This window comes from Pseudomonas sp. H3_E04, from assembly GCF_054668915.1.
In genome coordinates this window covers 1,376,569-1,434,239 of record NZ_CP162797.1, presented here as the reverse complement: position 1 = coordinate 1,434,239, position 57,671 = coordinate 1,376,569, and the positions used below count along the sequence as shown (strand labels likewise).

The following is a 57,671-nucleotide window of genomic DNA, read 5'->3' as shown; positions in this document are numbered from 1 at the left end:
AGTAACGGCAGACACATCAGCGAGCGCGTCTGCCGCTCGCACAGGTCGGCGCTGTAGGCTTGCGGGCAGTCGACGCGGGCATCGTCGAGCACCAGCGGCGCGCGCGTGCGCATGGTCGAATTGAGCACCGAAAGCGGCGCGAGCTGCTCAAGCGCACGCTCGTTGTCCTGACTGACCCGCACGTTGCCCGCCTCGACGTGGGCGGCGGCAGCCAGTTGCAACTCACCGTCGGTGACCAACAGCAGCGCACCCCGATCGGCCCCGGCCTGAATCATCAAGTGATTCATCAAGGTTTCCACCAACCGATCGAGCAATACCTCTTGCGAGACCGCGCGCGCTGCTTCGATGCCGACTTCCAGATCAAGGCGCACCCGCGTCACCGGCGTTCCCGCTTCCAGGGAATGCTCGTGGGCGAGAAACGGATGCTGCGCTTCGAGCTGGTGCGCCTTGGCTTCAGCGCCCCACAGCACATAGCAGTCGCGCGCAACACGCAGGTGATGATGCGTGCCGGAGACCAGGCCGTTGGCCAGGCAGACCTCGGCCAGTTGTTCATGGGCCAGCGCCTGTTGATGAATAAACCCGGCAGCGGCCGCCGCGATTTGCGCCTGGTCGAAGCAGCGAATGGCGACCAGCCCTTCGCCGCGCACGCGGGCCATCGCGCCTTCAATCAACAGCAGCTGGTTGCTGAAAGTCGACGGATTGAGTTCGACCCATGGCAGGAAACGCTGACGTTGCTGTTCCAGTTTCTGCAGTTTTTCGACAACAGAGCCCGGCGCCTCTGGACTGGCCAGCGCCAGGCTGTAGAACAGGTAGTAATGGGCCAGATCGATGTGCGCCGGCAGCGACCACGTCAACGCCTCGGCCTCTTCGAAACGGCGTAGGGCATAACGCACATCGCCGAAGTAGAACGCCGACATGCCTGAGTACAACCACATCCAGAACAGTGTCGGCTGTGAAACGCGATCGCGATCCAGCGGGCCGAACCGGTCATGTTCCACAGCATCCAGCTCTGCGATCGAACGTGGCTCGCACCCACTGCGCAAATCACTGGCAAACGCCTGTTGCGCCAACAAAATGCGCTCGATGTCGATGTAGTGAAACTGTCGCACCCAACTCAGGCCGACGTCGAGCTCGTTCAACACCTTTTGCAGCGGCTCGCCCATGAATAGCAGATCGGAACCGATGTGATTGCAGGCGTAACACGACATGCCGAGATCACCGCCAGCCTGACCGCACTCGAACGCTGCGAAAGCTTTCTGCCGGGCGTAGGCCATCGGTTTGGTCCACGGGCTGACCTGATCCAGCGCCACCAGCGTGCCGGTGCGTCCGGCTTCGTAGCCGTGCAGGTCGGTCAGATCGAGCGCCAGTTCGGCGAAAGCGACACCGTCCAGATATTCGCCATAACGGTCGGCGATCATCACGCCATACCAGGCAAAACCGTAGCCGCTGCTGGGTGTGGTGCCGTGCAAGAGGGTCAGTTCGACCATCTTCGCCAAGTGCAGGAAAGCGATATCGTCCTGCACGAAAAACGAGGCGATCAGCGTGCTCAGCAACTCCATAGCCACTTCGATTCGCGGATCGTTGGCCTTGGGCAATGCCGTCAGTTCAGCGATCCGTCGCGCGCCGACCAGTTGCCGAACCCGCTCGAAGGCTTCGCCCAGTTGCGCGGGCGATGGTTGTCGCTGCAGCTCGATTTCGAGCAAGGCAAGGCCGTCCAGCGCTTCGCTGATCGCACCGTGATAATCGGAGTGCAAGGTGTGCAGGCTGGCGCGCAGGCGATAGGTTTTTGCGCGGTCCAGCGCGGTATTGGCGTATTCCAGGCAGTCGTCGAGGCGCTGTTGCGCGCCGGGCAGATCCGCCAGCAACATTGCGCATTCGGCTGCCAGCCAACGCGCAGCGAAGGCCTGCGGGTACTGCTGCGCCCAGCCGTTGTCGCCGAGTAACACCTCGGCGCTGCGCAGATAATCCACGGCCTGCTCGACAGCGGCGCTATCGCGGGCGCGCTCGGCGGCTTCGACCAATAATTGGATGAATTCGGTGCGTCGAGGTTCTGAAAGCGCATGGCCGTCGCTGCGCTGAATCTGACTGGCAATATCGAACACCTTCGCATGCGGTTGCCCGCCGCATAGTTCGAGCATGGCGGCAGCGATGCGCGCATGTTCGGCGGCACGCCCGGCGGGCGCCGTGAGTGCAGCGGCGGCTTCCAGCACTCGATCGTGGGGAAACACCAGTTGGCCCGGCTCGCGCAGGAGAAATCCGGCGCTGACCAGATAATCCACGTCACGCAGCAATTGCGCCGGATCGTCTGCCAGCAATCGCTGCAACAGCACTTTCTCACAGCGACCACCGATGTAACCCGCTGTACGCAACACTTCGCGCGCACTGGCCGGCAGGCGCTGCAAGCGTTGCACCATCAATTCGGCAACGTTGTCGGCGTAGCGATGGCCGTTTACCTCGGCCTGATCCCACACCCAGCGCCGCGTCGTCCCCTCGAAATGCAGCAGACGCTCATCCACCAGCGCGCGGGCCACCTGGCTGACGAACAACGGATTGCCGGCGGTCTTAAAGTGCACGACGCGGGCCAGCGCCTCGAGGTTGTCGACGTCAGCATCGAGTTCGACCGCCATCAGTTGCGCGACGGCCTGTACCGATAGCGGCCCTAATCCAAGGTCACTGACTGGCAGCGCGGGTGCTCTGCGCATGTCATCGAGCCAGCCGCCCGGATGCTGCGTCAACTCGCCCTCGCGATACGCCAGAACTAGCAGCAAATGCCGCGTCGGTCGGGCGATGAAGGCTTTGAGAAACGCCTGAGTCGAGTCGTCAGCCCACTGCAAGTCGTCGATAAACAGCAGCAGCGGATGCCCCGGTTGCGCAAAGACTTCGAGCGCATCGAGCAACGTCCGATTGACCCGGTCGAGGGCATGCCGCGCCGGCATGTTCGGCAATTCGGCGGTGGCGCCGATCAGCAGCTCGGCTTCCGGCGCCAGGTCCAGCAGCAAGCGGCCACGGCCCTTGAGGGTTTCGCGCAGTTGCTCGGCCAAGGCCTGCAAGGCCAGCGCGGGCTTGGTCAACACTTGGCTGATCAGAGACTGAAAAATCTGCGCCAGCGGCGCGAAGGGGCGGTCATTGTTTAGCAGTTCGATCTTGCCGCTGGCCCAATAACCGGGAGCTTGTGAGCGCAGGACCTGCTGGATCAGCGTCGATTTTCCCGCTCCCGGTGCGCCGCCAACCAGCAGCACGCGAGCGATGCCGTCGCTGCGCACGCGCTGAATCTGTTCAAGCAGTTGCTGACGTTCGTCATCACGACCAAACAGCAGCTCGCCGCGCGTGGCCGTTGCGCGAGCATCGAAAGCACCGAGGCGGAACGCTTCGATCTGGCCTTTTTTCTGCCATTGACGCAGGCACCAGGTCAGATCGGCGGCCAGCGATTCGATGCTTTGATAGCGCGCGTCCGGCTCCTTGGCCAGGCCCTTGAGCAGCACATGACAAATGCCTTGCGGCAGGTCGGGAATGTATTGCGCCGGCGACAATGGCTGGACGGCGGCGTGCACATGCAACCATTGCCAGGCGTCGCGAGCGATCAGCGGTGGGCGCCCGGTCAGCGCCTCGTAGATGATTGCCGACAGCGTATATACGTCGCTGCGCTCATCGGAATCGACGCCGTCGCGCTGTAGCTGTTCCGGCGCCAGATAAGGCCAGTGTTCCAGGCTCGGCAGTTCAGTCGCCGGGGTTTCCTGCTCGTGGGTGTGAAAGCCCATAAGCCTGACGCTGTCGTCGGCGCCGACCAGCAGATGCCACGGCAACAGCGATCCGTGTGGGAGCGAGTCTGCTCGCGAAAGCGGTGTGTCAGTCAATGGTGATGTCGGCTGGAATGGCGCTTTCGCGAGCAGGCTCGCTCCCACGGGGTTTTGCGGTGTTTCGGGATGCCGAGAGTGGGCCAGCGCATTGGCAGCGGCGACGGCAATATTCAGCACGCGCCCGAGCGGTAAGCCGGTGGCGTCGATCAGGCCAGCGAGCGGCGCGCCCCATTGCGGATAGATCAGCACCGGCCCGTCCGCCGAACGAAGTAGCGCGAGCGGGTTGATCACCCACTGCGAAGGCAGTCGTAAATGAAAATCACGCTCCAGCCGCTGGCACAGCGCCGGGCGCTGAATCGGTGCGCGCACGGCGAACCAGGTCTGGCCCGAGCGGCTATCTTCAAGGCTGAACCAGGTCAGCTCATGGTCGCGGCGCAGCAGGTTGAAACGGCAACTTTCCAGCCATGTTTCATCGAGCATCGACGCATCGGCCGTGCGGGACATTGCAGATGAGGATGGCTGGCCGGGCATACACATTCACCGCTGGCAATGGGATTCAGGCTGGTGGCGCAGTATACGCAGCGTTTTTTTGCCAAAGGACCAGCCACTGCGCTGATGTCCGTCTGCGGCCTCATGATGGCCGTCCAGAGCCTCGCGCCGCAATTTTCGCGCTATCAAAGCGCGGCGTCTTATCCCTCGGGATAATTGCTTTATGGCAAGCCGTCCCCTAGCGTACGAGCCTGATAACCCGGCGCCCACGCCCTGTCCTTCTCACCGCGACGCAGAGGCCTGCATGATCCGACTTGGCCAAGCCACGATTTCCCTGGAACGGCGCGAAGCCTTTCTCGATGGCCGTCCCTTGCGCGTGGGTGGGCGGGCGTTCGAAATACTCTCGGTACTGATGCAGGCCGATGGACGCATCGTCAGCAAAGATGAGCTGATCAATCAGGTGTGGCCGGACATCGTCGTCGAAGAGAACAATCTGCAAGTGCAGATTTCCTCGCTGCGCAAACTGCTCGGGGAAAAAGAAATCATCCAGACGGTTCCCCGTCGAGGTTACCGATTATTGAAAGACCGCGAACCCAAATTGCCGATGTTCAACGCCCTGGCCTCGGCGCCGATTGCGGCGCAGCCACCGTCGGTCGATGCGCAATCGGTGCCGGTATTCATTGTTGACGATGAGGCCTGCGTGCGCACCGCGCTGAGCCGCTTGTTGCGCGCCGAAGGCATCGAACACCGGATCTTCCAGTCGGCCGAAGAACTGCTCGGCGCCGACATCGGCAGCGGCCCGGCGTGCCTGCTGCTCGACGTCAGCCTGCCCGAAACCACAGGACTGCAATTGCAGGCGGCGCTGAACGAGCGCGGCCAGCCGTGGCCGGTGATTTTCATGACCGGCCACGGCACGATTCCGATGTCGGTGCAGGCGATGAAAGCCGGCGCGGTGGAGTTCCTGACCAAGCCATTCAATGACGATGAACTGCTCGGCATTCTGCGCAGCACCCGTCAACACGCGGCGACCGCGTTCAATCAATGGCAACGGGTCAGGCACGTGCGGCAATTGGCAGCGCAACTGACGCCGCGAGAGCGCGAGGTGCTGCCACTGATCGTCGGCGGTCTGTCGAACAAGCAGATCGCCAATCAATTGGGCACCAGTGAAGTGACCGCAAAGGTTCATCGCAAACACATCATGGCGAAGATGCAGACCCGCTCGCTGGTCAACCTTGTCGAACTCTACGGACTGATCAGCGCTGCGCCTTCGCCTGGCCCATCGAGCCTGTCGTGAGCGGCCAGGCGGGTCGCCCGACGGCGGCCGAAAGCAACCGAGCGACGATCGTCTGCATCGTCGATGACGACGCATCCGTGCGTAAAAGCCTGTCGAACCTGCTGCGTTCGGTCGGCTACCGGGCGCAGGTGTTTGCCAGTGGCGAAGCGTTTCTCGCCGAAGGCGACTTTGCCGAGATCGCCTGCCTGCTGCTGGACCTGCGCATGCCCGGCCTGTCCGGCATCGATGTCATGCGCGAGCTGCCGCGACAGATTCCGGTGATCTGCATGTCCGCCCATTGGGACGAGGCAGCGCTGGCCGAAACCGGGCATTACCAGGCGTTCGAGTGCCTGTGCAAGCCCTTCGAGGAAGAGGATCTGCTGGCGGCACTTGACAGGGCCCTGCAGCGCTGACGCTGATCGATTCAGCTGTCTTGCGTGGTTTTTTCAGCCTCTTCGATGGCCGGCAACGATGCGGTCATTTCAGCGTGACACACCGCCAGAATCTCATCGGCCAGCGCCGAGTCGTCCGGGCAGGCTCGCGACAGCATGATCGCCCCGACCGCACGGGCCAGCAGGTCGATCATCCGGGTTCTGCACTCACCTTGCGGTGCATCCGCTGCCGTCGGGTATTTCTCGCCGAGCGTCTGCAACGTGCGCTCGATGCCTTCAGCGAACGCCGCTTTCACATCACCCGACTGTCTCGCCGCATCGCCGCACAGCGCCGCCATGGTGCAACCGGTGGAACGGCCGTCGCGATGGTCGCGCGACACGTACACATCGATGAAATCCTGCACGCTCATGCTTTCGGCGGCGGCCGTCGATTGCGCCAGGCTATTGGCCGAGGCTTCGGCCATCAGGTCGGCCTTGGAACCGAAGTGTTTGTAGAAACCACCGTGAGTAAAACCGGCGGCCGCCATCAGGTCGGCCACGCCGACCCCGTCATAGCCGCGCTCGCGGAACATCAACGAAGCGGTTTCGACAATGTGCTCGCGATTGGCCTGAGCCTGAGCCTTGGATACGCGCATGTTGAATACCTCCAGCGCTGAAAAATCATGGGCCGATGATACATAGATGTTGGCCATAATCAAAACTGTTGACAGTTTAGATTTCGGTCATCATCCTAAAAGCCCGCAATCAGTCATTTACTGAAAAAGAGCCCACACCATGACTACTCGCCCTACTGTTCTGATCACTGGTGCCTCCTCCGGCATCGGCGCGGTCTACGCCGCACGTTTCGCCCAACGCGGGCACGATCTGGTGCTGGTCGCCCGTGACCAGGCGCGTCTGGACACCCTTGCCGCCGGTTTGCGCGCTGAACACAACGTCAATGTTGAGGTGCTGCAAGCTGACCTGACCCGTCTCAGCGATCTGCAAAGCGTCGAGGCGCGTCTGCGTGACGACGCGCGCATCGGTATCCTCGTCAACAATGCCGGCGCCGCGCAGTCCGGTACCTTCATCGAGCAGAGCACCGACAGCGTGGCGCAACTGGTCGCGCTCAACACCACGGCGCTGGTGCGTCTGGCCAGTGCTATCGCACCGCGTCTGGCCAAGGCCGGCGACGGCGCGATCATCAATATCGGCTCGGTGGTGGGCCTGGCGCCGGAGTTCGGCATGTCGGTGTATGGCGCGACCAAGGCGTTCGTGCTGTTCCTCTCCCAGGGCTTGAGCCTGGAACTGTCGCCACAGGGCGTGTACGTGCAAGCGGTACTGCCCGCCGCGACCCGCACGGAAATCTGGGACCGCGCCGGCATCGACATCAACACCCTCAGCGACATCATGGAAGTCGGCGACATGGTCGATGCCGCTCTGGTCGGTTTCGATCGTCGCGAAGTCGTGACCATCCCGCCGCTGCATGAAGGCGAGCGCTGGGATGCACTGCAAACCGCGCGGCAAGGTCTGTTGGGGCAGATTCGCCAGTCGGCTGTTGCGCAACGTTATCTGACTCAGGCCTGACCTCGTCCACACCCGCCGCTGTGCCGGCGGGTTCCTACCGACAAGAGCATCCGCAATGAAGGCATTTTTCATCGAGCGCTACGGCAAGCAGAACGGCCGGATTGGCGACGTCCCGGAACCGCAGGTTGGCGCGCACGACGTGTTGATCAAGGTCCACGCCAGCAGCGTCAACCCGCTGGATCTGAAGATTCGCAGCGGCGAATTCAAGATGATCCTGCCTTATCAAATGCCTTTGATATTGGGCAACGATGTCGCCGGCGTGGTGATTAGCACCGGTACGGCGGTCAAGCGTTTCAAGCCGGGCGATGAGGTTTATGCGCGGGCGCCTGAAAACAGGATCGGCACGTTTGCCGAACGCATCGCCGTCGACGAACAAGCGGTCGCGTTAAAACCCGGCAATCTCGCTATGACCGAGGCGGCTTGCATGCCGCTGGTGGCGTTGACCGCGTGGCAGGCACTGGTCGAAGTCGCCGGGCTGCAAAAAGGTCATAAAGTGCTGATACACGCCGGCTCCGGTGGCGTCGGCACGCTCGCCATTCAACTGGCCAAACACCTTGGCGCTTTTGTTGCGACCACTACCAGCACGGCGAATGTCGAGTGGGTCAAGGCGCTGGGCGCTGATCTGGTGATCGATTACAAGCAGCAGGATTTTGCCATTGAGCTGCGCGACTACGACGTGGTGCTCAACAGCCTCAGCGGCGACGTACTGGAGAAATCGCTGAAGGTGTTGAAACCGGGTGGGCAACTGATTTCCCTGTCCGGGCCGCCGACTGCGCAGTTCGCTCAGGAGCAGGGCTTGTCTTGGCCACTTGGGCTGGTCATGCGCCTGCTCAGCAGCGGCATTCGCCGTAAAGCACGCAAACACGGGGTGGGTTATTCGTTTCTGTTTATGCGTGCCGATGGCGTTCAGTTGCAAAAAATCACTGCGTTGATTGAGGCCGGGGTGATCAAACCCGTGATCGATCGCACCTTCCCGTTCGATCAGATAGCTGACGCCTTGAACTATGTCGAACAGGGCCGGGCCAAGGGCAAGGTGGCGATCACCGTTGATCAGGCTTCGCAATAAATGCCAGAGGACGATCAACAACTGCCCCCGGCACCTGAATTCGATCCACCGCCGTTGGAAGAACCTCAGCCGCAAAAACCACCCCTGATCGAATGGCGACCGCTGCTGCTCGAGCCTTGAGAAAACCGTCTCGCCTTGCATTTTGCCCAACCTGCACCACGCTTGATTCACACAAGTGCACGTTTTCATGGCAAAACTGCGGTTAACTGAATGGTTAGTTACCGCTATAATCCCGCGCTTCATTCAAACGGGACTTTCAATGTGAACCATAGTCAACGCGTCTCAGGCGTTTCAACGTTCATTCTGGTCGGCCTTGGCGTGATCATCGCCCTGCTCGGCCTGGCGCTCGCAGCCGGCGGTGTGAAGCTGGTCAGCCTGGGCGGTTCCTGGTACTTCCTGATCGGCGGTCTGGCAATGACCGTTTCCGGCGTGCTGATCGCACTGAAGAAAACTGCGGGCGCCTGGCTGTTCGGCGCATTTCTCGTGGCCACCGCGATCTGGGCCGTGGCTGACGCCGGGCTGGTGTTCTGGCCGGTGTTCTCGCGGCTGTTCATGTTCAGCGCGATCGGTATGGTCGTCGCTCTGGTCTACCCGCTGCTGGCGCGAGCCAATGGCCGCGTGGCCGGTCGTGGCGCGTATGCCGTGGCCGCTGTGTTGGCGGTCGGTGTTGCCGTTGCGGCGGGCAACATGTTCGTCGCTCACCCGACGGTTGCCGCGACTGGCACTGGCCCGGGCCTGACTCCGGTCGAGCCGGCCAAGGCGCAGAAAGACTGGGCGCACTACGGCAACACCGAAGGTGGCAGCCGCTTCGCCGCGCTCGACCAGATCAACCGCAACAACGTCGACAAGTTGAAAGTCGCGTGGACCTACCACACCGGGGACGTCGCCGAGAGCGATGGCAACGGCGCCGAAGACCAGCTCACCCCGCTGCAGGTCGGCAACAAAGTATTCATCTGCACCCCACACAACAACCTGATCGCCCTTGATGCCGACACCGGCAAAGAGCTTTGGAAGAATGCGATCAACGCGCAATCGAAAGTCTGGCAGCGCTGCCGTGGCATGGCCTATTTCGACGCCACCGCGACCATCGCTCAGCCGAGCAACTCTTCGATCATCGAAGCCAAACCGGCGCCGGCTGCCAACTGCCAGCGTCGTCTGCTGACCAATACCATCGATGCTCGCCTGATCGCGGTCGACGCTGACACTGGCGAGTTCTGCCAGGGTTTCGGCAACAACGGCCAGGTCGATCTGAAGGCCGGTCTGGGTGATGTTCCGGACAGCTACTATCAGTTGTCGTCCGCGCCATTGATGGCTGGCACCACCGTAGTGGTTGGCGGTCGTGTTGCCGACAACGTGCAGAGCGACATGCCGGGCGGTGTGATTCGCGGTTTTGACGTGATCACCGGCGCCATGCGCTGGGCGTTCGACCCGGGCAACCCGCAGGACCGCAACGCGCCGGCCGACGGCAAAACCTACGTGCGCAGCACGCCGAACAGCTGGGCGCCGATGTCCTACGACGCGGCGACCAACACGGTGTTCCTGCCGATGGGCAGCTCGTCCACCGACATTTATGGAGTTGAGCGCAGCGAACTGGACCACAAGTACGGCGCCTCGATCCTCGCGCTGGACGCCAGCACGGGTGAAGAACGCTGGGTGTTCCAGACCGTGCACAACGATCTGTGGGACTTCGACCTGCCGATGCAGCCGAGCCTGATCGACTTCGACAAGGACGGCCAAAGCGTTCCGGCGCTGGTCATCGGCACCAAGGCCGGGCAGATCTATGTGCTCGACCGCGCCACGGGCAAGCCACTGACCGAAGTCAAAGAAGTACCGGTGAAAGCCGCGAACATCCCCAACGAGCCGTACTCGCCGACCCAGCCGAAATCCGTGGGCATGCCGCAGATCGGCGCGCAGCACCTGACCGAATCGGACATGTGGGGCGCCACGCCGTACGACCAGTTGCTCTGCCGCATCGACTTCAAGAGCATGCGCTACGACGGCCTGTACACCGCACCGGGTACTGACAAATCGCTGAGCTTCCCGGGTTCGCTGGGCGGCATGAACTGGGGCAGCATCTCCACTGACCCGGTGCACGGTTTCATCTTCGTCAACGACATGCGCCTGGGTCTGTGGATCCAGATGATCCCGTCGCAGAACAAAGGCCAGGCCGCTGGCGGTGGCGAAGCGCTGAACACCGGCATGGGCGCTGTGCCGCTCAAAGGCACGCCGTACGCGGTGAACAAGAACCGCTTCCTGTCGGTGGCCGGCATTCCGTGCCAGGCGCCTCCGTTCGGCACTTTGACCGCGATCGACATGAAGACCCAGAAAGTCGCGTGGCAGGTTCCGGTCGGCACCGTTGAAGACACCGGTCCACTGGGCATCCGCATGCACCTGCCGATCAAGATCGGTCTGCCAACCCTCGGCGGCACCCTGTCGACCCAGGGCGGCCTGATCTTCATTGCCGGCACCCAGGACTTCTACCTGCGCGCCTTCAACAGCGGCAATGGCGAAGAAGTCTGGAAAGCCCGTCTGCCGGTCGGCAGCCAGGGCGGCCCGATGACGTACGTTTCGCCGAAGACCGGCAAGCAGTACATCGTCGTCACCGCTGGCGGCGCACGCCAGTCGACCGATCGTGGCGATTACGTAATGGCCTACGCCCTGCCGTAACTCGCTGCTGCACGACCAACCTCCTCCAAGCGCGCGGTGCCCCAAAGCACCGCGTCGCCGTTTTATTGCGTTAAAGATTTCAGCAGGAAGGATTCACATGTCATCGGCTGTTCGCTTTTCTCGTACCAAGCTTTCCACTGGCCTGTTGCTGGGTCTGAGCTGCACCACTGCCCTCCCAGCGCTGGCCACCAGCGATTCCGATCTGCTGACCCGCAGCACCCTCACCGGTGACTGGGGCGGCTTGCGTCATCAACTCGATGAAGACGGCATCAAGTTCACTGGCGATTACAGCGGCGAAACTGCTTACAACGCCGACGGCGGCCTGCACCGTTCGGCGCGCTACTCGCAGAACATCAAGCTCGGCGTGCAGTTTGATCTGAGCAAGATTTATGGCGTCGACAATGCCGGCAAGGTGCAGCTGACCATCAACGACCGTCGTGGCAACAGCGCTTCGGAAGATCTGGTCGGCAACCGCTTGCCGATTCAGGAAAACTACGGCGGTCTGTACACGCGCCTGACTGAACTGAGTTACGAGCGCAGCCTGTTCACCCCGGCGCTCAATGTGAAGCTCGGCTACATGGCGATGGGCAACGACCTCGGTGGCCTCGACAGCGGCATTCTGTGCAACTTCATGAACGCCGGCTTCTGTGGGCACCCGCTGAACATGTCCGGCGGCAGCGGCTGGACCAACTACCCCAACGCGCGTCTGGGCGTGCGGGTCAAATACGATTTGTCGCCGTCCTGGCAATTGCGTGTGGCGGCGTTCAACGTCGACCCCGAGAGCAATGGCAATTCCAGCCGCGCCTGGCATCTGGGGCCGAAGCACACCACCGGCACTGTCGTCCCGATCGAGCTGGTGTACAAGCACGCCGGCGAGCTGCCGGGCGAGTACAAGGTCGGCTATTACTACGACAGCTCCGACGTAAAGCGCATTGGCAGTGACGATGAAGTCTCAGGTCGTGGTGGGCATTATCTGCTGATCGATCGGGCGGTGTGGCGCTCGCCGACCTCCGAAGGCCGCAGTCTGCATGCGTTCGGTCAGTATTCGGCGGCCAGTGAAGCGGCTTCGCCGTTCAGCAAGTGGTACGGCACTGGCGTGGTTTTGTACAAACCGTTCGAAGGCCGCCCGCGTGACACCCTGGCGCTGGGCTATGGCCGCGCCGTGCCGAACCCGCGCAGCCGCGATGTACAGCAGGATGCCGCGCTGGCCAGCGGTGGCGCGTACCCGAATCTGGACAGCGCCGAGCAGTTGATTGAATTGGGCTACGGCTACCAGGCCACCCCATGGCTGACCCTGCGGCCGAACCTGCAATACATCATCGAACCGGGCGCGTTTTCCGGCCAGGACATCGACAATGCGCTGGTGGTGGGCTTGCAGGTCAAGGCTGCGCTTTAAGAGTTGTAGTGAATGTGCCGCCGCCTTCGAGGGCAAGCCCACTCCCACAGGGGATTTGGGTCAGGCAGGAGAATTGGATTCGCCGCTGCAATTGTGGGAGCGGGCTTGCTCGCGAAAGCGTCGGGGCAGGCGACTGCGATGTCGGATGTGCCGCCGCCTTCGTGGGCAAGCCCACTCCCACAGGACTCGGCGGTGTGCATTAAATCCCCGCCCAACACCAAGCCACTGTGGGAGCGAGCCTGCTCGCGAAAGCGCCGAGTCAGGCGACTGCGATGTTGGATGTGCTGCCGCCTTCGTGGGCAAGCCCACTCCCACAGGGCTCGGAGGCGTGCATTAAATCCTGGCACAACACTAAACCACTGTGGGAGCGGGCTTGCTCGCGAAAGCGTCGGGTCAGGCGACTGCGATGTTGGATGTGCCGCCGCCTTCGTGGGCAAGCCCACTCCCACAGGGCTCGGCGGTGTGCATTAAAGCCCGCCCAACACCGAACCACTGTGGGAGCGAGCCTGCTCGCGAAAGCGCTGGGTCAGGCGACTGCGATGTTGGATGTGCTGCCGCCTTCGTGAGCAAGCCCACTCCCACAGGGCTCGGCGGTGTGCATTAAATCCCCGCCCAACACCAAGCCAGTGTGGGAGCGAGCCTGCTCGCGAAAGCGCTGGGTCAGGCGACTGCGATGTTGGATGTGCTGCCGCCTTCGTGAGCAAGCCCACTCCCACAAGGGATTTGGGTCAGGCAGGAGAATTGGATTCGCCGCTGCAATTGTGGGAGCGGGCTTGCTCGCGAAAGCGTCGGGTCAGGCGACTGCGATGTTGGATGTAATGCCGCCTTCGTGGGCAAGCCCACTCCCACAGGGCTTGGCGGCGTGCATTAAATCCCCGCCCAACACCAAGCCACTGTGGGAGCGGGCTTGCTACCACAGGGCATACAGCGGGCTTGCGTCGGGCGGGAAATTAATTCCTGCCATCGGTGAATTATTTCGTGTCTGCATGTATCTGAGCCTGAAGAGCCGGCGCCATCATGGAGATGGCATCGCAGCGGTAATCTGGATCAGCGAGCGGGAACAGCGCAATGAAATCACGCAAGAACACTGTCAAACCGATCGGTTTGAAAGACATCACCATTGTCGACGACGCCAAGATGCGCAAGGCGATCACCGCCGCCGCACTGGGCAACGCCATGGAATGGTTCGACTTTGGCGTTTACGGCTTTGTCGCCTATGTGCTCGGCAAGGTCTTCTTCCCCGGCGCCGATCCCGGCGTGCAAATGATCGCCGCGCTGGCGACGTTCTCCGTGCCGTTCCTGATTCGTCCGCTTGGCGGGCTGTTCTTCGGTGCACTCGGCGACAAATACGGGCGGCAGAAAGTCCTTGCCGCGACCATCGTCATCATGTCCCTGAGCACCTTCGCCATCGGTCTGATTCCGTCCTATGCCTCAATCGGCATCTGGGCGCCGATCCTGCTGTTGCTGGCGAAAATGGCTCAGGGTTTCTCAGTCGGTGGCGAATACACCGGTGCCTCGATCTTCGTCGCTGAATACGCCCCGGACCGCAAGCGCGGTTTCCTCGGGAGCTGGCTGGACTTCGGCTCGATCGCCGGTTTTGTCTTCGGCGCCGGCGTGGTGGTGGTGATTTCGACGATTCTCGGTGAACAGCGCTTCGAAGAATGGGGCTGGCGGATTCCGTTCTTCCTCGCCCTGCCGCTGGGCATGATCGGCCTGTATCTGCGTCACGCCCTCGAGGAGACCCCGGCGTTCCAGCAGCACGTGGAAAAACTCGAACAAGGCGACCGCGAAGGCCTCGCCGGTGGCCCGAAAGTGTCGTTCAAGGAAGTCGCGACCAAACACTGGCGCAGCCTGATGACCTGCATCGGCGTGGTCGCGGCGACCAACGTCACCTATTACATGCTGCTCACCTACATGCCGAGTTACCTGACGCACAACCTGCATTACAGTGAAAACCACGGCGTACTGATCATCATCGCGATCATGGTCGGCATGCTTTTCGTGCAGCCAATGATCGGTTTCATCAGCGACAAGATCGGCCGCAAACCCTTCATCGTGGTCGGCAGTATCGGCCTGTTCATCTTTGCCATCCCGGCGTTCATGCTGATCAACAGCGGCAGTATCGGCCTGATCTTCTGCGGCTTGCTGATTCTCGCGGTGCTGCTCAATTTCTTCATCGGCGTGATGGCCTCGACACTGCCGGCGATGTTTCCCACCCATATCCGCTACAGCGCCCTGGCCAGTGCCTTCAACGTTTCGGTGCTGATCGCCGGTCTGACTCCGACCGTCGTGGCCTGGCTGGTGGAAAGCACCAACGACCTGTACATGCCCGCCTACTACCTGATGGTCATCGCCGTGGTCGGCCTGGTCACCGGCGTAACCATGAAAGAAACCGCCAACAAACCCCTGCGCGGCGCGGCCCCGGCGGCCTCCGACCTCGAAGAGGCCAAGGAGCTGCTGCAGGAGCACCACGACAACATCGAACAGAAAATCGAAGACATCGATGCCGAAATCGCCGCGCTGGAAGCCAAGCGCAAGGAACTGGCGCTCCAGCATCCGCGCATCGATTGATCAGTGCAGCGTCGGCAATCGGTCCGACGCCGCGCCGAGCTTGAGCTAGCCTTGAACCCGGTCGCATGCTTCAAGGAGTTCATATGTTCAAGCTGATGAGAAGTTCGGTCGCTGGCGGATTGCTCTTCGCCAGCCTCCAGGCCGAAGCCGGCGGCATCATGATTTACCAGGCCGGCCACGACGGTGGCAACGCCTTGAAGTAACTGCCCGGCTCCAGCTTCTTCATCAGCCACCAGCTCGATGAGCGCTCCTCGATCGGCTTCGGCATGTACGGCAATTCTGGTCTGGCGCTGGACTACGACGATGAGTGAGGTCGGCGCCTCGCCAGGAATGGTTGCACGAAACAGCATGATGCATGCGGTTGACCACTTTCAGTTCTACCGCTTCGTCCGTTGCTGTCGTGGTGTCTTCCAGTGCCTGGCCGAGCCCGGAGCCAGCACCATCAGCCTGTTAGGCATGCGCCGTACCTTATGGCTGATTGTCGTGAGAGGTTTCGTCCAGCACTTCGCTGACGTCGGCCGGCTGATAGACCCAGCCGATGAACAATTCATAACCGACCGCCAGAATCACCGGCCCGGTGAACAGGCCGATGATGCCGCTGGTGACCATGCCGCCCAGCGCGCCAATCAGCACCACCGGCATCGGCACGGCCACGCCACGCCCGAGCAGCATCGGCTTGAGCACGTTGTCGGAAAGCCCGGCGATCACCATCCACACGGCGAATATGATCGTGCCGGGACCGACGCCGTCATGGGCGAAGACGAACACCACCACCGGTACGGTAACCAGCAGCACCGGCAGTTGCATGATGCCCAGCAGCAACACCATCAAGGCCAGAATGCCGGCAGCGGGCACACCCATGATCACCAGTGCCACGCCGATCAGGATCATCTGGATAAAAGCGATACCGACCACACCCTGCGCCACCGCGCGAATAGTCGAGGTGCACAATTGAGCGATCTGCGGGCCACGCATCGGCCCGGAAATCCGCGTGGTGATCGCCACCGCTGTGCGATGGCCGCGTTCGCCGTGGGTCATGATCAGTCCGGCGACAATCAGCGCCACGACAAACACCACGATGCCTGCGCCGACGCCGGCGGCCTGATGCAAAAGCACCCGGCCCCAACTGGTCAGATGCGGCGCGAGCTCCTTGAACACCCAGCTCAGATCCTGCGAGGCGTGCATCCAGATGCCATACAACGGCGCACCGATCAGCGGCCAGTCGGCGACATTGGCTGGTGGCGGCGGAATCTCGAACTGCCCCGCTTCCACCGTATGCATGCCCGCCTTCACCGAATCGGCCACGGATGCGCCGAGCAGGCTCAGCGGCACCATCAGGATGACCAGGCCAAGCAATACCAGCACAATCGCCGCCCAACCGTAGCGGTTGCCCAGTTTGGCACCGAGTTTCTGGTTCAGCGGATACAGCGTCACCGCGAGGATCAGCGCCCACAGCATCACATTCAGAAACGGATGGAAAATGTCGTAGCAGAACAGCACCAGGGTCGCGATCAAGCCGGCGCGGATCAGCACGTCGAGCAAGGCTTTGGAACTGTTGAAGGCGATCAGCGGTTTTTCTTCCATGGCAACATTCCTGAGCGGTGCAGCATTCGGGATGCGCTGAGCCTAGAACATGTTGGCCCGGTCTTCCTGTGGGGCGCGGGATTATCGGTTTTAACCAGACGATGTAGGAGCGAGCCTGCTCGCGAAAGACGTATTTCAAAGCCGTGACCCTTTGCATCTGCCGGCGCCTTCGCGAGCAGGCTCGCTCCCACAGGGCTTTGCGTTAATCCTCAATCTCAACCGGCCCACAAATCCAGTGCGGGAGCGAGCCTGCTCGCGAAAGCGCAAGGTCAGGCAGGACGAATGCTCAGGCCATCTACCAACAAAACCATCACCCCACCGATTACTCCGCCCGCCGCTTGGTGTTAAATAGGCGCCAGTCTTGACCTTGTCGCTTAAAGCCGTGCAACGAGAACCGCTATGAATACTTCTGCCCAGAACACCCGCGCTCTACAGGTGACCCAATGATCGAAGTCACCGAAGTCTCCATCGCGCAATTGCGCGCCGCCCTCGAATCCGGCCAGACCACTGCTGTGGAGTTGGTGCAGGCCTATCTGGCGCGCATAGATGCCTACGATGGCGCCGATACGCCGACAGCCCTCAACGCCGTCGTCGTGCGCAATCCTGAAGCGCTGAACGAAGCCCGCGCCTCCGACGCCCGCCGTGCCAAAGGTCAAACCCTTGGCCCGCTCGATGGCATTCCCTATACCGCCAAAGACAGTTATCTGGTCAAGGGCCTGACCGCCGCCTCCGGCAGTCCGGCGTTCGCCGATCTGGTTGCTCATCGCGACGCTTTCACCATCGAGCGCCTGCGCGCGGCCGGGGCGATCTGTCTGGGCAAGACCAACATGCCGCCGATGGCCAATGGCGGTATGCAGCGTGGCGTTTATGGCCGCGCGGAGAGCCCGTACAACGCTGCTTACCTCACCGCGCCGTTCGCCTCCGGCTCTTCCAATGGTGCCGGCACCGCCACCGCTGCGAGTTTCGCCGCGTTCGGTCTGGCTGAGGAAACCTGGTCCAGCGGTCGTGGCCCGGCGTCGAACAACGGCCTGTGCGCCTACACCCCGTCGCGCGGGGTCATTTCGGTGCGCGGCAACTGGCCGTTGACCCCAACCATGGACGTCGTCGTGCCGTTTGCGCGGACCATGGCTGACCTGCTCGAGGTACTCGACGTAGTTGTCGCCGAAGACTCCGACACCCGTGGCGACCTGTGGCGTCTGCAACCGTGGGTGCCGATCCCGCGCGTCAGCGAAGTGCGCCCGGCTGCGTACAGCGAACTGGCCGCAGATGCCAAAGCCCTGGCCGGCAAACGCTTCGCCATCCCGCGCATGTACATCAATGCCGACCCGGACGCCGGCACCAGCGAAGCCCCCGGCATTGGCGGTCCGACTGGCCAGCGCATCACTACCCGCGCGTCAGTGATCGACTTGTGGAAACGGGCGCGTCAGGCCCTGGAAGCCGCTGGCGCCGAAGTCATCGAAACCGACTTTCCGCTGGTCTCCAACTGCGAAGGCGACCGCCCTGGCGCGCCAACCGTGTTCACTCGTGGGCTGGTGTCGAAAGAATTTCTCCATCATGAACTGTGGGACCTGACGGCCTGGGCGTTTGACGATTTCCTGCGAGCCAACGGCGACCCGAAACTAAATCGTCTGGTCGACGTTGACGGGCCGAAAATCTTTCCCCACGACCCCGGCACCCTGCCCAACCGCGAAGGCGACCTGGCCGCTGGCATGGACGAGTACGTGCGCATGGCCGAACGCGGCATCACGCCGTGGAATGAAATCCCTACCGTGCCTGATGGCTTGCGCAGTCTGGAGCAGACCCGGCGCATCGACCTCGAAGACTGGATGGAAAAACTCGGCCTCGACGCCGTGCTATTCCCGACTGTTGCCGACGTTGGCCCGGCGGACGCCGATGTCAATCCAGCCTCGGCGGACATCGCCTGGAGCAATGGCGTCTGGGTGGCCAACGGCAACCTCGCGATCCGCCACCTCGGCGTACCAACGGTCACCGTGCCGATGGGCGTCATGGCCGACATCGGCATGCCGGTCGGCCTGACTTTCGCCGGCCGCGCCTACGACGATTCAAACCTGCTGCGCTACGCCGCCGCCTTCGAATCCACCGGCAGCAGACGCCAGATCCCACCGCGCACGCCACCGCTGTCCTGATCGAGGCAACAGCAAGCCCGCTCTCGGCATTGATCAAGTGTTGAGGACGGGCCTACTGGTCCGCAGTCTGCATCCCTGCTCGCGTCGATTTGCCCAGCGCATGGGCAAAAAACCGTCCCGCTTCGGAAATCAGGTTGCGGTGAATATCCTCGCGATCGACTCCATCAGCATCGGTGCACAACGCCGGCATGGCGCGAATCTGCTCTTCATTGCATGGCGCCAGAAACACGAAGTGCCCTGCCCCGGCCAGCAGTTTGAAGTCCGGCGCGGTGGGCAGCTTGCGCGCGAGGGCGGCAGCGTTTTTATCAAAGGCCACCAGTTTGTCGCCGTCGCCGCTGTAGAGCAGCACCGGTACGTGCACGTCAGCGAGGGTATGACGGCCGAATTTCAGGCTCAGCGGCGCCATCAGCAGTAACGCGTGAACCCTTGGATCGGCCACCGGTTGCAAATCTTCGCGATCGACAATCAGCTCACCCTGGGTGTTGCAGGCGTCGTGATCGTCCGGGCGTTCCTGGCAATAGCGCCGTAGACGATCAAGATCCGGTTGCGCCCCGGAAAGAATCAATGCGGTCTCGCCACCAGCCGAATAGCCAATGACCCCGACCTGATCAGCATTGACGAACGGCGCCAGCATGCTGTCGCCGAGCGTCGCGGTGATCGCTTGGGAAATCTGAATTGGTCGCCCATATAGATTGCTCAACGTGCCGAGACGGCTGTGGTCCCGCCAGTTGTCGCCGGGGTGAATCACCGCCACCACTACGAAACCCTTGCGCGCCAGCGATGTGGCCAGATCATGCAAGGCCAGCGGCGTGCCGGTGTTGCCGTGGGAGAGCATCAACATCGGAAAGCGGCCGATGGCGACTTTAGTGTCTTCTCCGGCCTCGACCGAGTAACCCTCAAGCAAACTCATGTGCTCGCGGTCACTGGACGGGTAAAAGGCGATAGCGCGCATCGGTTGCAGATCGAGCGGGTCGAGAAAGGTCATCTCGTGATAACCGACGCTCCAGACAGGGTGCCGCCCCGGCGCGGCCTGCACTGAATTCAGGCTGCCCAGCAGGCAAATCAGCAACATTGCACAAAGATGCCTCATGAATGCCCCACCCTGTTGGACCACATCATCGGATGTGTTGGAACTGCATAACCCGGGCCAGATTATGTAACAGCCGGAAACAAAAAACTCCGTATTCGGCCCTTGCGGAACCAGAATACAGAGTTTTTTGCGGATTACCTGAACATCAGCTGTTCTTTACGCAAGCCTTACGCGGCTGCAAACAGTTGCTCACTGATCTTCGCTTGAGCAGCGCTCATGGCGTTGTTGCGCACTTCTTCGCCATAGGCCAGACCCTCAGCGCGAACGATTTCGATGTCGGTGATGCCGAGGAAGCCCAGCACCAGCTTCAGATATTCCTCGTGCGCGATGCCGCTGGCCTGACCGGCGTGGATGCCGCCGGAGGTCGACACGATGATCACTTTCTTGCCACCGCACAGGCCTTCAGGGCCGGCTTCGGTGTAGCGGAAAGTCTGGCCGGCGACGGCGATGCGGTCGATCCACGCTTTCAATTGGGTTGGCACAGTGAAGTTGTACATCGGCGCGGCAATCACGACAGCGTCGGCAGCGATGAATTCGGCCAGAGTCGAGGCACTCAGCTCGGCTTCGTGCTGTTGCGCAGCGTCGCGCAGTTCGGCGGTGGTGCCAGCGGCGACCAGCGTGGTCGACGAGAAATGGCTGATGGCATCGGCAGCCAGGTCGCGATAAGTGACCACGGCGCTCGGCTCGGCGGCTTGCCAGGCGTCGGCGACCTGACGGCTCAACTGACGGGAAGCAGAGTTGTCGCCCAGAATGCTCGAATCGATGTGCAACAGTTTCATGTGGGTTCTCCTGAAAGAATCGCCGGTGGCGACGGAATGGAGACAATCCTACGCAACAAACCAATAGCTGATTAGTCGCCGGCAATGCGATAGTTCGTCCCATTGATAGAACGACTGGAAACGCGCATGCAGGACCTTAACGATCTTTACTATTTCGCCAAAGTGGTCGAAGCCGGTGGTTTTGCCGCCGCCGGGCGATTGCTCGGAATTCCCAAGTCACGGCTTTCGAGGCGGATTGCCGAGCTGGAAGAACGTCTCGGCGCGCGTCTGCTGCAACGCACCACCCGCCAACTGAATCTCACCGCTGTCGGCGAGCGCTATTTGCGCCACTGTCAGGCGATGTTGCTGGAAGCGGAAATGGCTGACGAAGCCGTGGCGAGCATGTCCAGCGAACCACGCGGGCGCTTGCGGGTGTCGTGTCCGACCGGACTCGCCCATGAAATGCTGCCGACGGTGATCAGCGACTTTCTTGGCAAATTTCCGCAGGTGCAACTGGAGGTCGTGCTGCTCAATCGCCGTGTGGATCTGGTCACTGAAGGCATCGATGTCGCTTTGCGGGTGCGCGATCACGGCGATGAAGATCCGTTGCTGGTCACTCGACGTTTGCGTCAGGCCCAGGCGGTGGTAATCGCCAGCCCGGATTTCATGCAAGGCAAGACCATCAATCATCCGCAGGACCTCAAGAACCTGCCGGTGCTCGGCGCGCTGGAAGCTGATCGCATGGTCCATGTGCGTCTGCTCGACCAGCAGGGCAAGAGTGTCGATCTGAGCATGGAAGCGCGGCTGGGCATCGATGACTTTGTCGTGCGCAAGGCCTGCGTGCTCGCCGGTCAGGGTTTCACCGTGCTGCCGATGATGTTCTGCGAGACCGAACTGCGTAACGGCACGCTGGTGCAGGTGCTGCCGGAATGGTCATTGCCCGGTGGCTGGTTGCAAGCGGTGTATCCGCACCGGCGCGGGGTGATGCCGGCGGTGCGTGCGTGGATCGATCATCTGGTCGAATCGTTCGATGCCTGCGGGGAGCGGTTGTTATGAAACAGGGAAAGATGAGCGAAGCCGAGGTTGGCGCATTCTGTCTGGCTCTGCCGGGCGCGCGGGAAGATTATAAATGGGGCGGCGTGCGGGTGTTCTCGATTGCCGGCAACAAGATGTTCGCCTTGCAGGGATTACGCGGCGATTCGCTGGCGTTCAAGGTCGACAAGGATCTGTTTCTCGGCCATTGCGACCGCCCGGGGATTCATCCGGCGCCGTATCTGGCGCGCGCGCAGTGGATCATCATGCACCCGCCCTACCCGCTGAGTGCCGAGGAATTGCAGGGGCTGTTGCAGCGATCACATCAACTGGTGGTGAGCAAGTTGCCAAAGAAAACCCAAATCGGCCTGCGTTTGTAAGCACGCAAATCCTGTGGGAGCGAGCCAGCTCGCGAAGGCGGTTTGTCAGGCGACTCATCAGCGAGGATGAGATTGCTTTCGCGAGCAGGCTCGCTCCCACAGGGGATTTTCGGTGGACTTTAGATCAGCGACAGCAAGTTCGATCCGAGAAAAATCTGGTCAATCCAGAACACCTGATGCAGCAGCACGATCACCCAGAACAGAATCTGAAACGACACCTTGCGGGTCTTGTGCCGAAACACTTGCTGCGCGATCAACGCACCGGGCCAGCCGCCCGCCAGTTCTACCGCATGCAGGATGTTTTCCGGGGTGCGCCAGGCATCGGCGCGGGCCTTGCGCTTGTCGGCCCAATACAGAAAAAACGCCAGCACACTGACAATCCCGTACGCCGCCAGAGGCACCCGCGAGATGCCGCTGAGCCACATCGACAGTGAGCCGAACAGCGGCAGCGCGCAGACGATCAACAGCACCACAAGCTTCAACTTCACATGCTGAAGGCGCCCGCCAGAAGCTCGTCCTTGCGGGCGCTGCGCGCGCGAATCGTTCATGGCTTGGCCGCCGACCAGTCCACCCAGCCGAACTGCCAGGTCGCCAGAATGAACAGGCCGAACGCTATTCGGTACCAGGCAAACGCTGCGTAGCTGTGGTTGCCGATGAACTTCAGCAAACCGCGCACAGCGATCATGGCGAAGACAAACGCGGTGACGAAACCAATCGCGAATACCGGGAAATCCGCTGGCACAAACAGATCACGGTATTTGTAGCCCGAATACACCGCCGCACCCACCATGGTCGGCATGGCGAGAAAGAATGAAAACTCGGTTGCAGTCTTGCGCGACAGGCCGAACAGCAAGCCGCCAATGATCGTCGAGCCGGAGCGCGAAGTGCCGGGAATCATTGCCAGGCATTGCGCGAAACCGATTTTCAGCGCATCGGTCCAGCGGATCTCGTCAACGGTTTCGGCGTGGACTTCATGCTGGCGCTGTTCGGCCCACAACATGATGACCCCGCCAACCACCAGCGCTGCCGCCACGGTGATCGGGTTGAACAGGTATTCGTGAATCAGATCGGCGAAGATCACACCCAGCACCACCGCCGGCAGGAAGGCGATCAGCAGATTGGCGGTGAAACGCCGTGCGCTTGGCTGGGTCGGCAAGCCGATCACCACGTCGAGGATCTTGCGGCGAAACTCCCAGACCACCGCGAGAATCGCGCCGAGCTGAATAATGATGTTGAACGCCATGGCCCGTTCGCCGCCGAAGTTCAGCAAGTCGGCGACGATGATCTGGTGTCCGGTACTCGAAATGGGCAAAAACTCCGTCAGCCCCTCTACAATTCCTAGAATCAGTGCCTGCAAGGCGGTCCAAAGATCCATCAATCCCCCAGAGAGCGATGCGCAAGGCATGCCCCGATAGTATTTTTTCGTTCACTGCGTCCAGCGTAGCCGGTAAAAGCTGTAGCGATTGCGCGCACAGGATCCACACGAAACGGTAAAAATTCCGTGAAATGTCAAAACCGGATTCAGGTTTTTGCGCGCGGGGCCGAAATCCTAACAGACAAGCCTCAATAGCGCTGTGCGTGTTGGAAGGCTTGAATCGCACGGTCCCGGACACTCAGCTGTGGCCGGATGCTGGCGATCATTTATTACAAGAACAAGAATCCCGGAGTGACAGCGTTATGAACAGCTTGCGCAGTGTGTCGATCAGCCGACGCTTGTGGCTCATCTTGATCGTGGCGGTGGTCATGTTGCTGACCTTGGGCGTGCTGATGCTCAAGCAGATCCACGACGACCTCTACCACGCCAAGGCGCAGAAAACCCAGCACGTGGTGCAGACCGCCAGCGGCCTGCTCACGTATTACCAGGGTCTGGAGACCGCTGGCACCCTGACCAGGGACGCGGCGCAAAAGCAGGCACTGACGGCGATCCGTGGCCTGCGCTATGACCAGAGCGACTACTTCTGGATCAACGACCTCACGCCCGTGATGGTCATGCACCCGACCAACCCCAAACTCGAAGGCCAGAACCTCTCGGCGATCCGCGACCCGGACGGTTTTGCGGTGTTCAACGAGATGGTCGCCATCGCCAAGGCCAAAGGCGCGGGCATGGTCAATTATCGCTGGCCGAAACCGGGAGCGACTGATCCCGTTGCCAAGACCTCATATGTGAAGCTCTTTGAGCCGTGGGGCTGGGTGATCGGTTCCGGCGTGTACGTCGACGACGTGCAAGCCGAGTTCCAGGGGCAGATGATCAAGGCCTCGGCAATCGGTCTGGCGATTGCGCTGATCATGGCGCTGCTGGTGATTCTGATCGCGCGCAGCATCGTTCGTCCGTTGCAGGAAACCGTGAATGCCATGGCCAACATCGCCAGCGGCGAAAGCGACCTGACCCGCAGCCTCGATACCCATGGCAAGGATGAAGTCACCGAGCTTGCCCATCACTTCAATGCCTTCACTGCCAAATTGCGCCGAGTGATTGGAGATTTGCAGATCTCGGCCAGCGCCCTGGGCCAGTCATCCAGCGAGCTGGGTAACGATGCCTCGCAGGCACAGCAGCGCAGTCAGCAGCAATCGCAGCAAATGGAACTGGTGGCCACGGCGATCAACGAAGTCACCTACGGCGTGCAGGACGTGGCGAAAAACGCAGAACATGCCGCCGCAGAAATGCGCGATGCCGAAGCGCAGGCGCAGCAGGGGCAGATCAACATCGACGGCAGCCTGCAGCAGATCGACAAGCTATCCGGCACGATCGATCAGGCGGTGGAGGTGATCCGCACGCTGGCGGCCGAAAGCACGCAGATTGGCAGCGTGTTGGAGGTGATTCGCTCGATTGCCGAACAGACCAACCTGTTGGCGCTTAATGCGGCGATTGAAGCGGCGCGTGCTGGTGAACAAGGTCGCGGGTTTGCCGTGGTCGCCGATGAGGTCCGATTGTTGGCGCAGCGCACGCAGAAATCGACGGCGGAGATTCAGTCGATGATCGAGCGTTTGCAGAACCACTCCGAAGCTGCGGTGAAGGTGATTGGCGACAGCAGCAAGGCTTCGCAATTGACCATTGAACAGGCGGCACTGGCCGGGGCGAGCCTCAATGCGATTGGCCAGGCGTTGCGTAATCTCAACGGCCTGAATGCTTCGATCGCCAGCGCCACGTTGCAACAGGCGCATGTGGTTGAGGACATCAACCAGAACGTCACCCAGGCGGCCGGGCTGTCGCACAGCACGGCGTTGGCGGCGGAACAATCCAGTGCAGCCAGTCTGCGCCTTGGGCAACTGAGCGAACAACTGAACGGGTTGCTTCGGCAGTTCCGGGTCTGACTCAAAACCTGTGGGGTAGTCTGGAATCTGCGCATAGCCTCAACCCCTGTGGGAGTGGGCTTGCCCACGAAGGCGGCGGGTCAGGCGAATTTTCTGTGTCTGACACACTGCCTTCGCGAGCAAGCCCGCTCCCACATGAGATTGGTGGGGTTGTCGGGAATTTGCGGACAACATCAAACCCTGTGGGAGTGGGCTTGCCCACGAAGGCGGCGGGTCAGGCGAATTTTCTGTGTCTGACTTAATGCCTTCGCGAGCAAGCCCGCTCCCACATGAGATTGGTGTGGTTGTTGGGAATTTGGGGACAACATCAAATCCCGTGGGAGTGGGCTTGCTCACGAAGGCGGCGGGTCAGGCGAATTATTTGTAACTGACTTAATGCCTTCGCGAGCAAGCCCGCTCCCACATCAGATTGGTGGGGTTGTCGGGAATTTGCGGACAACCACAAATCCTGTGGGAGTGGGCTTGCTCACGAAAGCGGCAGGTCAGGCGGATTGTCTGTGTCTGACTTAATGCCTTCGCGAGCAGGCTCGCTCCCACATGAGATTGTTGGGGTTGTCGGGAATTTGCGGACAACATCAAACCCTGTGGGAGTGGGCTTGCTCACGAACGCGGCGGGTCAGGCGAGTTTTATGTGTCTGACACACTGCCTTCGCGAGCAAGCCCGCTCCCACATCAGATTGGTGGGGTTGTCGGGAATTTGCGGACAACCTCAAATCCTGTGGGAGTGGGCTTGCTCACGAAGGCGGCGGGTCAGGCGAATTTTCTGTGTCTGACTTAATGCTTTCGCGAGCAGGCTCGCTCCCACATGAGATTGTTGGGGTTGTCGGGAATTTGCGGACAACATCAAACCCTGTGGGAGTGGGCTTGCTCACGAAGGCGGCGGGTCAGGCGAATTTTCTGTGTCTGACACACTGCCTTCGCGAGCAAGCCCGCTCCCACATCAGATTGGTGGGCTTGTTGGGCTTGTTGGGAATTTGGGGACAACATCAAATCCTGTGGGAGTGGGGTTGTCGGGAATTTGCGGACAACGTCAAACCCTGTGGGAGTGGGCTTGCTCACGAAGGCGGCGGGTCAGGCGAATTTTCTGTGTCTGACTTAATGCTTTCGCGAGCAGGCTCGCTCCCACATGAGATTGTTGGGGTTGTCGGGAATTTGCGGACAACATCAAACCCTGTGGGAGTGGGCTTGCTCACGAACGCGGCGGGTCAGGCGAGTTTTATGTGTCTGACACACTGCCTTCGCGAGCAAGCCCGCTCCCACATGAGATTGGTGGGTTGTCGGGAATCTGGGGACAACATCAAATCCTGTGGGAGTGGGCTTGCTCACGAAAGCGGCGGGTCAGGCGAGTTTTATGTGTCTGACTTAATGCCTTCGCGAGCAAGCCCGCTCCCACATGAGATTGGTGGGGTTGTCGGGAATTTGCGGACAACATCAAATCCTGTGGGAGTGGGCTTGCTCACGAAGGCGGCGGGTCACGCGGAGAAGATGTCGACTGGACGGGCCCTTTCGCGAGCGGGCTCGCTCCAGCAGGGTTCTTCAGTGTTTGGGTGAATGCAGTACAATCCGCCCCCTTCTTCATTCCCCCAAAGGAATCTTCATGTCCGGGCTTGAACTGTTCGCCGCTGCCCTCGGTGTCATCGCCGTGTGGCTGACGGTCAAACAGAATCCGTGGTGCTGGCCGATCGGGCTGGTCATGGTGTTGCTCTACAGCTGGATCTTCTTTGAGGTGAAGCTGTATTCGGACATGTTGCTGCAAGTGATCTACGCCGCGCTGCAAACCTACGGCTGGTGGCAGTGGACCCGCGCCGGGACGATGCATGACGGGCGCCAAGTCACCCGCCTCGACACGTGCTCAATTCTGCGCGGCCTCGGCGTCGGGGCCATCGGCAGCCTGCTGCTGGGCGCAGCGATGGCGCACTGGACCGACGCCGCACAGCCGTGGCTCGATGCGGCGCTCACCGGTTTCAGTCTGGTGGCGCAACTGTGGATGGCGCAAAAACGCCTGCAATGCTGGGCGCTGTGGTTTGTCCTCGATGTCATTTTTGTAGGCCTGTTCATCTATAAAGGTCTGTACCTGACCGCAAGCCTCTATGGGCTGTTTACCCTGCTCGCGGTGCAAGGCTGGCGCGAATGGCGCGCTGATCCGGCGTTGCGCACATGAAAGTCGTTGTTCTCACCGGCCCGGAATCCACCGGCAAGAGCTGGCTCGCGGCAGGCCTGGAGCAGCGTTTCGGCGGCGTGCGCGTTGATGAATATGTGCGTCGGTTTATCGAAGAAAACCCACGCGACACTTGCCTCGCGGACATCCCTGAAATCGCCCGAGGCCAGTTGCAATGGGAAGATCAGGCGCGAGCCAAGCAACCCTCACTGCTGATCCTCGACACTCACCTGCTGAGCAACATCCTCTGGAGTCAGACCCTGTTCGGCGATTGCCCGGACTGGCTTGAAGCCGAATTGCTCGCGCGCCATTACGACCTGCACCTGCTGCTGTCGCCGCAACAGATCGATTGGACCGAAGACGGCCAGCGCTGCCAACCGGATATCAAGGATCGCATGGCGTTCTACGAAGCCACTCGTGACTGGTTGACTGAGCATCAACGGCCGCTGCAAGTTATCGAAGGCGACTGGGTCGAACGCCAAGCCCAAGCCTATGCGGCGGTCGAGCATTTGCTGTCCCACTGAGCCGCCACGGCGGCATTCAAGCAAATCTGTCCGCTTTTGAAACACTCCTGACCGCGCAAAGCCCCGTCCAAACGCTGTTCATCACTCCGTCATGCGACCTGTTACGCTGATGAAACACATCGGCGCAAACCCTTGTGCCAGAGCTTTCCGGTGCCAATCGCCGGCCAAGCGCTCCTTCCTGTGTTTCAGCGGTGAAACAGTGGCCGCGACACCATAACTTCCAAAGCCGCCAAGCCATTGAAATAACAAGACATCCCAAAACCGGCACAGCTTTCGCTCTCTCCTTCACAACGCTGAAACCCAGCCCACTGAAGAAGGAATTGCAGCCGTGGGGAATTTCAATAAAAGCCTGACCTGCCTCCTGCTGATCGGATCAGCCGCCAGCGCATTGATCAGTGTCAGTGCCCAGGCCGAAGGCAATGGAGTGATCGTCCTCAACCGCGACGTTCAGCCAATCCCGATCGGGCGCAACGGCGGCAAAGATCCCTATCCAACCACGGTCAACGCCAACCCTTCGGCGCGGATCAACCAGACCCTCAGCAGCACCGAACTCACTGACGGTGATTTCGCCAGCGTCGCCAGCGGCTCATCGATTCGCGGCAACATGACCACGCCCAGTTCCAACCTGCCCGGCATGAACACCCTGACCAACCAGAACGGCCTGCCTGGCATGCGCACGGGCAGCGGCGGCGGCTCTGGCGCCTCGATTTCCAATACCGTCAACCGGGCGATGAGCACCGGGCTGGCGCCTCTGACTCGCATGGCCGGAGGCCAATGACATGAATCGCACCCTGCTGCTTCTCGCCCTGCTCGGCTGCACCAGCGCCATGGCCGATTCGGCTTCAGTCAACAAGGCCAATATTCAGGATTCCGGTGCGCAGTATCGCGGCAACTTCAACGTCAACCAGGCCGCCGGTGACCAGATGCAACAGGCCAACACCAAGGCGATTGCCATCGGCACCGAAGCCCATGCCACCACCAACGTCAGGCAGAACATCGACACGCCCGCCAGCCGCGCCATCGACGCGAGCGCCAATATCGGCGGCAATTCTTTCAGCAATGGCAACGGCATCCTCGGTGTGAACCAGGGCGCCGGTGCCAACAATCAAATGGCCAACGTGACGCGCGTCAGCATCAGTGCCGGCCCGCAAAGCGTTGACGACAGCGCCCTTTCACAACAGAACGTGGCGTTTGTACCGAGCTCAGGAGCAACTGGTACCTCAATCGGCAGTCGCCAGGTCACTACCAGTGATCAGGCCTTCACCGGCAGCCGCGGGGTAATCCAGGTGAACCAGAGTGCCGGGGTGGGGAACCGAATGGCTAACACCCTGAGCATCCGGGTCGCAGACTGACCCAAACAAAAAGCAGTGCAATTAGAAAAGTCCCAACACTTAACCAACTAATAAGCACGACGGAGAAACACCATGAAACCTACAATGGCTCTCAAACCACTGGTTTTCGCACTCGCAGCAGTGATGGCAATGGCAGCACAGGCCGGCGGCCGTGGTGACGATAACGGTCATGGTAACGGGCACGGCAATGGTCACGGCCAGCCACAAGGTCCGAATCTTGAACAACTGCTGCAGATCACCGCAGGCGCCGGCGCCGCTGTACTTGACGCACAAAACAGCGACGGCAACGTGGTGAAAAACCAGGGCACCCTGAACAATGCCAATGCCAGCGACTCGCTCAACGGCTCCAACGGCAACATGGGTGCCAACGTGGCCGCCGGCGACGCCAACCAGCAGGACAACGCTGCTGCACTGGCCACCGCTGACGAAAGCTTCATCTTCGGTAATGCTGTTGCCGCCTCGAGCGCGACTCAGGTGAACAACAACAACTACGTGAAAAACTCGTCCACCTTCAACAACGCCACGCTCAACAATGCAGGTAACAATGGTTCCGGCAACATCGGCATCAACGTGACCGCCGGCAACTTCAACCAACAGAAAAACAACCTCGCCATCGCCGTTTCCGGTGGTCGTGTAGCGCAGGCTGCTGCCTCAGCCAACCAGTCCTCGACTGGCCTGGTCGTGGAAAACAAAGGCGTGCAAGCTTACAAAACCGACACCCTTACCGGTACTTACGCAGCCGCTGGCGTATTCAAAGCCAAAGGCACCGCGACCATCGAAGACGACAACCATGGCGGTTGGGGTAACCGTGGCGGCGGCCACGGCGGCAACGATGATCAGAAAGCCAAGTTCGAAGCCGTGGGCAGTTTTGGCCTCGCTGGCGTCACCACCCAACAAGTGCTGACCAAAGACGGCTGGAAAACCCCAGTCGTCAACAACGCCAACATGACCAACTCGATGAACAACTTCTCCGGCAACGGCGGAGCCAACGTCTCGGCGGGTGTGGGCAACCAACAAAGCAACTCGCTGTCCATCGCCGCAGGTTGCAAAGCCTGCATGTAATCGCGATCGAAACGAAAGCCCCGGCAACGGGGCTTTTTTCCCAGGTTCCACAAGGCGTATTCGATCATGCGGACTCCTGCCCTCCTCGCTCTGCTTTGTCTGTGTGGCCTGACTCAGGCGGCGCAGATGCCGGTCGCTGCCCTGCCGGGTGGCGTGCTGGTCTACAAGGACGTGCAAAGCATTCGTGAGCGCAAGTTTGCCGACATCGTCGAACAGAAAACCGATTTCAGCTGCGGCGCTGCTGCACTGGCAACGGTTCTGCGCCAGGCCTATTGGCTCGACGTCGATGAGGAGCACATCATCAAAGGCATGCTGGTCAACGCTGATCAGGACCTGGTGCGAACCCAGGGTTTCTCCATGCTCGACATGAAGCGCTACGTAGAAAGCATCGGCATGCGTGCCCGTGGCTACCGGATCCCGCCCGAGAAACTCGAAGCGGTGACCATTCCGGTGGTGGTCCTGATGGACATTCGCGGCTACAAGCATTTCGTCGTCCTGCAGCGTTCGGACAAGGATTGGGTCTACATCGGTGACCCGGTTCTCGGCCACAAGCGCTACAAGCACGACGACTTTGTCAAAGGTTGGAACGGCATCGTCTTTGCCATCGTCGGCCCCGGTTACGACAAGGCCAACGCCTTGCGCAGCCCTCCCGTGCCGCTGACGGCGAAGAACTCGCTGGACAGTTTCAACCCGGTCAAAGATGCGGAATTGATGGATTTCGGGTTCATTCAGAGCGACTTCTTTTAATCGCCGAGTTAGAGAATGGGACTGGATGTCCCGGGAGCAGCAGATGAAAAGCTCATACTGGCTGGCCGCCGCCTGCCTGGCAGCGAGTGCGTCAGGTTTAGCCCATGCCGGATTCAAACCCATCGAAATCAAGGACCAGGAGCTCGCCGAGCTGCGCGGTCGTTACGTCATGCCGGGGCGGATCATCAGCTTCGGCATTGTCATGAGCAGTACCTGGCGCAACGCCAGCGGCGATTTGATCGGGGCTGCGACTTCGATGCAGATCCAGGCTGCAACGGTCAAACCGGAATTCTATGTCTCGACCATCAAAGAGTCCGGCAACGGCAGTACGCCCACATTGGGTACCGGCACTGTCATCGGTGGCGCCGGCCTCAATAGCAGCCAGGGCGTGACGCAAAGCGTGCGCGCCGCCGGCGATGGCAACACCGCCAACAACAACGTCGCGATCAACGTCAGCGAAGCCGGTCAGGCGCCGGCACTGGTACCGTCGCAAGGCCAGGCTCTTATTGCCGGGCAGACCATCACCGGCAGCAACGGTGCCGGCAGCGTCGCGGTTTCGGCCAATGGCGGTGGCGTACAAATGGCTATTCAGGCCAGCGGCAATCAAGGCACCGCGCTGCAACAGGTCGCCCAGGGCGGGCTGCTGCAGAACACCCGTTTGCTGGGCAGTGCCAACGTGGTCAACAACCTTACGCAGCTCAACGTCGTACTTAACAATAACGGCAGAAGCGCCGGTGCACTGGACTGCAACCTGACTCAACTCGGGGCCCTACGCAATATCGGATATTGAACTACGCTGAGTCTCGATCATTGGGCTAAAAGGGACGGCTTATTCATGTATCGATCAGTATCACTGCGTGCTGCAGTGTGTTTGAGTACCCTTCTCCCGGCGGCAATGCTGCAAGCAGCACCCGACGCCGATGTAGAAGCCCTGAAACGGGAACTTCTGGAACTGAAACAACGATACGAACAACAACAACAAGCGCTGGCGGTACTTGAACAACGGGTCCGCCAGGTAGAAGAGACACCCGCCGCCCCACCGCCAAAACGGCTGGCCAAATCGCCGTCCGACATGAAAGGCAATCGCGTCGCTAGCGGAGCCGCCACAGGCACCGGTGCGGCCGCTGCATCGGGAGGCGCCGCCGGGGGCAGTGGCGCTTCCTACGGTCAATCGCTGGCCGATGATTCGCAACCGGCGCAGAGCGTTTCCAACCTGTATGACGAAGCCAGCGGCTTTTTCGGTGGCGGCAAGTTCAGTTTCGAAACCGGTGTCACCTATTCGCGCTATGACACCCGCCAGTTGATCCTGAACGGGTTCCTTGCGCTGGATTCGATCTTCCTGGGCAACATCAACCTCGACCGGATCAAGGCCGACACCTGGACCCTCGACCTCACCGGTCGCTACAACTTCGACAATCGCTGGCAGTTCGACCTGAACGTGCCGGTGGTGTATCGCGAGTCGACGTATCAATCCGGCGGCGGCAATCAGGGCGCTGCAGGTGTGACCACCGAAGAAACCGTGACCAAGGATCCAACCATTGGCGACGTCAACTTCGGTATCGCCTACAAGTTCCTCGACGAGTCGGTCAACACCCCGGACGCCGTCGTCACCTTGCGCGTCAAGGCGCCGACCGGCAAAGACCCGTTCGGCATCAAACTGCGCCAGACCGACGCCAATTCCAACCTGTTCGTGCCCGACACCCTGCCCACCGGCAACGGCGTCTGGTCGATCACCCCGGGCATCTCGCTGGTCAAGACGTTCGACCCGGCGGTGCTGTTCGGCAGCCTCTCCTACACCCACAACCTCGAGGAGTCGTTCGACGACATCAGCTCCACCGTCAACCAGAAAACCCCAGGCAAAGTGCGCATCGGCGACAGCTTCCAGATCGGCGCCGGCATCGCCTTCGCGCTCAACGAGAAGATGAGTATGTCGTTCTCGGTCTCCGACCTGGTGCAGCGCAAGAGCAAGCTGAAACAGGACGGCGGCGATTGGGAATCGGTGGTGTCCAGTGATGCCAATGCCGGCTACTTCAACGTCGGCATGACCATCGCGGCCACCGACAACCTGACGATCGTGCCGAACTTGTCGATCGGCATGACCGATGATGCGCCGGACTTTTCGTTCAGCCTGAAATTCCCGTATTACTTCTAAAAGCAAAAGATCGCAGCCTTCGGCAGCTCTTACATACGGATTGCGTAATCCCTGTAGGAGCCGCCGAAGGCTGCGATCTTTTGATCTTCAGCCAACTAACGAATCTGATGCTTATGCAACAACCGATAAAAAGTAGGCCGCGAAACTCCGAGGACTTTCGCGGCCACACTCAAATTATCACTGTGCCGATTCAACACATCACACAACGCCTGCCGTTCCGCCCGGGTCTTGTAATCCTCCAGCGTGCCCATCGGCGTGGCAATCGAATGCTGGCTGATCAAGCCCAGATCCCGCGCCTCGATCTGCCGCCCCTCAGCCAACACCAACCCACGCCTTACCCGGTTGGCCAGCTCGCGCACATTCCCCGGCCAGTCGTGCTTGCCCATGGCTATCAACGCATCTTCGCTGAAGCTTCTTGGCCGGCGCCCGGTTTCATGGCTGTAGAAGTGCGAAAAGTGGTTGGCCAACATCGACAGATCGCCATGGCGTTCACGTAGTGGTGCGGTCACCACTTGCAGGACGTTGAGCCGGTAATAAAGGTCTTCACGAAAGCGTTTCTTCTCGATCGCTGCTTCCAGGTCCACGTGGGTCGCCGCGAGCACTCGCACGTCCACCGGTATCGGCTGACTGCCCCCTACCCGTTCAATGTGCTTTTCCTGCAGAAATCGCAGCAGATTTGCCTGCAATTCCAGCGGCAGGTCGCCGATTTCGTCGAGGAACAACGTGCCGCCATTGGCCGCTTCGATGCGTCCGACCTTGCGCTGGTGGGCGCCGGTGAACGCACCTTTCTCGTGGCCAAACAGTTCGGACTGAATCAGATGCTCGGGAATCGCGCCGCAGTTGATGGCTACGAACGGTTTGTTGTGGCGCTGGGACTGCCGGTGCAGGGTGCGCGCAACCAGTTCCTTGCCGGTGCCGCTTTCGCCGCGAATCAAAACCGGCGATTCGGTGGGGGCCAGTTTGCTCAGCAGTTTGCGCAGTTCGCGGATCGGCTTGCTGTCGCCGAGCAATTCGTGCTCCGGCTGATCGACATGAATCGTACCCTGCCCGCGCAGGCGTGCCATGCCGAACGCGCGGCCCAGGGTGACCTGGACGCGTGAGACATCGAAGGGCAAGGTGTGGAAATCGAAAAACCATTCGCAGACGAAGTCGCCGACGTTCTGCAAACGCAGGACTTCCTGATTGAGGACGGCAATCCATTCGGTGCCGCTGCGGCTGATCAGCTCCTTGACCGCTTCAGGGCGTTCAAGGTGAAACGGTTGCAAGCGCAGCAGGCCGACGTCGCAGGCTCGCGCGCTGGCATTCTCCAGATTACAACTGTCGACATCCCAGCCTACGGCGCGCAATCCGGGCAACAGGCGATAGCAGTCGTCGCAGGGATCGACCACCAGTAAACGTCTCGACGCAGGCGCTTCGCTCATGACTGTTCCTTGGCGCCAAACATTGGAAATGATTGTAAAAACAGTCATTTGGCAGACCCGGTTGTAACACTAGCAAGATTTTGACGGGTGCTTGTATCGATTGCTTATAGGGGGGTTATTAAAAGAGTTATAAGAAAGTTGGTTGTTAGTTAGCTATCGACTATTTGATTTGCCCTGAATTGTGCTGACTCATGTCGAAAATTTCTTTGTTTGATTTGTGACCCACCCCCCGGTTGCGTGCATCAGTACAAGTAACCCGCCGCACGGTAAGCCCAACCGCCGGCACATCACTTGATTGGGCGCTAATAGAGAGAAGACCCCATGACTGCCCCGCTGCGTATCAACGAAGCTCTTTTGATTGCCAACCACGCCTTCAAGCCTTTTCAGTGCGTGGCCTGGGCGCCACAAGACGGCAATGGCGAACTGAGCCTGACCGTCGTCGACCGCACCAACTCCCATATCGGTCGCAAACAGATTCCGAGCAGCGCCTATTCTGACCCGGCGCAACTTGAACAACTGCTGCAGCAGGCCCGCGCCGAGCTGAGCGAAGACGGCCACACGCTGCAATCATGGTCGATGCCGCACTGATAACCGAACAAGGGCGGATGACGTTAAAGTCATCCGCCCTTGTTGTATACATCGTCGAATAAGCAACGTACTTGCAGTGCAGTTGCAACCAAAGTACTTGGCTCGCTTGCGACTGGTTCAACAAGACACTGTTCTGGCACAGTGCGACCGTCGTTCTGTTAGTTGTTGCAGTTGTACTTCTCGCGGTTCAGGGATTGAATGTTTCGCTCGTGCAGTCAGCCGCCCAATCACTGGGTATCGGCTCACTCGCAAGGAGACGCGTGCATGTCCACCCTGAGCACCTATGCGCTGCCTACTGCATGGAACAACCCCGGTTCGCTCGACTCGACATTCGCCATTGGCGGTGTTGCGCAGGTGTACTTCGCCGGCAGTTTGTCCAGCCAGACCCAACATGTCGCGCTCGACGCACAGGGTCGGATTCTGGTCGCCGCCAAAGTCGGTACGCCCAAGGGAAGTCGATTCGGCCTGGCGCGGCTGCTAGTCGATGGTTCGGCGGATTTGTCGTTCGGCATTCAGGGCAGCGTGATCGACAGCTTTGTCGAGGGTTTCGAAGCCAAGGCCGGTAAGGTTCAGGTGTTAGCCGACGGCAGGATTCTTCTGGCCGGCCTGCATTATGAAGATACCCATCGCACCCTGCCCGCCCTCGCCCTGTTCGAGGCCAACGGCCAGCCAGACCGAACCTTCGGTGATAACGGTATCCAGATCGTGCGCCTGCCCGGCGAACTCTCCATGGGCACCCGCGACAACTGGCTGCCGCCGGGCGTGCCAGGTGTCGAAGCCTGTGACTTTGCGGTGCAGCAGGACGGCCGCATTCTGCTGATCGCCAACCATCATTTCAGCCTCGCCGATCACGCCGGGATGCTGATTCGCCTGCATCCCGATGGCCGTCTCGACGAATCTTTCAATGGGCGCGGATTTGTCGTGGTCCGGCACCTGCTGCTCAATACCTGGCTGAGTACGCTGCTGTTGAAGAAGGATGGGCGCGTCGTCGTCGCAGGCTCCATCGACTTTCCTCAGCAAGGCCTGCTGGCGGTGTATCGGCCCGATGGCAGCCTGGATGAGCGCTTCGCCGTCGACGGCTTCATGGCCTTCAAGGCCCACGGCAATAGCGCTCAGGTCAGCCAGATCATTGAATCCGACGACAGACTCTATTGTTTCGGCAGCAGCCGCGATCCGATCCGCTGTTTGACGTTCGTCCTGCACGCCAACGGTCGACCGGACCTGCACTGTCATCATGGCCAGCCACAGGTGTTGGACATCGGCCCCAGCGGATGCCAATGGAACGCCGCCCAGTTGATGAGCAACGGCCGGATAATTGCCGTAGGCGCCACCATCGGCGGCGTTGAGGCCGACTTCATGGTCGCCCGCTATCTGCGCAATGGCAGCCTCGATCCAGCGTTCGGACAAGGCCACGGCTGGCTGCGCACGCGACTGGGGCGAAGTCTCGACGCAGCCAGTTCGCTGGCCGTGCAACCGGACGGGGCCATTGTTGTAGGCGGCTATTCACTGGATGGCAACTACCGGGCGATGGTTGCGCGTTATCTGAATCCATAAATCGGCTGCACGCACACTTTCACCGTCTATCGGTTAGATAGCCGTACCTGTAATTTCTGACAGTAGACGAATACTTCGATCAGGCATCAGATATCGAGGCGCGCAAATGGCTGCGTGTACGACTGAAAAAGGGAATTTCAAAATGACCGATCAAGAGAAATTATCAGCACCACTAACGCCTGCCGCTATTACGACTCACTCCACGACAGGCAATGTTCCAGTGATACGCGAGGTCACCAACGGTAAAGGCGAATCCATCCCCAACGGTGGCATCAGCAGAGACGGCAACCTGCAGATCAGCGGCTCGGCTCTTCCGGGAGAACATGTGCATATATCGGATGCGGGGCTCCCCGTTGCCGTAGTAATTGCTAACGTGCAGGGCGACTTCATCGTGGCACTGGCCAATGTGCAAACGGGCCAGCATACGTACATAGCGAGAAATGCCGACGGGGTCGTCTCGGCTCCATGGACAGTCACCGTCGCCTCCGAGGTGCAGAGCGCGCCGGTAATTGAAGTGGTCTACGGGCCTGACGGAAAGGTTGTCCCCGACGGACAGAGCACATTTCATGATGAACTGAACCTGATCGGCCAAGGCATACCTGGCCAAGTAGTGGAGCTATTGTGCAACGGGACGGTGATTCGGCTTCTGAATATTGACTCGATCGGGCATTGGAGCGCCAATGTCACAGGACTTCAAACGGGCATTCAGCGCTTTGTAGCACGAGCACCCAACGGGCTTGAATCAGCCTCATGGCAAGTTGCGGTAATCAAACCGCTAGCGCTGAAAATCAAGTTCGTGATCGGTCAGGAGCAGTTTCAGGAGATCGAGAATCATGGCGTCACAACTGATAGGGCTGTCACGATTATCGGTACGGGCATCCCTGGCGAGACGGGCTGGATTGTTGACTACCACAAGGATCTCGTCTCTTGGGCAGTCGATGATCGCGGAATCTTCAGCGCAACAGTAAGGGATCTTGCCGTAAACCATGTGCACACTTTGCGGTGTAAGTCCGATTCGGGCCGCCTGTCGGCACCCTGGGCAATTCGAGTGGTTGCATCAAAGATCTAAGCGTCGATCCATGCGTCAGCGTTGAAGCATCACAGATCCACGGCGTAAGGGCGCCGTGGATCCTTTGGATATAGAGCCCGCGCCGCATTTAAAATGCGCGACCGTTCTACCTGTCGCATCCCGAAACCTTGATCTTCCTTGAAACATCCGGCAACTTTCGCGCTTCTAAATAAAAGGAGCAGCCGATGTCCGGTTCAATCGCCCAGGCGTTCGCGCACAACTTCCTCGGGCAATCGCCACGCTGGTACAAGGCGACCATCGTCGGTTTTCTCATTCTCAATGCCGTGGTGCTGTTCACCATCGGTCCGGTTGCGGCAGGTTGGCTGCTGGTGATCGAATTCATTTTCACCCTGGCCATGGCGCTCAAGTGTTATCCGTTGATGCCGGGCGGCCTGCTGTTGATTGAAGCGTTGCTGCTGAAGATGACTACGCCGCAAGCGCTTTACGATGAGTTACTGCACAACTTTCCGGTGATCCTGCTGCTGATGTTCATGGTCGCTGGCATTTACTTCATGAAGGATCTGCTGCTGTTTCTCTTCTCGCGGCTGCTGTTGGGCGTGCGCTCGAAAGCGATTCTGGCGCTGATGTTCTGCTTCTTGTCGGCATTTCTTTCGGCATTTCTGGATGCGTTGACCGTGACGGCGGTAATCATCAGTGCGGCTGTCGGTTTTTACTCGGTGTATCACCGGGTCGCGTCGGGCAACGATCCGCGTCAGGACAGCGAATTCGGCGACGATCAGCATTTACCGTCGCGACACCATGAGGACTTGAATCAATTCCGCGCATTCCTGCGCAGCCTGTTGATGCATGGCGCGGTTGGCACGGCACTCGGCGGGGTTTGCACCTTGGTGGGTGAGCCACAGAATCTGTTGATCGGCCATGAGATGGGCTGGCATTTCGGCGAGTTCTTCCAGAAAGTTGCCCCGGTGTCGCTGCCGGTACTGGCGGCGGGTCTGGTCACTTGCGGGCTGCTGGAGAAGCTGCGCTGGTTCGGATACGGCACGCTGCTGCCGGACAACGTCCGCGCCGTGCTGGCGAACTACGCCGCCGAGGACAACGCCAAACGCACGCCTCGCCAGACGGCGGCGCTGCTGGTGCAAGGGGCGGCGGCGCTGATCCTGATTGGTTGCCTGGCGTTTCACTTGGCTGAAGTCGGCCTGATCGGATTGATGGTGATTGTGTTGATCACCGCGTTTACCGGGATCACCGACGAGCATCGTCTGGGCAGCGCGTTCAAGGACGCCATGCCGTTTACTGCACTGCTGGTGGTGTTTTTTGCCGTGGTGGCGGTCATTCACGATCAGCATCTGTTCGTCCCACTGATCCAATGGGTGTTGGCGCTGCCGATGGATCAACAGCCGGGCATGTTGTTTATCGCCAACGGCTTGCTCTCGGCGATCAGTGACAACGTATTCGTTGCGACCATTTACATCACCGAAGTGAAACAGGCTTTTCTTGCCGGACACATGACTCGCGAGCACTTCGAGACATTGGCGATTGCGATCAATACCGGCACCAACCTGCCGAGCGTGGCGACACCTAATGGTCAGGCAGCGTTTCTGTTCCTGCTGACCTCGGCGATTGCACCGCTGGTGCGGTTGTCGTACGGGCGCATGGTGTGGATGGCGGTGCCATATACGGTAGTGATGGGACTGCTGGGCTGGTATGCCGTGAGTTACTGGCTCTAAGCAACACTGAACACACCTGTGGGAGCGGGCTCGCTCCCACATTGGTTTTTGTGGGTTACCGGGCTTTTGCAGGCGCCGCGAAAACCTGTGGGAGCGAGTCTGCTCGCGAAGAGGCCGTGTCAGGCAACGAATCTGTTGGATGACACACTGTTTTCGCGAGCAGGCTCGCTCCCACAATGGTTTTGGTGTTGGATCAGCGCGGGAGGATGTACTTCGCGATCGCCAAAGCCACGCCATCTTCGGTGTTCGGCGCGGTGACGACGTCAGCCTGGCGCTTCACCGCCTCTTCCGCCTGACCCATGGCAATCGAAAAGCCAGCGCATTTGAACATCGCCGGGTCGTTGCCGCCGTCGCCGATGACAGCGGTTTGCTCCAGCGGCACGCCGAGGTATTCGGCGATGGTCGTCAATGCCGTGCCTTTGTTGGCCTCAAGCGCCGTAACGTCGAGATACACCGGCTGCGAGCGCGACACTTGCGCCATGCCGTTGACCTTGGGCAACAGCTGCGCCTCCAGCTCAATCAGCAACTCAGTGTTGTTGCTGGTAGCGACGATCTTGTCGATGCGCTCCAGGTAGGGCTCAAAACTCTCGACCACCACCGGCGGATAGCCGAGCCCGCTCTGTTCACGCGGAACCATCGGCCCGTGCGGGTCCTTGAGCAGCCAGTCGCCGCCGCTGAACACCCAGATTTCCACCTCCGGCTGATCGGCAAACAGTGCCAGCGCGATCAGCGCCGTGGTTGCCGGCAAATAGTGAGCAGCCAACAGCGTACCGTCCGGTTTGACGATGGTGCCGCCGTTGAACGCCGCTGTCGGCAGATCCACGCCCAGCGCTTCGATCTGTTGCAGCATGGCTTTCGGCGGGCGCCCACTGGCGAGGCTGAACAGCACGCCGGCCTCGCGCAACGAGCGCACTGCGTCGATGGTGCGCTGGTTCAGTGAGTGATCCGGCAGCAACAGCGTGCCGTCCATGTCGCTGAGCAGAAAACTTATGGGTTGTTTCGGCAAATCACTCATCCCAGGCCGTGCCAGACGCGACCATCGCGAGTCAGAAGATCTTCCGCTGCTTGCGGGCCATCGTCACCAGCCGCATACAATTCGACACTGGCGTCCTGCTGCCAGGCATCGAGGAATGGCTGCACAGCTCTCCAACCGTTCTCGATATTGTCAGCGCGCTGGAACAGCGTCTGATCGCCGGTCAGGCAGTCGTAGATCAAGGTTTCGTAGCCGGTGGAAGGCTGCATCTCGAAGAAGTCCTTGTAGGCAAAACCCAGTTCGATGTTCGCCATGTTCAACGCCGGCCCCGGCCGCTTGGCCAGCAGATCGAACCACATGCCTTCGTTTGGCTGGATCTGGATGCGCAGGTAGGTCGGTTGCAACTCGTCGACTTCGGTATCGCGGAACTGCGCGTACGGCGCCGGTTTGAAGCAGATGACAATCTCGGTATCGCGTACGCTCATGCGCTTGCCAGTGCGCAGGTAGAACGGCACGCCGACCCAGCGCCAGTTATCGATCATCACCTTCAGCGCCACATACGTTTCAGTGGTGCTCTCGGGCGAGACGTTGGCTTCTTCGCGATAACCGTTCAATGGATTGCCGTCGCGCTCGCCCGCCGTGTACTGGCCGCGCACCGAGTTGGCCCGCGCTTCCTCAGTGGACCAGGGGCGAATCGCCCCGACCACTTTGGCTTTCTCCCCACGTACTGCATCGGCGCCGAATGCGGCCGGCGGTTCCATGGCGACCATGGCCAGCAGCTGGAACAGGTGATTGGGCACCATGTCGCGCAGTGCGCCGGTGTGTTCGTAAAAACTGCCACGGGTTTCTACGCCGACGGTTTCCGCTGCCGTAATCTGCACGTGGTCGATGTAATGGTTGTTCCAGAACGCTTCGAACAGGCTGTTGGAGAACCGACTGACCAGAATGTTCTGCACGGTCTCCTTGCCCAGGTAATGATCGATGCGATAGATCTGCTTCTCGCTCATGACCTTGAGCAGGCACGCGTTCAAGGCTTCGGCGGTGTGCAGGTCGGAGCCGAACGGCTTCTCGATCACCACCCTTCTGAACGCTTCGGGAGTTTCTTCAAGCAGACCGGCGCTGCCGAGGCGGCGCACCACTTCACTGAAGAAACGCGGCGCGGTGGCCAGATAGAACACCGCATTGCCAGTGCCGCTGTCGGCGATTTTCGCCGCCAGGGCTGAATAAGTGCTGTCGTCCAAGAAATCGCCCTGGACGTAGCTGATGCCTTTGGCGAGCTTGGCCCACAAGACCGGATCAAGCATCTGATCGCCCTTGCCGACCTTCGCCGCCACTTCGGTACGGATGAAGTCTTCGAGCTTCAGCGCGAAGGCTTCATCGGTAATGGCGTTGTGGTCAACGCCGACGATCCGCAGATTGTCGTCGAGCAGGCCGTCGCGACTGAGGTTGTAAAGCGCCGGCATGAGCAAACGCTTGACCAGGTCGCCGTGGGCACCGAACAGGAACAGCGTGGTCGGTGGTGCGGGTTCTGCCTTGGATTTTCTGCGGATCGTACGGGTCATTTTTTCGCGGTCTCCACGTGGCCACCGAAGCCGAAGCGTTGTGCCGACAGGATCTTGTCACCAAAGGTGCCCTGGCCGCGCGAGCGGTAACGAGAGAACAGCGAGTTGGACAGCACCGGTACCGGCACCGCCTGCTCCATGGCCGCCTCGATGGTCCATTGGCCTTCGCCGCTGTCAGCGACAGAACCGGAGAAACCGTCGAGCTTCGGATCGCTGGCCAGCGCATCGGCAGTCAGATCCAGCAGCCACGAAGAAACCACGCTGCCACGACGCCAGACTTCAGCGATATCGGCCACGTTCAGGTCGAAACGCTGATCTTCCGGCAAACGCTCGCTGGATTTGGTCTTGAGAATGTCGAAGCCCTCGGCGAACGCGGCCATCATGCCGTATTCGATGCCGTTGTGAATCATCTTCACGAAGTGCCCGGCGCCGGCGGGACCGGCGTGGATGTAGCCATGCTCGGCGCGGTGGTCATCGGACTTGCGGTCCTTGGTGCGCGGGATGTCGCCCATGCCCGGCGCCAGCGCGGCAAACAGCGGGTCGAGACGCTGCACGGTTTCGGCGTCGCCTCCGATCATCATGCAATAGCCACGTTCCAGGCCCCAGACGCCGCCGGAGGTGCCGACGTCGATGTAGTGCAGGCCCTTCTCGTTCAAGGTCTTGGCCCGACGAATGTCATCCTTGTAGTTGGTGTTGCCGCCGTCGATGATGGTATCGCCGGGTTCGAGCAGTTCGCTCAGGGTGTTGATGGTGTCTTCGGTCGGCGCGCCAGCCGGCAGCATGACCCAGACAGCGCGCGGCTTGTCGAGGCCGGCAACCAGGGCTGGCAAGTCTGCGACGCCGGTGGAGCCCTCGGCGACCAGGTTATCGATGAAAGCGGTATTGCGGTCGTAAACAACGGTGGTGTGCCCGTTGAGCATCAGACGTCGCGCAATATTGCCGCCCATGCGGCCCAGTCCAATAATCCCGAGTTGCATGTGCTGATGCTCCTTACTACAAATAAATGTGTGTCATTGGTTATAGCCCAACGCGACTGATGGAGGTTAGTCCAGAGCGTTGCGATGAAGTTTCCGGGCATTGTGCCCGATCCAGAGTGATAACGCCCCGAATCCTGCCGAAGACACACCGACCATGAAAAATAAAAAAGTTCCCTTCCTGGGCAAAAGAAATCAAAATTGGCGCCGATAGTAAGTCAAGCGCCTCAAAACGAGGAGTGACTTACAGTTGATGCACGCCATTTGCGAGGTGAGCAATGGGCACAGTACACACAGCAATGCCGCCACAAACCCTCTACGTTACGATCCGTCGCGATGAATTGCGCCAGTTGAAAGACGAGCGCGACCAGTTGAAGCACGAATTGGCGCAATTGCGCGCATTGACCCAAGGCTCGCAGCCGCAACCGCGTCCGGTTGTGCAGCGCGCGCCTCACGCCTGATCCCCCGCCTGCTACGGGAACGGCCATCGTCGTTCCCGACACGTTGTACCTCTGACCGCTTGATGCCAGATAAACGCAGCGCTTAACAAATCTTTCACATGTCCTTGGGGATACTCCGCCCCATTCTGGCCGCACCTGCGCGTACGGCCTCTGTTCGTCGGTGTCATGGAAGCGTTCCGGCGTGGGTTTGATGATTGAGCTGGAGCGCTGAATGGCATTGTTCAAACGCAGCAAAACGACTGCGAACGGTTTCGACTGGGCTGGATTTATCTGGCTGTTCGTCTTCTTCTGGTATTTCTCGGGTATCACCCAACTGCTGATCCAACTGACCGGCACATCCGGCTTCACCGGATTCCGCCAGGCTTTCGTGATGAGCGCGCTGTGGCTGGCGCCGATGTTGCTGTTCCCCAAACACACTCGCCTGCTCGCCGCCATCATCGGCGTAGTGCTGTGGGCCTGCTCGATGGCCAGCCTCGGTTACTTCTTCATTTATCAGCAGGAGTTCTCGCAAAGCGTCATCTTCATCATGTTCGAGTCGAACGTGTCGGAAGCTGGCGAGTACATGACTCAGTACTTTGCCTGGTGGATGATTCCGGCGTTCCTCGCCCATACCGCATTTGCTTACTTTTTGTGGACCCGTCTGCGCCCGGTGTACATGCCGCGCGGTCGCGCGCTGGTCGCGGCGACGGCCATCGTGGTTGCCGTGGTCGGCTACCCGCTGGTCAAGCAGACCCTGCGCATGGGCACCTTCGCCCAAGGTTTCGAGAAATTCGAAACCCGCATCGAACCCGCCGTGCCGTGGCAGATGGCCGTGGCGTATCACCGTTATCAGGAAACCCTCGCCGACATGCAGGGCATGCTCGACAGTGCGAGCAAGATCCCGCCGCTGAAAAACCTCAAGGACACTTCTGCCGGTCAGCCGGCGACTTTGGTGCTGGTGATTGGCGAATCGACCAACCGACAGCGCATGAGCCTCTACGGTTATCCGCGCAACACCACGCCGGAACTGGACAAGCTCAAGGATCAACTGGCGATCTTCGACAACGTCATCACCCCGCGTCCCTACACCATCGAAGCGTTGCAGCAAGTACTGACCTTCGCCGATGAGCAGAACCCGGATCTGTACCTGTCGACGCCGTCGCTGGTCAGCGTGATGAAACAAGCGGGTTACAAGACCTTCTGGATCACCAACCAACAGACCATGACCAAGCGCAACACCATGCTCACGACTTTCTCCGAACAGGCCGACGAGCAGGTGTACCTGAACAACAACCGCAACCAGAACGCCGCGCAGTACGACGGTGACGTCATCGAGCCGTTCAACAAGGCGCTGACTGATCCGGCTGAACGCAAACTGATTGTCGTGCATCTGCTCGGCACGCACATGAGCTACCAGTACCGTTATCCGCCGACTTTCGACAAGTTTCAGGATCGCCAGGGCGTCCCTGCCGGCGTACGCGACGATCAACTGCCGACCTACAACAGCTACGACAACGCGGTGCTGTACAACGACTTCGTGGTCTCGAGCCTGATCAAGGACTACGCCAAATCCGATCCGAACGGCTTTTTGCTGTACCTGTCCGACCACGGCGAAGACGTCTTCGACTCGGCCGGCCACAGCACTCTCGGGCGCAACGAAAACAAACCGACCGCGCCGATGTACACCATCCCGTTCATGGCCTGGGCCTCGCCGAAATGGAAGCAAAACCACGACTGGAACTTCGCTGGCGACCTCAGCCGCCCGTACAGCAGCTCGCAGTTCATTCACACTTGGGCGGATCTGGTCGGATTGAGCTCGGATGAATTGGATCGCAGCAAGAGCCTGGTCAGCGACAGCTTCGTGCCGCGCAAGCTGTTGATTGGCGATCCGTATCAGACGGCGAAACGCTCACTGATAGATTTCAGCTTGATGAAACCCAAGCAGCCTGCCCCGGCAGAGGTGGCACAGAAGTAAACCGACAAAGGGCCCGTGAGGGCTCTTTTTTGTACGCGCTGATCGGCCTGCTGCGTCGGTACTCCGCTCTGAAATACCTCGCAATATTTGCCCTCAACCCGCGTTAACCCATCGTTAATGGCCGCGACGCAGACTCTGTTCCGCGGTCTGCTTCACGGACGAACCGACTCCCACTTGTTCAGTAGGAGGCAACATGAAAACCACCACCATCATCTTCACCACCCTGCTCGCCCTCGGTTCCACCAGCGCCTTCGCTGAAGGCGGCGCCGAGCGTATGCGTTATTACTACGCCAATTTCCCGGTCCAGCACGCGCAAGGCGAGCAAAAGGCCGACGTCGCTGCGAAAGAAATTCGCGTTCCTGCTGACCAGACGGCGCAGGTGACCGAGTCTTATCGCGACTGAATTTCACCGAGCAACCGATGAACCTTCCGTGGCTCCGCTCTGGCCCGGGAGATGACAGTTAGGCGCCCTGATTGGGCGCCTTTTTTTATGTTCGGGCTGGTGATTTGCAGTGAGGGCTTTTCAGGCCTGTAAATCTTTTATCCAGAACAGCATCCGCCCATGATCTGGATTGAACATCCCCGGTGCAAAGCCGAATTTGCGATACGCCCCATGCGCCGCAGCATTGCCTTCCAGCACCTCCAGGGTGATTTTGCAGCAACCGCGCTGGCGGGCGATTTCCTCGACTTTCTGCAGCATTTTCTGGCTTAGCCCCAAGCCACGGAATTTACCAACCACCGCGACGTCATGAACGTTGACCAGCGGTTTGCAGGCAAAGGTGGAGAAGCCCTCAAAACAGTTGACCAGCCCGGCCGGTTCGCCGCCAACAAAGGCCAGCACGCTGAACGCATGAGCTCGGCGCGCGAGTTCTTCGGGTAACCGCTGAAGAAGCTCGGGCGCGATCGGATGACCGCCGCCCATGGGATCTTCGGCGTAGTGGTTGAGCACGATGCCGATGGCTTCGGCGTGCACCGGGTTGCTGTAGCTGGCCTGAAGTACGAGTATTTCTGCGGAATCCATTTCCATCCCCGATAAACAAAAGCCCCGGCGCGCAAGGTGCTTGCTGGAAGGCTGATGAGGACATTAGCTTGGGTTTGAATGGGTGGGCAATCGGAAATTTGAAGATCAAGAGATCGCAGGCTCGTTGCACTCGTCAGCTCCTACGCGAGTGCATCGAGGCTGCGACCTTTTGCAGTCAGTGGCCCCAGATGAGCTCTTCAGTCCAGCCCAGTTCGGCGAAGTCTTCAGCGCGCAATACGCTTTCGCCGACGCAGAAAAACTCGTCCAGTTGCGGTGGCTTCACCGTCGTGCCGCTGAGCATTGCGTGCACCTGGCCACGATGATGAATCTGGTGTTCGAACAGATGCGAGAGCATGCGCAGGCGGCTGTCATGTTGCGGCATGTCGCGGGCGATGGTGACGATCCTCGGCAGATCAGCATCCCTCAGTTGCTCGCAATAAACGATCAGACGCCGGTCGACGCGAGCCTGCTCTGCACGCAGCGCCGCAGCGTTGGTGAACGGCTCGTCTGCATTGAAGAAAACGTAGCAATCCGGGTGCGGCTCGTCCCCGCGCAATTCGCGCTCCAGCGCGTCGACGTAGAACCAGTCGCAGGTGAGGATGTGGTTGAGGGTCAGGCGGATGCTGGGGAAGAAGCTCACCCGTGGCGCGACCAGTTCAGCGCCATCGAGCCGGGTCCAGGCCTTGGCCAGGCGATGATTGGCCCAGGCATTCTGGTAAGCCATGGTCAGCAAATGATGGGACAGCGGTTGACTCATGTCGGTGTCCTCCTCTTTCAGGCTTCGGCGAAACGCTGCAACTGCATCTCCTGCAACCGGCTGAGGGTGCGGCGAAACGGGAATTCCAGATAGCCCTCGGTGTAGAGCGCGTCCATCGGCACGCTTGCCTCGACGTACAGCGGCACCTTGCGGTCGTAGCATTCATCGACCAGTGCGATAAAGCGGCGTACGCCATCGTCGTGTACTGACAACTGCGGCAGCTCCCGATCGCCGGCGACCACGCGCTCGGCGCCGTCTTCGGTACCGCGCGCGATGCGTCCCTCGCGCTTTCGTGCACTGAGGTTCGGCACTTCGCTCAAGAGAATAGCCCGGTAGCGATCACACAGGGCGATGAAGTCCATGGCGGCGAAAGGTTGTTCGCACAGATCGCTGTAACGGCACCACACTACGGATTCACTGGCCTGTACCACGTTGAGCATGCGATGACCCACTGCGACTGGTTCTTCACTGCAGATTTCATCCGAAATCAGTGATTTGAACACGGCAGCCAGCGCACTCGGCGAATCGGTCGCGCTGACGAAATAGCGCTGTTCGATCGTCCCCGGATGCAGGCGATGATCCTCGGCGCCATTGACCGGGACAACTTGCATGTGCGCCTTGATTGCCGCGATTGCCGGGGTAAAGCGGTCACGATTGAAGCCGTCGGCGTACAGATCATCCGGGGGCAGATTCGACGTGCAGACCACCACCACGCCTTCGTCGAACATCACCTGGAACAAGCGCCCGAGGATGATCGCATCGCCAATGTCGTTGACGAACAGTTCATCAAAACACAGCACGCGTACTTCGCCAGCGAGTTCTTTGGCCAGCGCGCGCAACGGATCGGCGATGCCGCTCAGTTGGAATGAGCGCTGATGGACCCAACCCATGAAGTGATGGAAATGCTGACGCCGCGCCGGTACGCGCAAGGTTTGATAGAACTGATCCATCAGCCAGGTCTTGCCGCGCCCGACCGGCCCCCACAGGTACACGCCGCTGACCGCACGGGCATCGGTGTGCAAGGCTTCGTGGCATTTCTGCAAGGCCCAGACCGCGTGTTCCTGGGCTTCATCCTGGATGAAACCCTTGTGCTCAACGGCGTATTGCCAGGCACTGAGGGGGGAGTCGAAGTTCATGCGCGGGAGTATGCCACGTGGAATTCTCCATTGCTGATTGACGCACGTGAACGATCATTGTGAGAGCGAGCCTGCTCGCGAAGGCAGCCTGTCAGTGACCGAGATGCAAACTGACCCAGCGCTTTCGCGAGCAGGCTCGCTCCCACAGAGCCAAAAAACCTGACCTTTCAGGCAGTTATTGCTCGTTGCCCTCGCCGCCCGCTTGCGGCATTCTGCGCACCCATTTTCTGACCCGGCCCCGCCTCGCGGCGCGCACCTGACCATGACCGCCTCTGACAAAGCCCCGCGCAACAACGACCTGATCTACGGCCTCAACGACCGTCCGCACCTGACCGCCACCGTGTTCGCCGCGCTGCAACATGTGCTGGCAAGTTTCGTTGGCATCATCACCCCTACCCTGATCATGGGCGGCGCGCTGGGCCTGCAGAGTGAAATCCCCTACCTGATCAGCATGGCGCTGTTCGTCTCCGGCCTCGGTACCTTCGTGCAAGCCAAGCGCTTCGGCCCGGTCGGTTCCGGTTTGCTGTGTCTGCAAGGGACCAGTTTTTCCTTCATTAGCGTGATTCTCAGCGCCGGGTTCATGGTCAAGGCGCGTGGCGGCGGTACTGACGAAATCCTCTCGACCATCTTCGGTGTGTGCTTCTTCGCAGCATTCATTGAAGTTGTACTCAGCCAGTTCATCGGCAAGCTGCGCATGTTGATTACACCGGTAGTGACCGGCACGATCATCACCCTGATGGGTCTGTCACTGATCAAAGTAGCCATGACCGACATCGCCGGCGGCTTCGGTGCGCCCGACCTGGGCGCGGCCAGTCATGTCTTTCTCGCGGCGTTGGTGATCGGCACTATCGTCGTGCTGAACCGCGTCGACGTGCCGTTTCTGCGGCTGGGCGCGATTGTCATCGGCCTGACCCTGGGTTACGTGGTGGCATGGCTGATGGGCACGGTGGATTTCGCTTCGATGCCCGAGGTGCCGCTGGTCAGCGTGCCGGTGCCGTTCAAGTACGGTTTCAACTTCGATTGGGTGGCGTTTGTGCCGGTAGCGGTAATTTTTCTGGTGTCGCCACTGGAAGCGGCCGGCGACCTGACCGCCAACTCGATGATCTCGCGACAACCGGTCAAAGGCCCGCTGTACATCCGTCGAATCAAATCCGGGCTGCTCGCCGATGGTCTCAACTCGGCCATGGCGGCGGTGTTCAACAGCATGCCCATGGTGACTTTCGCGCAGAACAACGGCGTGATCCAGTTGACCGGAGTGGCCAGCCGTTACGTGGCGTTTTTCATCGCCGGGCTGCTGGTGTTGCTCGGTTTGTTCCCGATGATCGGCGCGGTGCTGCAACTGATGCCGTAACCGGTGCTTGGCGGCGCGGAGCTGGTGATGTTCGGCACCGTCGCCGTGGCCGGGATCAAGATCCTCGCCGAGGCCGGTCTGCATCGGCGCAACATGCTGATCGTGGCGATTTCGCTGGGCATGGGCCTGGGCATCGCGGCGGTGCCGGAAGTCCTGCGCGAACTGCCGCAAGCACTGCGCAACATCTTCGAATCGCCAATCACTGTCGGTGCGTTGTGCGCTATCGTGCTGAACATCTTCCTGCCCGAAGAATTCATCGAATTGGAAGAAGACGATTTCGACCCGGAAGCTTCGATTCTGCAGGTCATGGAAAACCCCGAGGTCACCGCCAAAGGTGAACCCGGCCAAGCGGCGGCTGTCGCACAGTTGAACCGCTGACGTCGCGCCTGGAAAAAAGGGCTGCACCGGCGACGGTTCAGCCCTTTTTTGTCGAGAGATTCTTATGCGCCGCGTCCACGCCGTCATCCTGTCGCTCCTGCTGTTGTCGCTCAGTGCCTGCGCGTTGTTTCCCAACCGCGACCCGGTGAACATCAACGTGGTCGGCCTTGAGCCGCTACCGAGTCAGGAACTGGAAGTGCGCTTCGCCATCAAGCTGCGCGTGCAGAATCCCAATGAGACGGCGATCGACTACAACGGCATCGCGCTGGATTTGGAGGTCAATGGGCATTCGCTGGCTTCCGGTGTGAGCGATCAGAGCGGTTCGATCCCGCGTTTCTCTGAAGCCATTGTCACGGTGCCGGTCAGCGTCTCGGCGTTCTCGTTCCTGCGCCAGACCTTGGGCCTGAGCCAGACGCAAAGCCTCGATAACTTGCCCTACGTGCTGCGCGGCAAACTGGCCGGTGGGTTGTTTGGCACAATGCGCTTTACCGACAGCGGCAAATTGAGCCTGCCCAAGGCGAGTGCGGCGACTTGGTAGTCAGCGGTCTCAATCGGCAGAACAACACACAACCCCTGTGGGAGCGAGCCTGCTCGCGAAGGCGGTGTTTCAGGCGACTACGATGCTCATGCTGCCTACGTCTTCGCGAGCAGGCTCGCTCCCACAGGTTCTCTGCAAGTTTCAAAGTCAGGAATTGAACCGCACCCCCGGCTTCGCACGCTCATCAACGGTCAACTCGAACACATCCGGGCGCGCATAGTGGCCGACCACATCGTAGTCATACCGTGCGCGGACCAGTTCCTCCGTGTCGATTTCCGCTGTCAGCAATCCCGCCTCGCCACGCAGCGGTCCCGCCAGTACATCACCCATCGGTCCGACGATCACACTGCCACCGGCAATCAAAGGTCGATCCCCGGGCCAATTGGCAATCTCCACACCCAACGCATTCGGCGAGGCCTGCACCTGACAGGCGCTGACAACGAAGCAGCGACCTTCGTGGGCGATGTGGCGCATGCTGACTTGCCACATCTCGCGCTCGTCCACGGTCGGCGCGCACCAGACCTCAACGCCCTTGGCATACATCGCCGTGCGCAGCAGCGGCATCATGTTTTCCCAGCACACCACGGCGCCGAGCTTGCCGACCTGGGTGTCAAACACCGGCAAAGTCGAGCCGTCACCCTTGCCCCAGATCAGTCGCTCGGTTCCTGTAGGCATGAGCTTGCGGTGTTTACCGATCAGTCCTGCCTGAGGGTCGAAATACAGCACCGTGCAATACAATGTGCTACCGGCGCGCTCGATCACGCCGATCACCAGATTGGCCCCGGTGCGCGCTGACAATCCGGCCAGCGCTTCGGTTTCCGCGCCCGGTACATCAATGGCATTGGCAAAATAACGTGCGAAGGCCTCACGCCCCTCGGGCAGTCGATAGCCCAACTGGGTGCCGAAGCCCTCGCCCTTCGGATAGCCACCGAGCAGGGCTTCCGGCATCACCACCAGCGCCGCGCCGGATTCGCGGATCGCGTCTTCCCAGCTGAGAATCTGGTCGAGGGTTTCGCACTTGCCCCCGGGCAAGGCGCCGATCTGCAGCGCAGCAACTATGGATTTGGCCATCGTGTTTACTCCATCAGGTTCAGGTGTTGCCGATTCTCCAGCGGCACGCGATCATGAATAAAGCCCTTCGCGCTGCTGAATGATATGAGCCAAATGAATATCGCCAACATCGACCTCAACCTGCTGAAAGTCTTCGAAGCGCTGCACGAGGAATCCAGCGCCAGCCGCGCGGCCCTGCGCCTTGGCGTAACGCAATCGGCAGTCAGTGCGGCATTGCGCCGTTTGCGCGACGTCTATGGTGATCAGTTGTTTGTACGCACCGGGCGCGGGCTGGCGCCGACCCTGCAAGCCAATCAGCTCAAACCCGTGATCAGCGATGCCCTGAACAAATGTCGGCAAAGTCTGGCCATGCTCGACCCGGCGGCCAATCACTATGACGGGCGCTCGGTAGCGATTGGTCTGTCAGATGATTTTGAAATTGCCTACGGGCGCCACTTGATCGAAGAAATCGCTCGTCGCGCGCCGAAACTGCGGCTGATCTTTCGCCAGACCCACAGCCAGATCGTCGCCCGTGCGTTGATGGAACGCAGCATCGACCTGGCGATCACCGCCGGCGGCTTCGCCGAGCGCCTGCTCAGCCGGCAGGTGTTGGTGGAAGGTGGCTATGCGTGTCTCGTCGACCCGAGCAGTCTCGCGCCAGGCCAGCAGCAGATCGAGCTGCAGGAGTTCGTTGATCGCGAGCACATTCTGGTGTCGTCGGGTGGCTTTATCGGCATTACCGACGAAGGATTGGCGGCGGTGGGTTTGAGCCGGCGAGTCTGCGCCTCGACCACGCATTTTGCCGCGCTGCCCTTTCTGCTCAAGGGCAGTCAGGCGGTGGCGACCATTCCAGCCCACGCCGCAGAAAGTATCGCGGCGTTGAGCGGGTTGGCATTGCTGCCCTGCCCGTTGGCTTTGCCGCGCTATCCGGTGGAGCTGGGCTGGCGCACCAGCACGCAGATCGATCCGGTGCTGGTCAAGGTTCGCGAAGCGATTGCCGCCACGTTCAGCCAAGTGTGAAGCGGGTTATTTGTTCGCCGCCATCAGGCGATTGACTTCGCTGCGCACCATGTTGGCGAACTCCGGTGGCGACATGCCGTCCAGCTCGGCGCGGACCCACTCGGCCCATTTGCCCTTGCGCTTGGAACGCTCGCCAAACAGACGCGCGGCTTCGCCTTTGGCTTTGCCCAGATTGTTCTGCCAGAGTTCGAACAGACGGGATTTCTCATCTTCCAGCGCGGCGCGCTCTGCGAGGGATTTGTCGGCCAGATTGAAACTCATGGGGATTTGTCCTGCTGCGTAAAATGGCGACATCTTACACGCTCGGTGCAAATCTCCGGTGCAGGTTTTTCCCTTCTCCACGAATGACATGCAACTTTTCGCCTGCCGCTACACTCCATTGGTCACTGTCCATTCACCTGCAAGGAGTCACCCAATGGCCCGTAAAACCGCCTCGCAAGCTGCCGAAGAGCAAATCAAGGATCAAGCTTTCAGCGAGCTTCAGGCTCTGATTGAAGAATCGGACAAACTGCTCAAGAGCAGCGCTTCACTGGTAGGCGAAGAAGCGGAAACGCTGCGTGCACAAATCGCCCAGAAACTGCAACTGGCGCTCGACTCGGTGTCCAGCGTGCGCGACCGCACCAAACCTGCCGTAGAAGCGACTGAAAACTATATCGGCGGCCATCCATGGCAGACCGTAGCGATCTCCGCCGGATTCGGCCTGGTGGTGGGCCTGCTGCTCGGCCGTCGCTGAGTTCAGTGTCACAAGAAAAGGCGAACCTCGCGGTTCGCTTTTTTTATGCCTGCGCGACCGACTCCCCTGCCATTTCACGCAACTGCCGCAACGTTTGCTCATCCAGACCGATCCCCTGTGCCATCGAGCGACTGCGCTGCAGATGCCGTCGATCCCCCGGGAGACGCTTGAGCCCGACGCCGTGCATCTGCCGCACCAGCTCCTCGCTGCGCTGGGCGAAACTCTGTCCTGCCGCCTTGTTCGGGTCGATCACAATCAATAGCTGACCGGTCCACGGTGTTTTCGCGCCGGGATGGTTGGACCAATCGAATTCGAAGGAAAAATTGCCGCCGGTCAACGCCGCCGCCAGCAGCTCGACCATCATCGACAGCGCCGAACCCTTGTGCCCGCCAAACGGCAGCAACGCCCCGCCCTCGAGAATCGCCTTGGGGTCCTGGGTCGGTTGGCCGAGGCTGTCGACGCCCATCCCGGCCGGAAGCTTTTCACCTTTGCGCGCGGCGATCTGCACATCGCCATGGGCGATGGCGCTGGTGGCGAGGTCAAAAACAATCGGCGCGGCATTGGCCCTTGGCGCGGCGAAGGCGATCGGGTTAGTGCCGAACAACGGCCGGTCGGCGCCATGAGGTACGACGCAAGTCATGCTGTTGACCACGCTCAACGCCACCAGACCTTCATCGGCGAACGGTTCGACATCCGGCCACAGTGCGGCGAAATGGTGCGAGTTACGAATCGCCAACACCGCGATCCCGGCATGACGGGCCTTTTCCACCAGCAGCGGTCGGGCCGCCGCCAATGCCGGCTGCGCAAAACCATTGCCGGCATCGACGCGGACAAACCCAGGCGCAACGTCTTCCACCTGTGGTACCGCATGGCCGTTGACCCAGCCGCTTCGCAGCGTCGAGACATAACCGGGCATACGAAATACGCCGTGGCTATGAGCGCCATCGCGCTCGGCGCCGGCGCAGTTGGCCGCGAGCACGCGCGCCACTTCGCTGGAAGTGCCGTGCCGCAGAAATATCGTTTCAAGCAATTGCGTGAGTGCTTCGAGGGACAACGAGGACGAGCCCTGATCGTGTGGCGCAGACATCTGAAGCTCCAGAATGATTATTGGAGGGAACAACAGCGTACGGTCGTTTTGCCCACCGATTAACTGCGCCCGAGCTGTCGGCTGTCAACCCTTGGGTTGATCGACCTTGCGGTCGCCGTCCGGATGCACATTCAGCGTGGGCGGGTGCGGTAACTGAATACCGCAAGCGCGGCCGGCCACGGATCTATGGTTGAGTCCCTGCCCGATGGCGCCCCGTTCAGAGTCCTTATGATGTCCAGTTCGCCCGCACCACTGTTGTTTCCCGACATTTTGAAATCCCCCGGCCTGCATCCCGCTCTGGCCAAAACGCATGGTCTGAACAGCAAAGACTTCAGCTGGCTCGCGCATGTGCAGCTGGCGACCCACGCCCTGCGCAGTGAACAGACCCCGCCAATGCTCGCCGAGCGCATTTTGCTCAACGCCGAGAAGCAATCACCTGTAGTGCTGGCTGGCAGTTTCGTCCTTGGCACCGGGCCGGATGACGGTGGGGTGTTTCTCTATACCCCCTACGATGGCCTGAAAAAATTCAGTGATGATCAGGCGCTGTCGCAGGCGTTGCAAACGCGCTTGGAAAATGCGGACGAAGAGGACGATCTGCTGGCCTTTCTCACGGTATCGATGCGCAAGGAGCTGGTGGAAAAGCGCGGCATAACGATGACCCGCGAAACGATCACAGGGGATGTGTTCGACGACCAGTCGACGGCCATCAATGCCCAATTGGGCGCTTGCGCGAACGATATGCTGGACGAGCTCAAACGCCTGCCTTTGCTCACCAGCCTGTTGCAAACCGTTCTCGACGAACAACTCGAGACGCACTTTGGCGACTTGCAGCAGTCAGCTACACGGGTCAGTTTTTACCCGACTACTGCGCAGACCGCCGGTGAAGTCAGGCGGCCAATCCAGTCGCTGTCGCTGAGTGAAGCGCTGCTACTGCACTTTCGCCGACAGGGCTGGCCGCCGGGCCAGACCGTCGAGTTCGACCACCCCGCCCATTCATCTAAGGCAGATGATGAGTCAGCCTGGTCAACTGCGATCAAGTCAGCATCGGGCAAGCTGACCATTCTGCTTTTTCGGCAACTGGAAACGTACTGGAATGCCGCCTCATTCTCGGGCTCGCCACGACGCGCGTTCTTCAGCCGGACGCTGCAGGATCAGGCCCGTGCGGACCTGATGATCAAACGCGAAACGGAAATCCTCTCCGCCAGCGAGTTCGATGCCCTGCACACCTTGATCCGCGAGCCTGCCGTGGCGGTGCAGCGTCCGACCTTTGAAACCGTGTGTTTAAGCGAAGAGACGGCTTCCGTCGAGTTGGCCGGCTCGCTGATGATCAATCATGACAAGGCTTACCTCTACACGCCCAGCCAAGGCATGCAGGTGCTCACGAACTACGTCGATCTTCAGCGGACGCTGACTGCCAAACTCGCTGCGGCTGGCCATGAGGACGAACTGTACGGGCTGATGAGCCTGGAGGAACGCGATCGCTATCTGGGTTTCACCAACGCTCGGGTGTCCGGCGAAAACATCGCCGGCGAGATCATGACCACGCTGTTCGAGGCGATCATTACCAAACAACGGCAGAACGTCGAATTTGCTTTGCAGTGTTTTCGCCAGAGCGAACGTACCACCGACATTCATGCGCTGTTCGATAAGGCGCTGGATATCCGCTCGATGATTCACCAACGTCTGCTCAAAATTGACGTCCATGCGCGCTGGAGCACCCGACCGTTGTTTTCCAGCACTCCACCAGCCTCGCGCGTCCAGGCAGACAAGGCCAGACAACTGGCAAGAAGCCTGAACGCCACATTGGACAGTCTCGCCAGCAGCTTCGCAGAACAGCCGACCCTGACCGACAGTGAACATCGGGCCTTTCTGCAAAGCATCCGCTGGAAGCTGGCGCGCGCATTCGAGGATGGCCTGCGCAGTGAAGTGCAGATGCATGGTCTCAACGATTCTTCGCCGAGTATTGAGCGGAAAATTGTCGAAACCGTCTTGGATGCCAGGCGCACGACACGTAACGATCGTCAGTCAATCAACGGTTTCCGCCCGGACGCCTGGTCACTCTCACTGACCTGCTCCGCCCAAGGCAGCGTGCTGCCGCTTGCGTATTGTCTGCTGATGACCGAACGCGGCGGGATGGACGTCGCGCATTCCGGGCTCTGCGTGCTCTGGACACCGGCCGCAGGCCTGGAATCGTTCAAGGATATCGACACCGCTCGCGCGCAATTGCAGCGCCGACTGGACGACAACAACCAGAGCCACACACTGTTGGAAAATCTGCCGTCAGCGCAACGTCGGCTGGATCAGCAATACACGCTAGGCACTTTCCTGTTGATCGAAGACAGCGTCGCACGCGAGCGCATGCAATCGGCCATTGAACATTGCCTGGCGGAGTGTGAGCTGTTGCGCACGTGTATCAAGGACAAACAAACGCTTGCAAACTTCTTGGAGCGCATGAAAACCAGAGGTATCAATACCAATCTGCGTCGGGCCATTGACCTTGCGCAAACGGTTTCCACTCACTTGGACTACCCCGACTGGTTGCGCATGGCGCCAGTAACAGAGCAACGTACACACCTTGCGCTGCTGGATGAAGTGCGTCGCGCGTTTCGTGACGGCAAGGATTTTCTCGACGACGTCCCGGCCTTGGCTACCCATGTCGAGCAGACCCTCAAAACATTGCTCGACGCCAGATTTCCCGGCAATGGACTAAAGCCTCAGGACATCCAGATCACCCCGAACCTGACCCTCGCCGGACCCGCCTGTGACCTGTTGGAGTTTGCCCTGCATCATTACAACGTTGTGCAAGGTACTGGTTTCAAGGTGGCCTCGAAAACGGCCACGGCA

At 60.2% G+C, this 57,671-nt stretch carries 47 protein-coding genes and 2 pseudogenes (2 of these 49 only partly in view); 32 read left to right on the top strand and 17 right to left on the bottom strand.

All coding sequences use genetic code 11. The features are described 5' to 3' along the window. Window positions 1-4,277: the 5' portion of a trifunctional serine/threonine-protein kinase/ATP-binding protein/sensor histidine kinase gene (locus AB4N53_RS06465; RefSeq protein ID WP_460145105.1), read on the bottom strand. The gene continues 916 nt to the left of window position 1, outside the view; the window shows 4,277 of its 5,193 coding nt (coding positions 1-4,277); its start codon is at window positions 4,275-4,277; its stop codon lies off the left edge, out of view. A 313-nt stretch (window positions 4,278-4,590) separates the two neighbouring features. Here AB4N53_RS06465 and AB4N53_RS06460 point away from each other — a divergent pair, with 313 nt between their 5' ends. Next, a complete protein-coding gene (locus AB4N53_RS06460; RefSeq protein WP_460119133.1) occupies window positions 4,591-5,580 on the top strand; it encodes a response regulator in 990 nt (329 codons plus the stop codon). Next, window positions 5,577-5,972 carry a response regulator transcription factor gene (locus AB4N53_RS06455; RefSeq protein WP_460119131.1) on the top strand — a complete coding sequence of 132 codons (396 nt, stop codon included), beginning with the start codon at window positions 5,577-5,579 and terminating at the stop codon, window positions 5,970-5,972. The genes AB4N53_RS06460 and AB4N53_RS06455 overlap by 4 nt, the downstream gene beginning before the upstream one ends. Before the next feature lie 11 nt (window positions 5,973-5,983). Here the strand turns inward: AB4N53_RS06455 and AB4N53_RS06450 are convergent, their stop codons facing one another. Next, window positions 5,984-6,586 carry a TetR/AcrR family transcriptional regulator gene (locus AB4N53_RS06450; RefSeq protein ID WP_460119129.1) on the bottom strand — a complete coding sequence of 201 codons (603 nt, stop codon included), beginning with the start codon at window positions 6,584-6,586 and terminating at the stop codon, window positions 5,984-5,986. Window positions 6,587-6,725: 139 nt separating this feature from the next. Between AB4N53_RS06450 and AB4N53_RS06445 the strand changes: the two genes are divergently transcribed. From AB4N53_RS06445 to AB4N53_RS06420, 6 genes and pseudogenes are all read left to right on the top strand, one after another. Continuing rightward, the gene (locus tag AB4N53_RS06445) at window positions 6,726-7,514 is read left to right on the top strand and encodes an SDR family NAD(P)-dependent oxidoreductase (RefSeq protein WP_460119127.1); all 789 of its coding nucleotides are present in this window, start codon (window positions 6,726-6,728) and stop codon (window positions 7,512-7,514) included. A 55-nt stretch (window positions 7,515-7,569) separates the two neighbouring features. Continuing rightward, the gene (locus tag AB4N53_RS06440) at window positions 7,570-8,580 is read left to right on the top strand and encodes an NADP-dependent oxidoreductase (RefSeq protein WP_460119125.1); all 1,011 of its coding nucleotides are present in this window, start codon (window positions 7,570-7,572) and stop codon (window positions 8,578-8,580) included. A gap of 261 nt (window positions 8,581-8,841) precedes the next feature. Further along, entirely contained in the window at window positions 8,842-11,247 is a 2,406-nt protein-coding gene (locus AB4N53_RS06435) for a glucose/quinate/shikimate family membrane-bound PQQ-dependent dehydrogenase (protein WP_460119123.1), read from the top strand. Window positions 11,248-11,344: 97 nt separating this feature from the next. Beyond that, complete coding sequence (locus AB4N53_RS06430; RefSeq protein ID WP_460119121.1) at window positions 11,345-12,643, top strand: carbohydrate porin; 1,299 nt, start codon at window positions 11,345-11,347, stop codon at window positions 12,641-12,643. Window positions 12,644-13,711: 1,068 nt separating this feature from the next. Further along, window positions 13,712-15,214, top strand: coding sequence for a glycine betaine/L-proline transporter ProP (gene proP, locus AB4N53_RS06425; RefSeq protein ID WP_460119119.1), 1,503 nt, complete (start codon window positions 13,712-13,714; stop codon window positions 15,212-15,214). A gap of 173 nt (window positions 15,215-15,387) precedes the next feature. After that, window positions 15,388-15,522, top strand: a pseudogene (locus tag AB4N53_RS06420) (transporter); the annotation flags it as partial. 160 nt (window positions 15,523-15,682) lie between these two features. On the opposite strand, the gene AB4N53_RS06415 reads toward AB4N53_RS06420, so the two are convergent. Further along, on the bottom strand, window positions 15,683-16,798 hold the full coding sequence (locus AB4N53_RS06415) for an AI-2E family transporter (protein ID WP_460119117.1): 1,116 nt from the start codon (window positions 16,796-16,798) through the stop codon (window positions 15,683-15,685). A gap of 443 nt (window positions 16,799-17,241) precedes the next feature. Here AB4N53_RS06415 and AB4N53_RS06410 point away from each other — a divergent pair, with 443 nt between their 5' ends. Continuing rightward, on the top strand, window positions 17,242-18,945 hold the full coding sequence (locus AB4N53_RS06410) for an amidase (RefSeq protein ID WP_460119115.1): 1,704 nt from the start codon (window positions 17,242-17,244) through the stop codon (window positions 18,943-18,945). 52 nt (window positions 18,946-18,997) lie between these two features. On the opposite strand, the gene AB4N53_RS06405 is transcribed toward AB4N53_RS06410, so the two are convergent. Both AB4N53_RS06405 and AB4N53_RS06400 read right to left on the bottom strand, forming a co-directional pair. Further along, a complete protein-coding gene (locus AB4N53_RS06405; protein ID WP_460119113.1) occupies window positions 18,998-20,035 on the bottom strand; it encodes an alpha/beta hydrolase family protein in 1,038 nt (345 codons plus the stop codon). Window positions 20,036-20,202: 167 nt separating this feature from the next. Then, on the bottom strand, window positions 20,203-20,814 hold the full coding sequence (locus AB4N53_RS06400) for an FMN-dependent NADH-azoreductase (RefSeq protein WP_460119111.1): 612 nt from the start codon (window positions 20,812-20,814) through the stop codon (window positions 20,203-20,205). Between the two features lie 126 nt (window positions 20,815-20,940). Here AB4N53_RS06400 and AB4N53_RS06395 point away from each other — a divergent pair, with 126 nt between their 5' ends. Together AB4N53_RS06395 and AB4N53_RS06390 are read left to right on the top strand one after the other, a co-directional pair. Further along, window positions 20,941-21,849, top strand: coding sequence for a LysR substrate-binding domain-containing protein (locus AB4N53_RS06395; protein WP_460119109.1), 909 nt, complete (start codon window positions 20,941-20,943; stop codon window positions 21,847-21,849). Beyond that, entirely contained in the window at window positions 21,846-22,205 is a 360-nt protein-coding gene (locus tag AB4N53_RS06390) for an MmcQ/YjbR family DNA-binding protein (RefSeq protein ID WP_460119107.1), read from the top strand. The genes AB4N53_RS06395 and AB4N53_RS06390 overlap by 4 nt, the downstream gene beginning before the upstream one ends. 119 nt (window positions 22,206-22,324) lie before the next feature. On the opposite strand, the gene AB4N53_RS06385 is transcribed toward AB4N53_RS06390, so the two are convergent. Together AB4N53_RS06385 and AB4N53_RS06380 are read right to left on the bottom strand one after the other, a co-directional pair. Further along, entirely contained in the window at window positions 22,325-22,753 is a 429-nt protein-coding gene (locus tag AB4N53_RS06385) for a DUF1294 domain-containing protein (protein WP_460119105.1), read from the bottom strand. Continuing rightward, window positions 22,750-23,580 carry an undecaprenyl-diphosphate phosphatase gene (locus AB4N53_RS06380; protein WP_460119103.1) on the bottom strand — a complete coding sequence of 277 codons (831 nt, stop codon included), beginning with the start codon at window positions 23,578-23,580 and terminating at the stop codon, window positions 22,750-22,752. Before AB4N53_RS06380 ends, AB4N53_RS06385 begins: the two co-directional genes overlap by 4 nt. Before the next feature lie 302 nt (window positions 23,581-23,882). Here AB4N53_RS06380 and AB4N53_RS06375 point away from each other — a divergent pair, with 302 nt between their 5' ends. The 9 genes from AB4N53_RS06375 (at window position 23,883) to AB4N53_RS06335 (ending at window position 33,512) form a co-directional block, all read left to right on the top strand. Then, entirely contained in the window at window positions 23,883-25,517 is a 1,635-nt protein-coding gene (locus tag AB4N53_RS06375) for a methyl-accepting chemotaxis protein (RefSeq protein ID WP_460119101.1), read from the top strand. 1,597 nt (window positions 25,518-27,114) lie between these two features. Then, window positions 27,115-27,678, top strand: a complete 564-nt coding sequence (pnuC, locus tag AB4N53_RS06370) for a nicotinamide riboside transporter PnuC (RefSeq protein ID WP_460119099.1) — start codon at window positions 27,115-27,117, stop codon at window positions 27,676-27,678. Continuing rightward, window positions 27,675-28,199, top strand: coding sequence for an AAA family ATPase (locus tag AB4N53_RS06365; protein WP_460119097.1), 525 nt, complete (start codon window positions 27,675-27,677; stop codon window positions 28,197-28,199). The genes pnuC and AB4N53_RS06365 overlap by 4 nt, the downstream gene beginning before the upstream one ends. 328 nt (window positions 28,200-28,527) lie before the next feature. Next, window positions 28,528-28,977, top strand: coding sequence for a hypothetical protein (locus AB4N53_RS06360; protein WP_024012918.1), 450 nt, complete (start codon window positions 28,528-28,530; stop codon window positions 28,975-28,977). A 1-nt stretch (window position 28,978) separates the two neighbouring features. Continuing rightward, a complete protein-coding gene (locus tag AB4N53_RS06355) occupies window positions 28,979-29,551 on the top strand; it encodes an adhesin (protein WP_460119094.1) in 573 nt (190 codons plus the stop codon). A gap of 72 nt (window positions 29,552-29,623) precedes the next feature. Next, window positions 29,624-30,613, top strand: a complete 990-nt coding sequence (locus AB4N53_RS06350) for a heme utilization protein (protein ID WP_460119092.1) — start codon at window positions 29,624-29,626, stop codon at window positions 30,611-30,613. 66 nt (window positions 30,614-30,679) lie between these two features. After that, window positions 30,680-31,360, top strand: a complete 681-nt coding sequence (locus AB4N53_RS06345) for a C39 family peptidase (protein WP_024012915.1) — start codon at window positions 30,680-30,682, stop codon at window positions 31,358-31,360. Between the two features lie 43 nt (window positions 31,361-31,403). Next, complete coding sequence (locus AB4N53_RS06340; protein WP_460119089.1) at window positions 31,404-32,150, top strand: hypothetical protein; 747 nt, start codon at window positions 31,404-31,406, stop codon at window positions 32,148-32,150. A gap of 45 nt (window positions 32,151-32,195) precedes the next feature. Further along, the gene (locus AB4N53_RS06335; RefSeq protein WP_460119087.1) at window positions 32,196-33,512 is read left to right on the top strand and encodes a hypothetical protein; all 1,317 of its coding nucleotides are present in this window, start codon (window positions 32,196-32,198) and stop codon (window positions 33,510-33,512) included. 95 nt (window positions 33,513-33,607) lie between these two features. Here the strand turns inward: AB4N53_RS06335 and AB4N53_RS06330 are convergent, their stop codons facing one another. Further along, window positions 33,608-34,933: a sigma-54 dependent transcriptional regulator gene (locus AB4N53_RS06330; RefSeq protein ID WP_460119085.1), complete on the bottom strand. Its 1,326-nt coding sequence runs from the start codon at window positions 34,931-34,933 to the stop codon at window positions 33,608-33,610. A 321-nt stretch (window positions 34,934-35,254) separates the two neighbouring features. Here AB4N53_RS06330 and AB4N53_RS06325 point away from each other — a divergent pair, with 321 nt between their 5' ends. The 4 genes from AB4N53_RS06325 (at window position 35,255) to nhaB (ending at window position 39,832) form a co-directional block, all read left to right on the top strand. After that, window positions 35,255-35,521 (top strand): hypothetical protein, encoded by a 267-nt coding sequence (locus tag AB4N53_RS06325; RefSeq protein WP_095179983.1) that lies wholly within the window; start codon window positions 35,255-35,257, stop codon window positions 35,519-35,521. 264 nt (window positions 35,522-35,785) lie between these two features. Further along, entirely contained in the window at window positions 35,786-37,075 is a 1,290-nt protein-coding gene (locus AB4N53_RS06320) for an NHL repeat-containing protein (protein WP_460119083.1), read from the top strand. Window positions 37,076-37,217: 142 nt separating this feature from the next. After that, the gene (locus AB4N53_RS06315) at window positions 37,218-38,144 is read left to right on the top strand and encodes a hypothetical protein (RefSeq protein WP_460119082.1); all 927 of its coding nucleotides are present in this window, start codon (window positions 37,218-37,220) and stop codon (window positions 38,142-38,144) included. Between the two features lie 185 nt (window positions 38,145-38,329). Then, window positions 38,330-39,832 carry a sodium/proton antiporter NhaB gene (gene nhaB / locus AB4N53_RS06310; protein ID WP_460119080.1) on the top strand — a complete coding sequence of 501 codons (1,503 nt, stop codon included), beginning with the start codon at window positions 38,330-38,332 and terminating at the stop codon, window positions 39,830-39,832. Between the two features lie 193 nt (window positions 39,833-40,025). Here the strand turns inward: nhaB and AB4N53_RS06305 are convergent, their stop codons facing one another. Genes AB4N53_RS06305 through gnd form a run of 3 tightly spaced genes read right to left on the bottom strand, consistent with a single transcriptional unit; the run spans window position 40,026 to window position 43,344 of the window. Further along, window positions 40,026-40,847 carry an HAD family hydrolase gene (locus tag AB4N53_RS06305; protein WP_460119078.1) on the bottom strand — a complete coding sequence of 274 codons (822 nt, stop codon included), beginning with the start codon at window positions 40,845-40,847 and terminating at the stop codon, window positions 40,026-40,028. Then, window positions 40,844-42,367, bottom strand: a complete 1,524-nt coding sequence (gene zwf / locus AB4N53_RS06300; protein WP_460119076.1) for a glucose-6-phosphate dehydrogenase — start codon at window positions 42,365-42,367, stop codon at window positions 40,844-40,846. The genes AB4N53_RS06305 and zwf overlap by 4 nt, the downstream gene beginning before the upstream one ends. Continuing rightward, window positions 42,364-43,344: a phosphogluconate dehydrogenase (NAD(+)-dependent, decarboxylating) gene (gene gnd / locus AB4N53_RS06295; protein ID WP_064362242.1), complete on the bottom strand. Its 981-nt coding sequence runs from the start codon at window positions 43,342-43,344 to the stop codon at window positions 42,364-42,366. The genes zwf and gnd overlap by 4 nt, the downstream gene beginning before the upstream one ends. Before the next feature lie 275 nt (window positions 43,345-43,619). On the opposite strand from gnd, the gene AB4N53_RS06290 reads away from it, so the two are divergent. The 3 genes from AB4N53_RS06290 to AB4N53_RS06280 all read left to right on the top strand — a co-directional run bounded on the left by AB4N53_RS06290 (window position 43,620) and on the right by AB4N53_RS06280 (window position 46,159). Then, a complete protein-coding gene (locus AB4N53_RS06290; RefSeq protein WP_016774671.1) occupies window positions 43,620-43,802 on the top strand; it encodes a DUF6026 family protein in 183 nt (60 codons plus the stop codon). Window positions 43,803-44,013: 211 nt separating this feature from the next. Next, entirely contained in the window at window positions 44,014-45,756 is a 1,743-nt protein-coding gene (locus tag AB4N53_RS06285; protein ID WP_460119073.1) for a phosphoethanolamine transferase CptA, read from the top strand. 193 nt (window positions 45,757-45,949) lie between these two features. Beyond that, the gene (locus AB4N53_RS06280; protein ID WP_460119071.1) at window positions 45,950-46,159 is read left to right on the top strand and encodes a hypothetical protein; all 210 of its coding nucleotides are present in this window, start codon (window positions 45,950-45,952) and stop codon (window positions 46,157-46,159) included. Between the two features lie 120 nt (window positions 46,160-46,279). Here AB4N53_RS06280 and AB4N53_RS06275 read toward each other — a convergent pair whose 3' ends face one another. The 3 genes from AB4N53_RS06275 to zapE form a co-directional block, all read right to left on the bottom strand. Beyond that, window positions 46,280-46,777 (bottom strand): GNAT family N-acetyltransferase, encoded by a 498-nt coding sequence (locus AB4N53_RS06275; protein ID WP_460119069.1) that lies wholly within the window; start codon window positions 46,775-46,777, stop codon window positions 46,280-46,282. Window positions 46,778-46,952: 175 nt separating this feature from the next. Then, window positions 46,953-47,534 (bottom strand): DinB family protein, encoded by a 582-nt coding sequence (locus AB4N53_RS06270; protein ID WP_460119066.1) that lies wholly within the window; start codon window positions 47,532-47,534, stop codon window positions 46,953-46,955. Window positions 47,535-47,551: 17 nt separating this feature from the next. Beyond that, window positions 47,552-48,670 carry a cell division protein ZapE gene (zapE, locus tag AB4N53_RS06265; protein ID WP_460119064.1) on the bottom strand — a complete coding sequence of 373 codons (1,119 nt, stop codon included), beginning with the start codon at window positions 48,668-48,670 and terminating at the stop codon, window positions 47,552-47,554. A gap of 262 nt (window positions 48,671-48,932) precedes the next feature. Between zapE and AB4N53_RS06260 the strand changes: the two are divergent. Together AB4N53_RS06260 and AB4N53_RS06255 are read left to right on the top strand one after the other, a co-directional pair. Continuing rightward, window positions 48,933-50,399: pseudogene (locus AB4N53_RS06260) on the top strand (nucleobase:cation symporter-2 family protein). A 64-nt stretch (window positions 50,400-50,463) separates the two neighbouring features. Continuing rightward, window positions 50,464-50,937: an LEA/WHy family protein gene (locus AB4N53_RS06255; protein ID WP_073474543.1), complete on the top strand. Its 474-nt coding sequence runs from the start codon at window positions 50,464-50,466 to the stop codon at window positions 50,935-50,937. 147 nt (window positions 50,938-51,084) lie between these two features. Here the strand turns inward: AB4N53_RS06255 and AB4N53_RS06250 are convergent, their stop codons facing one another. Next, complete coding sequence (locus AB4N53_RS06250; RefSeq protein WP_460119062.1) at window positions 51,085-52,008, bottom strand: carbon-nitrogen hydrolase family protein; 924 nt, start codon at window positions 52,006-52,008, stop codon at window positions 51,085-51,087. Window positions 52,009-52,092: 84 nt separating this feature from the next. Between AB4N53_RS06250 and AB4N53_RS06245 the strand changes: the two genes are divergently transcribed. Further along, complete coding sequence (locus AB4N53_RS06245) at window positions 52,093-53,007, top strand: LysR family transcriptional regulator (protein ID WP_460119060.1); 915 nt, start codon at window positions 52,093-52,095, stop codon at window positions 53,005-53,007. Between the two features lie 6 nt (window positions 53,008-53,013). On the opposite strand, the gene AB4N53_RS06240 is transcribed toward AB4N53_RS06245, so the two are convergent. Continuing rightward, a complete protein-coding gene (locus AB4N53_RS06240; protein WP_003224595.1) occupies window positions 53,014-53,268 on the bottom strand; it encodes a hypothetical protein in 255 nt (84 codons plus the stop codon). Between the two features lie 154 nt (window positions 53,269-53,422). On the opposite strand from AB4N53_RS06240, the gene AB4N53_RS06235 reads away from it, so the two are divergent. Beyond that, window positions 53,423-53,740: an ElaB/YgaM/YqjD family protein gene (locus AB4N53_RS06235; protein WP_016774661.1), complete on the top strand. Its 318-nt coding sequence runs from the start codon at window positions 53,423-53,425 to the stop codon at window positions 53,738-53,740. 43 nt (window positions 53,741-53,783) lie between these two features. Here the strand turns inward: AB4N53_RS06235 and AB4N53_RS06230 are convergent, their stop codons facing one another. After that, window positions 53,784-54,827, bottom strand: coding sequence for an Ldh family oxidoreductase (locus AB4N53_RS06230; RefSeq protein WP_460119058.1), 1,044 nt, complete (start codon window positions 54,825-54,827; stop codon window positions 53,784-53,786). 231 nt (window positions 54,828-55,058) lie between these two features. On the opposite strand from AB4N53_RS06230, the gene AB4N53_RS06225 reads away from it, so the two are divergent. Next, window positions 55,059-57,671 carry the 5' portion of a dermonecrotic toxin domain-containing protein gene (locus AB4N53_RS06225; protein ID WP_460119056.1) on the top strand. Its footprint extends 2,268 nt past the window's final position, so 2,613 of the gene's 4,881 nt are visible here — the first part of the coding sequence; it begins with the start codon at window positions 55,059-55,061; the stop codon falls past the right edge of the window.

Bases quoted from the DNA above. Each gene is read 5' to 3' on its own strand.
- pnuC (WP_460119099.1), top strand. From the start codon at position 27,115: ATGTCCGGGCTTGAACTGTTCGCCGCTGCCCTCGGTGTCATCGCCGTG.
- AB4N53_RS06460 (WP_460119133.1), top strand. From the start codon at position 4,591: ATGATCCGACTTGGCCAAGCCACGATTTCCCTGGAACGGCGCGAAGCC.
- AB4N53_RS06415 (WP_460119117.1), bottom strand. From the start codon at position 16,798: ATGGAAGAAAAACCGCTGATCGCCTTCAACAGTTCCAAAGCCTTGCTC.
- AB4N53_RS06430 (WP_460119121.1), top strand. From the start codon at position 11,345: ATGTCATCGGCTGTTCGCTTTTCTCGTACCAAGCTTTCCACTGGCCTG.
- zapE (WP_460119064.1), bottom strand. From the start codon at position 48,670: ATGAACTTCGACTCCCCCCTCAGTGCCTGGCAATACGCCGTTGAGCAC.
- AB4N53_RS06380 (WP_460119103.1), bottom strand. From the start codon at position 23,580: ATGGATCTTTGGACCGCCTTGCAGGCACTGATTCTAGGAATTGTAGAG.
- AB4N53_RS06355 (WP_460119094.1), top strand. From the start codon at position 28,979: ATGAATCGCACCCTGCTGCTTCTCGCCCTGCTCGGCTGCACCAGCGCC.
- AB4N53_RS06365 (WP_460119097.1), top strand. From the start codon at position 27,675: ATGAAAGTCGTTGTTCTCACCGGCCCGGAATCCACCGGCAAGAGCTGG.
- AB4N53_RS06285 (WP_460119073.1), top strand. From the start codon at position 44,014: ATGGCATTGTTCAAACGCAGCAAAACGACTGCGAACGGTTTCGACTGG.
- AB4N53_RS06230 (WP_460119058.1), bottom strand. From the start codon at position 54,827: ATGTCTGCGCCACACGATCAGGGCTCGTCCTCGTTGTCCCTCGAAGCA.
- AB4N53_RS06255 (WP_073474543.1), top strand. From the start codon at position 50,464: ATGCGCCGCGTCCACGCCGTCATCCTGTCGCTCCTGCTGTTGTCGCTC.
- AB4N53_RS06325 (WP_095179983.1), top strand. From the start codon at position 35,255: ATGACTGCCCCGCTGCGTATCAACGAAGCTCTTTTGATTGCCAACCAC.
- AB4N53_RS06250 (WP_460119062.1), bottom strand. From the start codon at position 52,008: ATGGCCAAATCCATAGTTGCTGCGCTGCAGATCGGCGCCTTGCCCGGG.
- AB4N53_RS06315 (WP_460119082.1), top strand. From the start codon at position 37,218: ATGACCGATCAAGAGAAATTATCAGCACCACTAACGCCTGCCGCTATT.
- AB4N53_RS06235 (WP_016774661.1), top strand. From the start codon at position 53,423: ATGGCCCGTAAAACCGCCTCGCAAGCTGCCGAAGAGCAAATCAAGGAT.
- AB4N53_RS06400 (WP_460119111.1), bottom strand. From the start codon at position 20,814: ATGAAACTGTTGCACATCGATTCGAGCATTCTGGGCGACAACTCTGCT.
- AB4N53_RS06240 (WP_003224595.1), bottom strand. From the start codon at position 53,268: ATGAGTTTCAATCTGGCCGACAAATCCCTCGCAGAGCGCGCCGCGCTG.
- AB4N53_RS06320 (WP_460119083.1), top strand. From the start codon at position 35,786: ATGTCCACCCTGAGCACCTATGCGCTGCCTACTGCATGGAACAACCCC.
- AB4N53_RS06350 (WP_460119092.1), top strand. From the start codon at position 29,624: ATGAAACCTACAATGGCTCTCAAACCACTGGTTTTCGCACTCGCAGCA.
- nhaB (WP_460119080.1), top strand. From the start codon at position 38,330: ATGTCCGGTTCAATCGCCCAGGCGTTCGCGCACAACTTCCTCGGGCAA.
- AB4N53_RS06340 (WP_460119089.1), top strand. From the start codon at position 31,404: ATGAAAAGCTCATACTGGCTGGCCGCCGCCTGCCTGGCAGCGAGTGCG.
- AB4N53_RS06385 (WP_460119105.1), bottom strand. From the start codon at position 22,753: ATGAACGATTCGCGCGCGCAGCGCCCGCAAGGACGAGCTTCTGGCGGG.
- AB4N53_RS06270 (WP_460119066.1), bottom strand. From the start codon at position 47,534: ATGAGTCAACCGCTGTCCCATCATTTGCTGACCATGGCTTACCAGAAT.
- AB4N53_RS06445 (WP_460119127.1), top strand. From the start codon at position 6,726: ATGACTACTCGCCCTACTGTTCTGATCACTGGTGCCTCCTCCGGCATC.
- proP (WP_460119119.1), top strand. From the start codon at position 13,712: ATGAAATCACGCAAGAACACTGTCAAACCGATCGGTTTGAAAGACATC.
- AB4N53_RS06245 (WP_460119060.1), top strand. From the start codon at position 52,093: ATGAGCCAAATGAATATCGCCAACATCGACCTCAACCTGCTGAAAGTC.
- gnd (WP_064362242.1), bottom strand. From the start codon at position 43,344: ATGCAACTCGGGATTATTGGACTGGGCCGCATGGGCGGCAATATTGCG.
- AB4N53_RS06450 (WP_460119129.1), bottom strand. From the start codon at position 6,586: ATGCGCGTATCCAAGGCTCAGGCTCAGGCCAATCGCGAGCACATTGTC.
- AB4N53_RS06305 (WP_460119078.1), bottom strand. From the start codon at position 40,847: ATGAGTGATTTGCCGAAACAACCCATAAGTTTTCTGCTCAGCGACATG.
- AB4N53_RS06390 (WP_460119107.1), top strand. From the start codon at position 21,846: ATGAAACAGGGAAAGATGAGCGAAGCCGAGGTTGGCGCATTCTGTCTG.
- AB4N53_RS06410 (WP_460119115.1), top strand. From the start codon at position 17,242: ATGATCGAAGTCACCGAAGTCTCCATCGCGCAATTGCGCGCCGCCCTC.
- AB4N53_RS06335 (WP_460119087.1), top strand. From the start codon at position 32,196: ATGTATCGATCAGTATCACTGCGTGCTGCAGTGTGTTTGAGTACCCTT.
- AB4N53_RS06330 (WP_460119085.1), bottom strand. From the start codon at position 34,933: ATGAGCGAAGCGCCTGCGTCGAGACGTTTACTGGTGGTCGATCCCTGC.
- AB4N53_RS06375 (WP_460119101.1), top strand. From the start codon at position 23,883: ATGAACAGCTTGCGCAGTGTGTCGATCAGCCGACGCTTGTGGCTCATC.
- AB4N53_RS06395 (WP_460119109.1), top strand. From the start codon at position 20,941: ATGCAGGACCTTAACGATCTTTACTATTTCGCCAAAGTGGTCGAAGCC.
- zwf (WP_460119076.1), bottom strand. From the start codon at position 42,367: ATGACCCGTACGATCCGCAGAAAATCCAAGGCAGAACCCGCACCACCG.
- AB4N53_RS06345 (WP_024012915.1), top strand. From the start codon at position 30,680: ATGCGGACTCCTGCCCTCCTCGCTCTGCTTTGTCTGTGTGGCCTGACT.
- AB4N53_RS06290 (WP_016774671.1), top strand. From the start codon at position 43,620: ATGGGCACAGTACACACAGCAATGCCGCCACAAACCCTCTACGTTACG.
- AB4N53_RS06440 (WP_460119125.1), top strand. From the start codon at position 7,570: ATGAAGGCATTTTTCATCGAGCGCTACGGCAAGCAGAACGGCCGGATT.
- AB4N53_RS06275 (WP_460119069.1), bottom strand. From the start codon at position 46,777: ATGGATTCCGCAGAAATACTCGTACTTCAGGCCAGCTACAGCAACCCG.
- AB4N53_RS06280 (WP_460119071.1), top strand. From the start codon at position 45,950: ATGAAAACCACCACCATCATCTTCACCACCCTGCTCGCCCTCGGTTCC.
- AB4N53_RS06405 (WP_460119113.1), bottom strand. From the start codon at position 20,035: ATGAGGCATCTTTGTGCAATGTTGCTGATTTGCCTGCTGGGCAGCCTG.